We start from the raw sequence: 55,407 nt of genomic DNA, 5'->3' as shown, positions 1-55,407 counted from the left end.
CCACCAAGCGGTCGGGGTGTATTGGCCCCGAACGACAATCGCTGGGTCCGAGATGGTAACGACGGCCATCCCACTGCTGTTGAGCGCCGTGGTCTGGTTCGCGATTGTCACACGGCCGGTCGTGACAGCGTCACCAGTTGCGCTCTCCGTAACCACCGCACGAACGACCGCGTGGGTCGCGTTGGTTTCGGTGACGGTAAGGGTGAGATTCGTTTCGCGGACGGTCTGCTGCTCGGCGAGGGTAACTGTTCGCGATTGTCCGCGGACGATGCCATACACCGTGACTTCGTGGAAGGCACTCCCGTCGAGGGTTGTGGAACTCAGCGCAATCGAATCTGCGTTCACGTACGGATCCGCAGACTCAAGGTCGATGTTCGACGGCAGTGACGGCCCTGTCTGTTCGGTTCCCCACGTTTCCTCGATAGTGAGCGGGCGCTCACCATCGTCGGTCAGTTCAGTCGGTACGTACGGTGCTTGCCGGCTCGGGAACGCGTGAACTTGGACGGGGCGCACCGACGACTCAGCACGAGACGTGTTGGTCGCGGTGCTGGTGACCATCGTCTGCCAGCCGGATCGCCCGGCCGTGTAGAACCACCAGTTACTCCGGGCCCGAACGTCGCCGTCAACCGTGATCGTCGACCACTCCGTGTTCGGATGGACGACCGCGCCGACTCGGTTCTGGTGTGCCTCAAACTGGACGCGTTTTCCTGTGACGTTCGAAAATTGGTTGACAACGACGGACTGTGACGTCGACACCGTTTTCGACGCTTCGAGGATTTCGGCGTCGCGAGTCCAGTCGCCGTCACACCCGGATGTCGATGAGTTCCAGTCCGGACAGTCAAGCGTTATGTGACGGAGCCGTACCGTGATATTAGCCTCGACAGTCAGCTGCGGCGAACCCGAAAAATCGGTGTACTGGAGCGTGGTCTGATGTCCGCTCCCCGAGTCAATAGTTCGCCCATCAGCGGAGAGTTCAACGGACTCGATGCTCGTTCGCTCGATCGACCAGCGTTCTCGATGCGATCCGTTTGTATCATCTTGGGGAACAGCAACGCGGTAGTCACTGATCGTGCGGACCTGGCCGTCCGGGGCAATGTATCGCGTCGTTCCGTTCGCGTGATGGAGAATCGTCGACGGCTGAACGCCGAAGATGCTAACATACGCATCCTTGATGTACACACCGTCTTCGAGGGATGCACTGGCAGGATGGACCGAGGAACCTCGACCACCGGGGTTGTAATCTCCGAAATCGCCGCTGTTCCAGTCCGAAACAGCCTGAGGTGGGCGGGCGAACGGGATGTCCGTTGACCGGGCAAGCCGATGTGCGAACTCAGCACGCGATGAGACGTTTGTGTCGTCGAAATCGTCGACCGAGAGGTTGCCGTTGTCGACGTCTTCCGACCAGAGCCGCTGGAAGGTGCTGTTGTTCACGCCGTAGGCGGGCCCGTCGTCAGGAACAGAATCCCTGGGATCCGAGGGGGTGACAACGTCCATCCCTCCGGCGACGACAATTCCAGCGGTGCCACTCACGAGGAGGAGGGCAAGCACGGAGGCCATCGGGCGGGGGGCGTGCATTCTATTCCTGCGAGGGTCGCGGGGACAGTTCACTGGCGATCCCAGATGGGGTTAGAAAGGCTTCACGCAGTCCGAGAAGCCAAAGCCCATCTGGCTGCCGACCTTGTCGATGAGTTCGGGCGAGACGAGCGCAAGGACGACGATGCCGAAGCCAATGCCGGACATGACGAGTTTTTCCTTGGCCTCGTTCTTCCGCTCGGGGTTGCCGCCGGCGCGCATGTACGAGAGGCCAGCCTTCCCGGTGTAGAAGCCGGTTGCAGGGAGGCCAAGGCCAGCGACCGCGCCGAACACGAGGTCGATCCCGGTTGCGACGCCAGTGTTGCAGTACACGTCGCCGACCTGATTCTGGGCAGCGGCTGGACCGACAGCGACGACGAGGAACGCGAGCCCCATCGCGAGGGATACAACTCGTGGGGAAACGCGGGTGAGCGTCGGTTTGAGACGGCTGCTGACCGAGGACTCTGTCGGGTGGTCGTCGGTGGAGGGCGATTCAGTGGCCGATGCATCGCTCGCCGGGTCAGAGGGTGAATCGTTCATGCGGGATTTGTCTGCTAGTCGGTGGAGGGATCTGTCTCGAGCAGGGCGTTCAGGTCATCAATGCTGGAGGTCTGTTCAAGAAGGTCATCGAGGTCTCGACTGGTATCGGTGAGCGCCTCCTCGGCGAGTGTCGAGAGTTCGTCCCGATCGATGTCTCGATACGTCATCTGCTCGGTCAATGCTTCACGGAAGAGCCCGGATACGTTGATGCCGGTCGCCCAGCTGAGGAATAAGGCATCGGCGGGCTTGATCGATACAGTAGTGTTGACGGTGTTCCGTGACATTTGTCAGCTGAGTATGTGTGATTGACCGATATTGTGTGTTGTTCCGTGCTGTCATATATGCTTTTTGTGCGGGTTGTATTCCGGTGAATAATACATACTCTCAGTTATATAAGAAACACTACTGTGGTAGTTCTACAATAACATAATCGCAACACAGCAATACGAAGTGAATGACTCTAACTTCTGCGGGTTGGTCTACACAGTGAGATTAAGATGCCGGAGGAGAAACTCGTCATGCGATGGATAGATGCGGTGACTGTGGCAGTGGAATCCTCGATGGCTATCGCTGCGAAAATTGCGGGAACTTCACCTGTGAGGACTGTTTCGAATATCTCCCCACGAAGGGGCTAATCGTAACCAATCACAAATGCCCCCACTGTGACGAGTGGGCCGTGCTCGATCAATACGCGTAATACAGCTTAGACGCGCTCAAGTCACGGAGCTCCAGTACTGTACTCAATTTAGTAGACTGCCAACGACCGAATCCCCGCTGGCACTTGTCCCGCATCGGTCCACATCCCATTGGCATCGCGGTTGATGAGTCTGCCGTCGTTCGTCCCTGCGAGTACAGTCCCGTCGATAGCCGTCCACGCGAGGACGACTTCCTCCGGCCCACCCGGATACGAAACCGTCTCAAACGTCTCGCCGGAGTCCGTCGACTCGGCCAGTATCGCGTCCGCACCGTTCTCCCCGCTCCACGTCCCTGGCGAGCTTCGTGCTGCCGCTGCGTAGAGCCGGCCATCGAGTGCAAAAGCCTCGCGGAAGTACCGATGATCGAGGTCCGTATCAAGGCGCGTCCAGGACTGACCTGAGTCACGTGTTCGGTAGAGGCCATCACCGGTCGACGCGACATACTCGTCGGGGCCCAGGATGAGAACGTGATGCACGTCGTCGTGGACGCCGTCACTTCGCTCCGCTCGTGACGAGCCTCCGCTCGCTTCGCTCGCGGAGACGCCGTCGCGACGCTCGGTCCACGTATCACCCTGATCGTCACTGACGTGGACGCCGCCGACCTCGACACCGGCAACCACGCGGTCGGGCGTATTGGGATGCACACCGAGACTCCGGATGTGGGCCTCGTTGCGGTGGCGCGGCGTATGCCACTGGTCACGCGACGGGAGGTCCTGGAACCCCTCGAGTTCGTCCCACGAATCGCCGTCGTCAGTCGAGACGTAGAGATGCGCCGGGTGCGTTCCCGCATAGAGGCGCTCGCCATCTGTACTCGCGACGACCGAGTACGCTTCCTCCCGTGGAATACCTAGATCCCCCCATGTCTGTCCCTCGTCCACGGAGCGGTACAGTCCTGACTCCGACGCGGCGAACACGCCGTCCACGGCGGGAAACGTGCGGACGCGAGGGGTGTCACCGCTGTCGAGTACCTGATTGGCGTCCTCGACGGGAGCAGTAGCTGTGCGGTAGACGCCGTCTCGAGTGCCGACGAGAATTGTCATGGTGGGAGTACGTCCGCTGTCTGAATAACCCTCGGGGTGCGCCAGGTAGGACTTAACCAACAGACCGTGAAGAACTTCCGCCCTTGTTGGTTAAGGATTTGCCGTCGAAACTGTACTACTCGAGGTCCACGATGTCTCCGCTGCCGTCATCGAGACGATCACGAACCTCCGCGAGGAGTCGCTGCCCCTCCTCGTAGAGGTCCCCTCCTTCGTCACGGTCGCATTCGGCTTCATCGAGCTGATCGATGATCTCGTCGATACGTTCCAGTCGCTCTGTGATCTCGGCGTCTTTCGTCATCCTCAGAGTACCCCCAGCCATAGGGCAGTGATGACGAGCAGGAGCAGCACAAGGATTGCAATGGTGGCCTTGTAATAGACCGGCGAGACCCCCTCTGGCGTGGTCGCTTCGTCGACCGCTTGCGCCAGTTCCCGGTCGTGTTCGTGTTCCTGTTCGAACGTCTCGTACGCTGCATCGAGTTCTTGTGCGAGCGGTTCGAGTTCGCTGGCGATGAACTCCTCACGGGACACGACAGCTGACTCACCTGCTGCCGTCGGCGTGATCGCTGCGGCATCAGCGACGCGGTCAGCGATGAGCCGGTCATCGGTGTGTCCAATCGCGGTGACCACCGGGGTATTCGCGGTGAAGATCGCCTCCGCGACCCGTTCGGTGTTGAAGGCTTGGAGGTTCGAATCGCTCCCACCGCCACGGCCGACGATGATGGCGTCGACGTCCTCCGAGCGGTCGAGATGGTGGATGCCGTTCGCGATGGACGTCGGCGCGTTCGATCCTTGGACGGTTGCGTCCTTCACCAGGATGTTGACGGTGGGGTCCTGTCCGTGGATCTCGTTCTGGATGTCGTACCGGGCGTCTCCTCGAAAGGACGTGACGACGCCGATTCGTTCCGGGAACGCCGGCGGTTGCTGTTTCTGCTCGTCATCAAACCAGCCACGCTCTTCGAGTTCGCTTCGCAGTCGCTCGACGGCAGCCGCTTGGTCGCCGTTGCCGACGACGATCACCTCCCACGGTTTGAGATCGATTTTCCCACCTTCGACCCAGTAGTCGATATCGCCCTCGAGGATGACCTCGGTCCCGTCCTCGAGGTCGGCGTCCATCTCCCGGTAACGGTTCGCCCAGATCATACAGGGGAGTTCGGCGTCGCCGTCGGTGAGTGTGAAGTAGAGCGCCGTACTGTTCTGGTGAAGGTCAGTGACTTCGCCAATACAGCGGACGCCGTTGAGGGCAGGCGTGTCCTGGACGACCGATGCAATCCGGTCGTTCAGCTGTGACACGCTAAGAACCTCTTTCGCGTCGGGTTCGACCGCCTGCCGTTCGGTGTCCGGTGCGTCCGCCATCTCCGTTTCCTAACTTCTGAACAGGAACCTCAAAAAGCTACGTTCGAGTGACGGGGTCGGCTGCGTTACACAGGCCTACAGGTCGCGGGGCTGGACCGTCTTCCGGTCGTTGGCCTCGGCACGGTCGGCGGCGTCGTTGAGCAGTTCGGCAACTTCCTCGTTGAGGGCGTCGTAGAAATCGGCCGAGACGTTGTGCTCCGAAAGTTCGTCCTTCACGGCTGCTTTGACGATTAGGTCAGACATTCCATCGCAGGTTTCGCTTGGCCACCGTATAAAGGTTCGAACTTTCTCACCCCGGATTTCGGCCAAGTAGTATCGAGTATTCCCCTCTGAGCACCAGAGAACACTTAATCAATCCCCGAAAAGAAGAGAAATAGACAGATGCACGATTTAACCGGATTCCAGCGGGATATCTTGACCGTGATCGCCGGGCTCGACGAACCACATGGGCTCGCAGTCAAGGACGAACTCGAGGACTACTACGAACAAGAAATCAATCATGGCCGTCTTTATCCAAATCTCGACGACCTCGTCGACAAAGGCCTCCTCGAAAAGGGACAACTCGACAAACGCACGAACGTGTACACGCTCACACGGCGTGGGCGCCGTGAAATTGCTGCTCGTCGCGACTGGGAAACCCAGTACGTCGACCTCAGCGAGTAACACCTCTGTTTCCAGCGATCAGGGACGGTGGATGTCACCCACTCCAGCAACACTGCTTCTTTCGGACAGTTATCGGTTTAGAGACCATGGGCTCATTCAAGCAGGCCGAGCTCAGTGAGGCGGTCTTTGACGTGTCCCAGCGCGTGCTTGGCGTCCTCAGATTCATTTGCGCCGGTAATCACGAGTTTGCCACTGCCGAACAAGAGAACGACGACGTCGGGGTCGTCAAGCCGGTAGACAAGGCCAGGGAACTGTTCGGGTTCATACTCGATTTGCTCTAAGCCGAGCCCGATTGCGATTGCGTTCAAGTTCAGCGACTGCTCGAGGCTGGCACTGGAGACGATGTTTTGCACCTCGATCGGCGGATTACTCGCGACATCGATGCCTAACTCGCGGATATCATCGAAAACGATCCCGAGGGCTTCGTGAACGTCATCGACGCTTTTCGCACCAGTGCAGACGACTTTGCCCGACCGGAAGATCAGCGTGGCTGACTTCGGTTCCTGGAGGCGGTAGACGATTCCCGGAAAGTCCTCGGGGTTGTACTCGGCGCCGGGAAGGTCTGTGGAGAGTTGGTCGAGGGCGAGTTCTTGGCCGAGATCACTGGATGCAACAACGTTCTCGATGTGAATCGTGTCTGCCAGCGTGCTCATACAGAGTGTTCCTCGGACAACTCACTTAAAGTACGGCGGGTGAAAATTTGGGGCTCTGTTGAAACTCTCAACGGCTACTAGATTCGAGCGTAGGTCGCTAAGTACAGAGAATTCTCTTATCAGCTCGATTGATTAGTGGCTTAGGTTAACTTCTTTACTTCTCCTTGGTCAACTATTCTCAAGTCCTCCCATTTCAGGATGATGTTCAATTTTTCTACAACTTGCGCTCTATCTTTATCATTCTCAATATAGTGTCTAGGATGAGCTAATTTTTCAACAATAGATATTATATTTGATAGGTCTTCGTTATTTAGCTCTTTGAGGTTTTCTAAAATCGTACTCTTCCTTGCACTCTCTAAATCTATTCCTTTTTCTTTGGCCTCAACGGGGAATGTTGCAATCCACTCATGTATGCTGCCTTCTTTTGCATCATCCCAATCGATTTCAAAATTCAGACGTTCGAAAAATTTTTTAATTTCTGTCCCTTGTTTTATATCCCCGATAATTTCGGCGAGATAGTCCAGAGTTTCAGGGTCGAACTCTTCCAACCCGTCGTCTGTGAGAGGTTTTGTGCGATTTTCTAGTATCTCTTGGTAGAGCTCCTGAGCGATCTCGGAAACAGACATTGAATCTCCAGAAATCAGATATCGTTTGCCCAAAAGCTTGTGGTGGGAAAGTACATCTTGTGGTGTAATATCATAACAAACGGGGAGGATGACTTTATCCATCTCAGTCACATCCCGTTGGATTAGTGAATCTAATTCCTCTTGTGTCCAACTCTTCTCAAAGAAAGCTTCAGAAAGGATAACAACACCATAATCAGAGTTATGCAAACCGCGTTGAATTTCGTCCGGGATGCTATCTCCGACAGAGAGTTCAAAATCATCATACCATACGTTTAGACCGTAATTTTCCAATTCCTTAGCTAGAGGTTCTACAAATTCATCTTTATCTTCTCCCGCATGGCTTACAAAAGCACCCCACATATTTTCAGTTGCTTATTGCTATTTTAGCCCCTATGAGTTAAAAACTCACCTGTGAAAGTGATTCATCACAGGGCCATGCAGTGGCACGGGTTGAGCATGTAATTGGAATCCCCCTCCCGGAACTGAGCGAGGCTTGTACAAGCGCGCGTTTAAACAACTAACCTGTCATAGCTGAACTGTGCTACACTGTTGAATTGGTCAGTATAGAGGATGCATCTCCTTATTCCTAGGAGTATTCACCCAAAGAACAAACGGGTCAACTTGAAATTGGTTTCAATATGTCCGAGAATACGCCAGCACAGAATGAAGAGAAACCTCACAACGATAGTTCGTGGGCTACTTCAGAAATAACTCGAATCTTGAACCATCAACTCCAAGAAATACGGGAACAACGCAATCAAGCACTCAGGGTTCTCCGCGTGCAGTTTACCGTGGCTGGTATCCTTGTGGCGGCTCTAACCGCTGTTCTTTCGACTTCGATCACTACTGAACTACCCGTCAGAATTGTTGGAGAAGGGTTCTCAGGGGTAATAGCCGGACCGATAAGTGTAATTCTTGGAATATTCCTATTAGCTCGTGGCATTATTGGATTCTTTCGCGGAAGTTACTCAGCGTTAAACGTCCTCTCCGGTAGGCCCGTAAATTCGATTCCCTATTGGAAGCAAGTCACAAAGTTAGTTCTCCTTCTTGTCGGAAAAGGAGTTGACTATGGTCCAACACGAAGGGCAATAATAGGCCCAGAAGCGGCTGATTTGAGGGATATTATTGAAGACGAGAATCCAGCCAGATTATTAGGGGATCAAATAGACTGTATTGAAAAGAACAGAGATATTATGGAAGACAACGAGGAGAATTTATTTCACCTATATCGCAAGATGGCTTGGGGATTAACAACATTTGGAATTGGGGTTGTGATTCTGACATTCACTCTACCATCTCTATCCTGATCTACTCATCCCATCGAAAACCGGAACTAACCCTACATCATACGCACACTCACTTACGGGTTGTTTCACCGTACATGATATCTGATCAATAGGATTTCAACAGCGGCAAATTGGTCACTCCATAGCCTAGCAATCTATGCGACAAGTATTGATTTGTGATGTTCTCGAGACTGGGTCTGGGGTGGTCGCGGACGCTGTTTGCTATCTCTAATTGTTAGTTTCGGCGCTGACAGAAAGCCTATGACCGATAAGATGACTGCTACTGGTATGCCGGAGTGCCAGAACTGTGGCAGTCACGTCACAGATGTCTACGTTCGTGTATTCACACCGGACTCTCTCGACGAGCCACGTGTGTGTCCGAACTGCGAGGACATGACCCGCAGCCGCGAGGGCGTCCGTGAGAAACGAACGTAGATACGCGCCACGTCTCTTTTGAGGGAGTCCCGAATCTCTGGATGCCCCGTTACCGAATCCCGTGTACAACCACGAAGTCGGGGCGAATCAAGCCGGTCACGTACACGGCATCGGCTGGTAGACTTCGGATGGACCGCCGACCCCGAACCTCGTAAATGAGACGATCAGCCTCACTGAGATCACGTATCGAGCCTATCGTTTAACTTCGCGACCACAGTAATTCTCTGTATGAAGTGCCACGTATGCGATGAAGAGATAGACACCTCCGGCAGTGAGACACCGACCGAGGCTGTGCTCAACCACTTCGAGTCGGAACACTGGAACTAGACACCAAGACACCGTCTGTCGTACTCTACCTCAGTGAAGATTGGCCTCATTTCAGACATCCACGCCAACCGCCCTGCATTAGCGGCTGTTCTGGCAGACATGCCACCTGTCGACGAGGTCGTGTGTGCAGGTGATGTCAAATTTGATTCTCCGCCACTCCCTCCCGAATGCAAATCATCGAACTGGCATCGAGATGCTGCAGTTCTGTATTGAGAGTGTGGACCCGGATCTGGATTTTGAGATGCTACGAACACACGTCGACGACGATACCTGGCGGAAGTGGGTCAATCCCTACATCGTCGATTCCAAGCGTCTCACCACAGTTCGCCGGAACAATCGCCGTTTCAAGCAACTCGAGGACCTGGACGTCGACTTCGTCGAACGGAAGGACGGGATCCAAATCCGATTAGCCGAGTTTGAGCTGGATATGCACTGGCGAGAAGCCCTTCCGAAGTACGCTGAGTAGCATGAATCCCACTGTACGGACTTCGCGCAGGCAGTCCTCCAACGTGCAGAACGGGACGATTTACTCGACCGTCAAGGACCAACGAAACAAGAGTTCATCACGTATCCGGAGGACGGGCTCGTCGAACGGGACTTCAGAGAAATGTTCTGATCAGTCGCGAAGCTCGGCGACCGACTGACCGACCTCACGGACGTGTTCACTTCGCTCGAGGTCGAGTTCCTCGGCGAGGTAGTCAACCGTCTCTTCGAGGCTCATATGGAAAGAAGTCTGTCTAGCGCGATAAACCTAGTGCTGGCGCAAAGGTTCGGATATTCTGGCCCCGGATTTCAGCCATAGACTGCAACACCTACGAGGATGTCAGAGGGGACTTATTCAACCCAGTAGAGTGGCAGACAACTACAAAATTTGAGCGCGTGAAAGAAGAGAACAGTATTACTGAGGTTCCCCAACCTCAGTTAACGCCTCGAATTCCTCGGCGCAACGTGCACCGTTCTCCGTGAATGCACCGTACTCAAAGTCTGGCTCGCCAAGATACGTGAACGTCACCCATCCATCTGAGAAATCACCGACATCGTAGTAATCCTCATCAAGCCACCGCCCGATTTCGAAGCCTTGCATCATCTCCTCCTCTTGATACACCGCAAGCACTAGAGTCACGTCGTCGCTAACCGCATCACGCGCTGGCCCGAACTTGTTTTTGAGCTTCCTATCAATCGAATTCGTCGTTCGCTTCCCCATCCCGAACCCAAACCCACCTTCCAGTACCTCAGCATGGTCCGGTTTCGTGACTTCAATCCAGATATCCTGGTCGTCGGTGTTGAGCCGCAAGTCAAAATCCTTCGAATCACGATCGTCGGAAAGCTCCGCGTTCATCGATACCTGCTCCGTACCGTACAATTCTCGCAGGTAGTATAGAAGGTACAGTTCGGCAAATACGGAATTGATTCGATTCACATCGCCTTTCTCGATTTCTCTCAACCAGTCTTTCGTCGGATCTGAATCGACATCCACCGCAGTGAGGTACTTGTTGATTATCTTGAGATCGGGGCGTTTGAACTTCCCCAGAAGTTCTTCCCCGTCAATCCGGGTTTCCCCGAGTAACTCGGCGATGTTCGGGTATCCGCGAGGTGACGGAATCAGGTATTCGTGAGGGTACGTCGCGTCTAAGACGCGCTGGATACCGTGCGCGTACAGCGTGTATGACGTTGATTCACCGTCAGGGTGTACTTCGACCACCTCGCACCCGAACCGGTGCTCGAACTCGGGTTCCGGAGCGTAAATGTGAAGGATATCCCCGACGTCGTACGGTTCGTCGGCAGGCTCGAACTCTGATGTCATTCTAGGTAATCACGTGGTCACTCGCAGAATTCGGGGTTGTACTCGTGCTCGAATCGTTGCTCGTACTGCGTGTTCTCGAAATAGAAGTTCGGAACAAGGTCGTACGTCGTCGCATCCTCGCACGGCACCGCGGAGAAATCGCTCATATTGCTCACACGCACCGTGTCCTCAATACCGCCGGGAAGGTCGGTGATAGTGCCGTACCCGTCGCTGATGCGCTCATCGCCCGCGTACACGTTCACATCGATCTGCAGCGTCCCGATGGTGCTGTCGGTCTTGTTCCGGACGGTCGCTTCGAGGATTGACCGGCCGCGCCATTCGTGATTCGTGATCTCGATGATGTCGGTGAGCTGCGTGCCAGTCGAATCAGTACCACTGTCGCCGTTACTGTCACTACCACTGTCACTGTCGCTGCTGCATCCTGCGAGTGCTGCAACTGCTGTTGTACCTGCGAGCGTCAATACGTGCCGTCTCGTAGTCATGTGTGCGAATTCACACTACCCCATGTTAAACAACCAGTCATCTCGAACGGTGGCGATATCGGAGAACACTCAAGCGATGAGTATCAGTGACGGTTAGACGCACACCACTGCGTCCCGCGGTCGGCGCACCACCACCGACCGCGACAGGTGCCCAGTCCACCACGACCGGATTCACTCTCTACAGTAGTGGGGCCTTCGAGAGTAGACCACTCCCTCAACCCAACTTACTCGCTCTTGTAACGGACCTTCTCGATATCTGCTGCTAAGTCCTCTGGGTGCCGATCTCGATAGGAGGCATGCGTTGTCTCGATGGACTTGTGTCGAAGAACCTCCTGTGCGCTTTCGGCGGCGACCTCGCCGTAGAGATCGTCACCGAGTCCACGCCGGCCACCGTGCGGCTTTAAATAATCGCCGTCGATATCGACGTCCGCCTCCTCGCAAAGCCTCTTCAAGAGCGTTCTCGCGCCCTCTGTCGTCAACGCTGGCGGCGCAACCTCGTACTCGCGCAGCACCTCGTCGATTTCGCAGTCTTCCAGGGCTCCCTCGATTTCCTCGTCCTCGTATTCGCGGTCAGCCAGCTCGTTGCGAACGGCCCGGTATTTCGAGGTTGCGTCTCCGGTTGGGATGACGGGCCATTCGTCGGGGGCGTCGATGAGCCGTCGGTGGCGCGCCAGCTTCTCGGTGGTTACCCCCGGTAGCGATACCGATTCTTGGTCGCCGGACTTCCCGAGGACAGTCATCACGCCCGCCTCGAGGTTGACGTCCGCCCACTGGAGGCCGTTGCGGCGGTCGTCGCGACTGACGCTGCAGACCTCCGCGCCACGGACGCCGGTATCCGCAAGGATGTAGACGAGGGAGCGGTCCCGGAACGCGTGTGCTGCGTCGCTGCTGTCGTTCTCGAGTGCAGCATGGGCGCGTTCGTCGACGTAGTTGAGCAATCGTTCGCGAGCATCGGCAGTCCAGAACTGTTGCTCGACATCGTTGCTCTTCGATGGGAGTACTTCTTCGGCGGTGGTCGTCGCGAGCGGGTTTCTGTCGATCTCATCGCTGCGTTGCCACCAGCCGAAGGTGGCGCGCGCGAGCGCGAAATACGTCCGGATGGAGTTCGCGGCGAGATCGTCTTCTTTCACGAGGTGGATGACCCAATCTCGGGCGTCCTGTTCGTCGACGTCCTCGACGGAGTCGACGTCGTTGTTCTCGGTGAGGAACTGGAACAGATTGTTGACGGCGACCCTCGTGATTTGCTGGGTCTGTGGGCTTTCGAGGGAGACCATGCGGTCGTCGAGGAGGGTTTCGAGGCCGCGAATCCCAGGGGTCGCGTTGGTCTCAGACATCTAAATCACGCTTCCACGTGTTGAAGCACTCCGCATCGTGGAGTACGAAGGATTTGTAGCGGACGCCTCGGCCACCGCCAGCGCCGAATCTGAGGGTGGTGTGGAGGTGGTAGTTGCTGGTGTCGAGGTCGTCGTCGCAGCCAGCACAGGCGACGACTTTGCTGTTGTTTACGACGGTGCGTTTGGCGATTGGGCCAGCATCGACGTTTTGGTGGGAGATAGACGCTCGCTGTGGGACTTCCATTGTTCGTGCTTACGGGAGGGCGGCCACCCTCTTAGTTCTGGTTTGTTTTACTGTCCTAAACCAAACCAACTGTGTCGGAGCGAAATCACGGCTTTCGGGCTCTGAAGCGCCTGCTATAGCTGGATAAGCGGGGTTATAAACTATATATCGCTATACAAAACTCTGGGATTTTGAAGTTGAGACTACAGGGGGTTTAGCGAGGCTGTGATGCGCAGTCTCGGACGAATCAGTGACTAGTTCGGCTTCGAATCTCCTCTCAATCGTCTCTTCCTATCGCACTCCCAACTAAATCGGTGGATTTTCGAAATTCCTGACAGCGTTGCCACTCAGAAATCCGCACTGGCCCCGACAGAGTACCTCCTTATCCGATTCCAGTCTCCTTCTTCAGCAGCGTGAGCGTATTGTCGGCCGTCACAATCGGCGCGTGTTCGTACTCACCAGTCAACTCGACTTGGACAAGTAAATCGACTGCTCGCCAAATCGAGTACAACAGACACGCAAACGCGAAGTAGAAGAATCGGAGCCCGAAATCCGTCGACGTCGTCGCAGCCATGAATCGCTTGATCGACCGATAGCCACTCTCAATCTCCCACCGGTAGCCGTACTCACTGAGAAAACCACCACCCCGGTTGGACATGAACACCGAGTACTGTCGATGGTCGTCGTGCTCAGAGTCTTCTTTCCGGCGATAGATCAGCGTCGTCTCGTGCCACTCGTTCTTGCCAAGATGGAGCTTGCGGTCGGTCTCGTACCGGTCTTGATCGCGTTGGAGGAGTCGTTTGGCCTGAGCTTTCTCACTCGTTTGCATCCGTTTCGGCACGACGTAGGACAGTCCACGCTGGCTGATCATCTCTAGAATGTGCTGGCTGTCGAACTCCCGATCCATCAGCACGTTATCGACGTGAACGAGGTCCTCAGCGGAGTCGAGCAGGTCCTTGACGATCTCCTTGCGTGACTCGCCTCGTCGAACTGGGGGGGCATCAAGCACGAGTGGAACAGCGTTGCCGACCAGCTGGACTGTCGCCCACTGGTAGGCGTATTCGTCATTCTTCTCCTTCGTTCCGATTATCTCGTCCTCGTGGCCGGTACGGTCGCCGGTAAAGGGGTCGTCCTCGGTGATGTCGATCGCGACGATTCCAGCTCGAAAGAACTCCTCTGTCCCCGCGAGCTCGTTGATGAGCTGACGGAGTGCCTGTCGGTACATCTCGCGAATCTGATTGATGGGGAGGTCACGAATCTGGTCGCGATGACCGTGCCCGAGTGGCGTTCGATCACGCGTCGACTCGTGGATGAAACTGCGAGCGCCCTCGTTAGCCGCTAGGTTCTCACGCAGGCCCAGATAGGTCTGTAAGCCCCAGTAGGCGTTCTCAGGAATCTCACAGCCCTCACCACGATCGAGCGAGAACGCGGGGTATACGACGCGACTGATGTGGTCGGTGACCCTCTCAGCCTTGTCGAGGATGGCCTGATCGTTTGGGACAGATTCGTCTGCGTCGTCGCCTTGATCCGGGAGGTTTCGTTCTGGGTCGCGTGGTACAGCGACACCCGCGTTCTGCGCTTTGATCAGGATTGTTCGAGCCGCTTCCTGGATCGTCTCACGGAAATCGCGCGTGAAGCGCTCGTTCCAGCCGCGCCACAATGTCGATTGATCGGGCACCGTCTCCAACTCGAGGCGTTCACAAAGTTCGGGGTGGCTATCGAGGTACTCGACGAGAGATGTTTCGTGCTGCCATCCGTGGAGTTCTTTCAGCAAGAACATGCGAAAGAGGGTGTCCATCTCGTAGCGTGTTGACCTTCCGTAGCAGTCGTGGGCCTCGAAGCGGAAGTAGGCCAGCGGAAGTTCGCAGACGCACTGTTCGAGTGAGTTATGATTTGGGTGCGTGAACCAGACACTCGAGACGACTCGAACGTCCGATTCTAACCCACCGAGTGAGGAGCGATCGTACAGCGGTGTCGAGTCATATGCGGGCCACTCGATATGTTGGTGTGCGATTCGTCGAAAGACGCTGCGCCGAGACTCGCGAGTCGCGACCACTACAGAAGAATAGCCCGGAGACGCTCAAGAGTTCGTCCAACCGACCAGTATAGAGAGTTCTGTGGCTCTGCTGGATTCCTCAATCGCGAGCAGGGGTGATGCAGCTAATCGTTAGATGTAGAGGAACAGTATATCGGTTAGTGAAAATTCGTTGTGTCACAGGGGACAAATCTTATTCTACAAGAAATTCTTCTGTGACACATGGACCTGAGCTGGGCACTTCTCCTTGTTGTCGCCGTCCTCGTAATCGGGTACGGTCTTTACACTGTGTACAATCTCTCAAATTTCCTCGGGGACTACCTTCGTTCCTGACAACCAAATTCTGGTGTTCTTGCTTCCGTATACCCGGTACATTCGCACACCTACTGAACGGTTATTTCACGACGAATTCGCTGGTGAGAACCCGCCTCGTTGTGGTGCGTAGTTCGGTAAGTACAGGTTGGACAGATATCGGAGTCGGCTCTCTCTTTCCCGCTGTTGTTCTATCCGTCCTGCTGAGACTGGGGAATCCGGGACTACTCGCTACTGGTTCGTTGTTCCACGTACTCGCGCGTCTTTCCGTGCAACACGTACTCCACCTGCTGGAGCTCGTCGATCGACCCCGAGCCGGTGACGAACATCGCTGTTCGCAGCTCGGCGATCAGGTCCCCGACGCGTTCGATGACAGCGTCTGGCCCGTCTGTAGCTGGTTTCAGGAATGGTTTCGCCAACCCGCCGGCGCGGGCACCCAGGGCAATCGCTTTTGCCACGTCCAATCCCGTTCGGACACCACCACTCGCAATGACGCAGTCGTGTTCGGCAACACACTCGATCGTGCTTGCAGCGGTTGGAATGCCCCATTCTCGGAACAGGGTGCCGATTTGTTTCTGTCGCGGCGCGTTCGCGGCTGCTGCGCGATAGGCTTCGATCCCGGACCACGTCGTTCCGCCTTTGCCAGCGACGTCGAGAGCGTCAACGCCTGCCGCAGTTAGCTCTCGGGCAGTCTCCCCGGAGATGCCGTTGCCCGTTTCCTTGACGATAATCGGCACCGAGAGTGCCTCGGACACTCGTTCGATCGCAGCTACACAGTTCCGGCCATCGACGTCGCCTTCTGGTTGGGTGGCTTCCTGGAGGAAGTTCAGGTGGACCGCGAGCGCGTCGGCGTCGATCATCTCGACTGCCTGCTCGACCATTTCGATGTCGTACTCTCGGAGCTGTGCAGCGCCGAGGTTCCCGTAGATGAACGCATCGGGTGCGGCATCGCGGACGACGGTGTACGATTCGAGGACGCGTTCGTCGTCGAGTTCGAGGCCTGCTCGCTGGCTACCGAGACCCATGGCGATACCGGTTTCGCTGGCGGCCCGGGCCAGCGCCCGATTGATCTCCGTCGTGTTGTGGTGCCCGCCAGTCATGCTCTCGATGAAGATTGGGGCAGAGAGGTCGTGACCCAGGAAGTCGATGGAGGGGTCGATCGCGTCGTAATCGAGTTCCGGAAGCGCGTTGTGGACGAGGTGGACGTCGTCGAAGCCCGTGCCTGTCGTTTCGACGTCCCGCTCTTGGACGATTTGAAGGTGGTCGTCTTTTCGGTCTTCAGTCTGCGTGGAGTCCTGCGCCGTCATTAGTCGGGTTTGTACAAGAGATGGGAAAACAATACTGTTGTATCGACTCTCCCCCATCCTAACTATTCTTGAAATGATAATATTCAGGGGTCGCTATGTGTCTGTATTCAGCATTGCGCTGCTATACGACGTAAATTGACAGAGATACCAGTGATAAGTTCGCGTCTCTACTTAATGGGCGTTGTGGGCGAGAGTAGTGTGTAATTAAGGCACGTAACAAAGCTATCCTCTGCGGTCGGGCCCGTTTGTAAACACTACAGTGACCCGGTTCCGTGGCAAACATTTATGGTTTCCAGTTTCGTAACTCTACACAAGATGAGTTACGATACAGAACACGTGCGAAACGCGGGGGACACTCCAGGAACCATCACTGGAATTCCGACGTTCGCAGAATTACTTGAGAACCCGTCCCTCGCGGACCTCTATACATCGATTAGACAGGCAGAGACTGCAACAGGTCCCGAACTCGTCGAAACAACGACCGTCTCCAAAAAGACGGTGTACGACTACTTGCATAAACTGGAGCAGGCGGGCCTGATCAGCAAGGTTGGCGACGAGACCGGGACTGCCGTATACACCGCTCAGGAGTTCGAGCTAACGTTGACGGTCCGTGAGACGGAAGTCTCGATCACTCCCAAAATCATCGAGGTAATCGCCCAGAAAAACGAGTACCCAGCGATCGAACGAGTCCTCGAAGACTACGGCATCGTCACGTTCGCGCTCGCATACGATCTCGTGAACGCACACAGTGAGGGCGAGGTCACAATCCGGCAAATCGCGAGCCTCACAGATCTCTCTCCTGGAACTACGTATGATCTCGTCGAAGCGCTCTATTCGGTTCTCGACCTCGGTGATGACGATTCGACCCCGACGACGTACACACCGGATGAGTTCGATGCGGAGGGGGGCGATCTCCTCGAGGAATACGCCGATAAGTGAACCGAGCGAGGATGTATACTGCGAACATTGCGGACACGGTGATGTTTCGGAACTTGGGGAAGCACCCCAGTCCACACCTACAATCGCTCAAGAGTGCCGTAGAGGAAGCTGGAACTGAAGTTTGGGTGCCAGCAGCGGTCTACCACGAGCTGGCGGATACCGGGAGTGCCGACTCACCGACGAATCCATACCTCGATACGGCTATCGAAGAAGGGTGGCTTCGGGTAGCCACACCGCTACCAGGTGATCGTACAGCGGGATTCGAGAGTAGTGCTGGACCGGTTGAGAAAGCACGGTTCGTTGCAGATGAGTTTCTCAACCAGCAGAGCAAGTATCCAGAGACGAACAACTGGCAGGACGCGGCGGTGGTCGCGTTGGCAGTTCGATTGTTCGATGCGAATGCTCGAATCCGTGTGATCACTCACACAGCGGACGAAAATCTGGCAAAGGCGTGCGCTCGTATCCCTCCGGAATTCGGATACTACGATATCAAGTCCCGATACTACAACCCACCCCAAACAGCGAAGGTTGAGTTTCCAACCGTTGGCCAGCTCACGTGGAGTGAGTAGAGAGCATTTTGGCGGTTAGACCAGTATTAGCACGTTTACGACTTTAATGTCAACGTCAGCGCGATGTACTGGTCGCCTTGGAATGGGTAGCTTCCCGGCTTTCTGTGATTAGAAGTAAAATCGACGAAAATGTCGAAGGATCACCTTGTCCATAGCCACAAACCAGTCCGAGAACCGTATGCATTGAGAAGGCCGGTCTCATCTTCTGGTGGGCGTCCATTTTCGAGTTGTTTTACCGATCTATAACGTAGAAACCCGTTCTCTCTGGTCAGATACGCGAATATAGTTCGTCGGGCAGCGATGGACGCATCCAGAATTCATGCGTCCCGTGCCCTTGTGGAGGTGCATATATAAATAGAATACTTTTCATGCTATTTGACCTATTCCAGTAAACCTCCTTCCTGAAGAGATGGACATCCCCCCGTCGTTCTCCTTGAAAAGAAATAGAATGCTATTCAGGCTATTTTGAAATCGCATTCTTTCGTTCTTGCTCGAACCGTTCAGCCACCTCGTCAACCAAGTCTTCCTCTACAACCGTGCGCAGCAACGCATCAGTCATCTCACGGACAACGATATTCTGATAGCCGCGAGTACTTAGCTCGCGCTCTAATTCGTAGTTCAGCCAGGAATCGAAGTTCTCGATAGTCTCTTCGCGAGCGTAAAACGGCCGTTGATTGGCTGCCTCGTATGAAAAGGCAGTATCTGTCATCGGGTCCAGTTCCTCGACGTCCCCCTCATCCGGTTCGTCGACGTGTTCGGTTGTCGTGTCTGAGGCGGGTGGCTCGCGCGGTTCCTGTTCACTCTTCGTCTCGTCCTGATCGTCAGCATCGTCATCCAGCGTCTGACTAAGATCTGCGAACGGGTCACCGTCGTCAGCCATGCCGGACCACCTCACCGGCCTCGACGATGTGCGCGAGTTCGTCGAAATTCTTCAGTTGATCACAGTTGGCGTCGTAGTCCAATAGCGGTTTGCGTTCACCGTACGCTTTCGTGATACTCGTTCGGTCTCGGATACCTGGTGTCGGACTAATGTCGCCGCTGCCCACAGCCTCCCAATCCGTGATTCGAGCGAAGTTCGGAATACGGTCCTGCAAGCTGTTGTGGGAGTTCAGCCGTTCGAGGAGCTGGCGATCTTGCGTTTGCTGGTCGATACGCCCATCCAGCATATTCGGGACGAGTGCGAGGACGTCGACGTCCATGTGCTTTCGCAGCGGAGCAATCTGGCGCTCGATAGTGCGTTCCAGTCCGGACATCGCCTCGTTGCCGGGCGCTAGTGGAAGAACAAGATTAGACGTCGCGACGAGAGCGTTGTCGGTCAGTCGCGAGCGATATGCGGGCGAGTCCGTGACGATGAAGTCGTATTCGTCGCCCAGCAGCGGCTCAACGACTTCGCGCTTCAACAGAGCAGACGGCTGGAAGACGTCACCGACGACGATTTCTCGCTCGACTTGCTCGAGATCCTCGCTCGAGGGAAGGATATCGAATTCATATTCGGTATCGTAGACGACTGAGGTTGGATCTGCCTCATCGAAGAATACCTCACCGATGCCCTCGTCTGTATTGTGATAGTGGTCATCGAACCCGAGACCGACTGAAGCGTGTCCATTCGGATCGAGGTCAATGAGGAGGACATCATGGTCGTGGGTGGCGAGTTGACGCGCGAGATTCACTGCGATGGTTGACTTGCCAACGCCACCCTTCAGCATGCAGACTGAGACAGCCCGAGAATTCCCCGCTGTATCCACGGAGTCGTACGGGCTATTTGGGCTATTCGTGCTATCTATGCTATTCCCGCTATTCGTTCCCGCCATGCTATTCTGGAATAGTGCCCTATCCCCTCTTATAACTAAGGGCAGTGAATAGCCTGAATCGTCAAGATAGCCCGTATAGTTTGAATAGTTAGAATAGCATGAATAGTATGAGTAGCAAAGGTAGCCTGAATTGTTAGAATAGCATAAGTAGTATCGATAGAAAATCTCTATGAATAGGATGCTATCTTAGAATAGTATCCGATTTCAGAATACCCCTAATAGTGCAGGGCTAGTACGTGCCGCAGGCGAGAGGATTCGTACCTACTCCGTCCCTTTGTCAATGACGGCCTCGTCCAGTCTCTTCCAAACAGTATCGAACAGCGGTGGATCACCGGTCAGGTCTGGAAGTGAGGTTTCCCACTGGCGCTGAATGTCCTCGCGCTGGTCACCCGGCAGACCTGTGGTGAGATCGACGTCAAGGTCGTCGTGGTCGCACTTTGCTTCGAAGGCAGGCAGGACAACGTCGAACTCAATCTCAACAGATTCGGTCTCTAAGAGCTGATAAAGATCGTAGTAGTCTCTGGCAGCACCCCGTTGGAAGATCGCCCGAAGTTTCTCCGCGAAGATCTCTTCGACACTATACGCCTGCAGTTCGAACTCCGGGATATCCTCGTAGGAGTGCGTATGGTGAACCGAGTCGAATGCGACGTACTCGTCGACCATCACGTCGAGACTGGTCGTATTCGGGTGGTCAAGCACCGCCCGATACTGGATGCTCATGTCGACGTAGTGTGTCGGATAGTGTTGCTGGCGGGACTCGTGGTGCTCGCTGATGGTGAACTCAATCCCGGAGCGCTCGGTAACTGTGTCAAGGACATCACGGAGGTCGTCTTCTGATCCGTTGTACTGACCTTCGACGCCGAAATCGAGATCCTCTGAAAATCGCCACGACTGGGGGAAGTACAGTTTGCTCAGCGCCGTTCCACCTTTGAACATGAGGTTCTCGCCAAAGTCACTCGTGAAGATACCCCAGAGAATCCAGGAGTTGACGTAGTTCTTCTCAGCATAGCCCTGGCGGACACCTAGCTCACGGGCAAGGACACGGAGTCGGTTTTGACTGATCATTAGAATCAGGACTCCGTCGGACCGAGCGTGCCCGGGTCGACGTTAATTCGGAGGCGATACTCACTGTCGTATGATCCCTGCTCGCTCTGCGTTGGGTCGAGCAGCGAGTACCCGCTCGTGAACGACTCGACGAGCGTCTCACGCGTTGGGAGGTCGATACTCAGCTGGTCGGCCAAGTAGACGATTCGCTTGGTCGCCGCGCCGTTGTCAAGCCGCTGGAGATACTCGCCGACCGTCGCCCACGAACAGGCTTGGTCGTCCGCCGCGACCATCGCCGTTGCGAGTTCGCGGATGCCACCGCAGTACTCGGGATGGTCGGCACAGTCGACAAGCGTCTTCGCCAGGTCGGCGACGTTCACGACAGTTCCCTCGATGGACGTCGGCTCGTAGCCGAAGAACTTCCGCTCGGTGACCGTCGCGACGCGATAGGGGACGCCGTGAATCTCGCGACTCTGGGCTCGCGTCGGGGTGACGACGTACACGGTTCGGGGAACCTGTTCGGTCAGCCCGTGATGGCTGAGGGCGCTGTAGTAGCCGATGTACATCGGCTCAGCGACGTGCGAGGCGATGAGATACTCGTGGGTCGTGTACACGGCCTCCTCGCCAGCAGCGAGGGGGATGATGAGATATCGGCCGGGGAGCAGCCGGTCCAGCCACCCTTTCTCGGTGAGGCGGGAGGCGATCTCGCGGGCGGTGTTCGGCGCGACCTCGAGGGTCGCCTCGACGTCGTCGATCGAGATTATTTGGTGGCCCTCCGCGGCGAGATGCGAGAGGAGTCGGCTCTCACGGGTCGAAAGGCCCTGCCGTATAGTTTGTGTCTCTTGTGTGGAACTCATACCTGCGTTTCGTACATAGAATATGAAGCCCGGCAGGCATCAACGTTGCGCCTCCTCCTCCTTGCCGGACAGACACCGGATTATGAGCCTAGTTAGAGTGATTGAGGGCCGGTATCGACAACGCTGGCAAATGCGACGTTCTCTTGGACCTGGTCGATTTCGATGGTCGGCTCGTCACCGGGCTGCGCACCTGGAATGATAACGACATAGCCGCGTTCGACCTTCGCGATTCCATCGCCTTGATCGCCGACTGTCTCGATCGTCACGTCACGGACTTCCCCTTCAGTGACCGGTGGGGTAGGTGGTCCAGAATTCCGTTCGGACGGAGCGGGCTGCTCCTGTGCTGTGCGTTCGTCAGCTGTCTTCGTCGAGGATTGTCGTTGCGTGAGTACGCCGATCCGGTATGTTTCACCAGGAGAGATAGCGCCGTGATCAACCTCAGTTTGCGGAACTTCGAGTGTATATGTCTCGCCTCGTTTTTCTACAGTTGCGCTAAACAGACTCTGGAGCGACTCTGGAACCTCAACCATACGCTGACCTACAGCCCCTGGTAGTTAATCGGTTATCTTCCGCGAAGAGAGGTATCTATTCAGGAAGGCTCGTGTTTCCTGGAATTTCAGGAAAACTATGAGGTGCAATTCCAGCAGAATCGCCTGCCAGCGATACAGTATCCGGGTAGAGCCCAATTACAAGTGCTTCCTTTCCGGAAACGACCCGGTCACTCTTATATGACCTGCCGCAGAATCACTTTCGTACCGAATTTCATGATACGCGATGCTCGCGTTCTCCGCGCCGGGTTCGTCCCTCGAGAAGTCGAGCATCGTGACGCCGAAGTCAACCACCTCTCCAGCGTCCTCGAACCAATCACGAACGGAGAACCCGCCGACACCGCTATCGTCACGGGCCCCAGCGGAACGGGAAAGACGTGTATCTCACAGTTCGTCACCGAACGCCTCCGCGAAGAGGTTCTCAACGTTGAAGCCACCTATGTCAACTGCTGGCGCAACTATACGCGCTTCCGGACGCTCTACCAGATCCTCGATGATTTCGGCGAAACCATTGATATCCACCGCCAGTCGACACCCCACGACGAACTCATCGACCGACTCCAACAGTACGACGGGCCACGGACAGTCATCATCCTCGACGAGGTCGACCAGCTCGAAGATCCGGGTATCATCTACGACCTGCACAGCCTCCCACACTTCGCGGTGATCTGTATCGCCAACAAGGAAGAAGACCTCTTCAGCCGCGTCGACGACCGCCTCGTGAGTCGACTTCGATCCAGCGAACACGTCCGGATGGACAAGTATCACGACGAGCAACTCCACGACATCCTCGCTGCTCGTGTGAAAGGAGGGCTCGACCAGGACGTCATTACGACTAACCAACTCGACCGTATTGCCGACGCCGCTGCTGGTGATGCTCGTCTCGCGATTGGCATCCTTCGGACCGCCGCGAGCAAAGCCGACCGCGAGAGTAGAGAGCGAATCACCGATGATATCCTCCTCAACGCTGCGGAAGACGCTCGCGCTCAGATCAAGCAGAAAAATCTCGACTCGCTTATCCCGCACCAGCGGCTCGTCTACGACGTCGTCCGGGAACACGGACCCCTCGGGCCAAGTGAGATTTACGACCACTACAAGCGGAAAGTCGACGATCCACGGACAAAACGCACCATCCGCACGTATCTGTCGAAGATGACGCAGTACAACGTTCTCGAGGCAGAGGGTACGAGTCGTGACCGTGAGTACTCGCTCGTCGATTCGACGGCACCATCAGTAACCCAATAAGCTGCGAAAATCCAAGATATCATAGACGCGTTCTCATATCTTCGTTACACCCAGCCGGCAAACGCTCGAACCAAGTGATATTATGAAATGTCCATCAGCGGTTCGACTGAAATACGATAGGTTTGAAAATGTGATGCTTAGAGAGATCAGTAGTATAAGAACCCTTTAGATAGAACGGTTAGGAATGCTAATTCTGTTTTCTAGTGGGAACGGATAAGTGGTGTTTGTTTTAATCTATCCTCTATGCGCGGAATTGCTGAAAGTTGGATCGATGAATGTGTGGAGGATAGCGCTGAGGGGTCTATGCTCCAAGTGTGGGCAGAGGTTGATGGTGACTGGAGAGTATATTTTGCTCTTGGGACGACACAATCTTTGGATGAAACGGTCCATGAAGTGCGTCAAGATTGTTTCGTGGCGGTCGATCCTGTCCCCCTAAGCGATCTATTAACACTGATTCCGGTAGATCCAACTGATAGAGTCGATCGGTTTGAGTCGACGCTGGAGCGAAGTACACCCGATGACGAGCAGGTTATTGATCAGCTTCAGGGCGATGTGAGGATGGAGCGTGTATACCCGAATGATGATCTACAATGGGGTTCGACGCGACCGGCTTTACAGTTTGAGCACTGGGTGAGGGAAGATGAGATTCCAGAACTCTCAGACGACCAGCAGGCGAAGGCCCATGAGATAGTTGAAGAGGAGATTGGCGTTGATTTGACTCGGTATCACGACTACTGGGGAAGCTTGGTTATCCAGTTTGAGGACTTCCGAGTCGACGCTGAGTTCGACAATCAGTGGAGAGTAGACCTGAACGCCGACCTCGTAAGTCGGGAAGACGTTGCTGTGGTATTGGAACGAAGGGAATACGGAGAGCTTCTATGGCAGGACTCTATTGAATTTGAGGAGGATTCTGGTGGCGGTGAAGGAGCGCGAAAAGTCGTGATTTCGTATGGTGGCGACGAAAGCACTGGTTTTTGCGAGGTTGAGCAGGCAAATGGATCAAGTGAAGAACTCATCAAAGTCCTAATCAATGGAGAAACTGTAAATCAGCAGGATTTCTCCGTGGCTCGTAGAGTAGTCACCGATATCACCATCGGTGGCACTGGCCAAAGTGATTCTAGCTCCGATGAAGATCCGCCCGAACTGTATCCAGAATCAGACCTCAGTGGGCATCCCACTATAGTAGCTGGGGAGCAGATTTGGGATAAAAGGAAAATTGATTTCGGAGGCGGGACTACGTCAAGGGGGTGGATAACTGAGGCAGAGAGTGCCGTTGCGGATAGGGCACTTGACAGTATTCAAAGAGATGTTTCTTCAACCGTAAAGGTGGTTGACCCGTATCTGGATGTCGACGGTCTGACGGACTTCGTAGACAGTCTAGATTCTGATATCGATGTCTGGTTCATAACTTCGGTATTACGAAATGCATCGCAGTTGGAAAGCGAATTGACCAGGTACAAGAATCAGGGACAAACCGTAGAGATTCTAAGGATTATGGACCAGAATGGCGGTCCGAAGCTAACTCCGCTTCACGACCGGTTCATTATCACCGAAAAAAGCCGGAGTTGGATACTGGGGACGTCTTTCAACTCGTTAGATACGAACGTCTCGATCATCTCCGAGCTCCCTATGCGTGTTACTCAGACTTTAGATAGACAGTTCAACCGTTGGTGGACAGAACCAGTTGAGCAGAAAGACGAGAGGCAGAATTGCAATAAATCTAGAAGTGGGATCAGCCAGCTCTGATTAGAGGTAATGACGAGACTATAGCCAGCATTGGTTGACGAAGCTGGTACAGTTTTCCTTCGAAATGAACCTGCTCAGGAGACATTCTATCCGAAAATCAGTATCGGTCATCTCGAGCTAAATTCGTCGAGTCCCGATTGCTCGTGATCCAGGGGTTCGATTACTGTGGCGTCGTCATTCCCTGAATTGTTGACCCGCGTCGAAACTTCGTACGCAGTCAAGTCCTCCTCCGGATAGGGCTGGCACAATTCCTCGCGTTCGTCCGGGCTAGCAGTGAGCCATGTCTCCTCGTCGCCGTCGGGGAGGACAACCGGCATCCGGTCGTGAATTGGTTGCATCAGATCGTTCGGTTCGGTCGTCAGGATAGTCACGCACGGGATGGCTGATTCCTCCCCTTCCCAGACCTCCCAGAGGCCGGCCATCGCGAACGCCGGGGCGTCCTCGCGGTAGATTCGATAAGGTTGCTTGGGCCCGCTGTCCCGCTTCTGCCACTCGTAGAACCCCGACGAGAGAACGAGACAGGGCCGCGAGTCCCAGGCATCGCGGAAGGATCGTTTCTCGGCTGCAGTTTCAGAGCGAGCGTTGATAATCCCCTCTCCGGGATCGTCCGCCCACGACGGGAGGAGGCCCCAATGATACTGGTCGATCTCGGCAGCGGCCCGGTTGGTGATGACGTCCAGCTGCTCTCCAGGGGCGATATTGTATCTCGGGGCGTACCCGCCGTCCGTGACGACCTCCGCTCCGAAATGCTTCTCGAGGTCTTCCTGGGTGACGAACAGCGCGTTTCGCCCACACATATCTCTCTTCTCGAGGAGAGTGAGCATCAAAGTATGGTAGCTGTGCGACGTAGAACGAGAACAGGGGAGTCGTTCAACAGTATTAACCAACAGTTAGGAGTTGTCCTACGGCGTGTTGGTTAACATAGGTGGCTGCCGTGTACCTAAATTCAGTTCCTGAACCACTTCTAGACGGTACGTTCCGAGAGTCAGAACCGGAATACTGGAGAGCGTTTCTCCGGCCCCTAACCGAAGGTGGTTCAGTACTCTTCGGTAATGCAGCTGTTTATCCATTCGATGGCGACCTGCCCATCCATTTCGGTGAATCGATCGATTTCTCGGTGATGAGCGAGGGCGTTGCGGAATTCTGCGAAGTCCTCAAACCGGGTTTGAACCGCTGATTTCGATGGTAGATAATCCCCGAAAACGTCCCAGCGAGCGTTGATGATCTTTGCGTAGTCCATCACGTTACAGAAGTCAAGTTTGTCTCGATCAGAGTCAACAGTGAACTCGGGATTACTGTCTTGCTCCTCGCTAATACGCCGCTGAACGTTCGAGTTCACATCGTTCGGGACTTCACCCCAGAACGTGCCTCCATCGCTTGCTAGAGCGAGTTCTCTGTCAATGAAGTCTCGAACCAATACCTCCGTCTCTTTGACGGCGCTCTGTGGGTCATTTCGGAGATCAGATTCGAGAGCGGAATACTCCCCGATCAGTTCCATGAATTCGGAGTACACGAGTTCCGCCCTCTGTTCCTGGAACGTATCATAATCGTTGTCCCAGATACCCGAGTCCTCGTCATGGGGGATAAGGTGCGAATCCATGATTCGCTCAAACTCATTTACATCATTTGCGAGTCTTCCAAAGTACTCTTTTGCGGAGGTGTCCGAGAGACGGCGGTTAAGCTCGGCAGGAATGAAGGTAATGTCCATAATGCTCTTCCGTTCCTTTTTCGAGTAGTCTAACCCCCGCAGATAGGCGTTCGGAAAGATGTGATGCTTGTTGAGACGGAAGTCAGCGTACTCGTTTTCCGTCAGGTCAATTTCTGATCCGTCCTCGAAGTGAAGAGGTCGGTTCCGTGCAAGGAGACAGAGGAATGCATTCCTGAGGCCTGAAGTGGACCGCTTGATATTGGTTGTTTTGAGGCGTTCTGTGCTAATCTGCGGCGTGAAGTTGATTTCAACATCTTCTCCTGCGATGATCCTGTCGACCAGTTTGCTATCTTCAGTCATTCTGGTCTGTGCAGAACTGCTGTACCGACCCGAGAGAGCGACCCGCCAGAACCAGCGGTCTATCTGTTCCTGGTGGTCTGGATCGACATTCCTGCGATCTGTCTCATACATATAATATGCGAGCACAGGAATCATTCCTTCGTACGGAATGAACTCGGACCGTTTCACTCCGTGTTGTTTTCTGAGATAGCCAATCGCGGAGATCATAGCCTCCTTGGTATCCTCCCAGTTCTCTCTGACATCATCGGGATCGAGATTCTTCTGAGCGTCCGTGCTGCACGTTCCATCAATGTTGAGAGCCAGGGTCTGGGTCACGGTACCTCTGTCAATCTCCCCGAACCCGATCTGGTCTAAGTGCTCGAAAATATCCTCGTCGATGCGGCTACGAAGATTGAAATCCCTTGACCAGATGTTGGCGTTAACTATATCGAAGCGGCTGAGTCGCGTCCCTTTCTGATTGATCCGCTCGAAGATGTTTATGACGCTCTCAACTTCGTTCGTCTTGACGATGATAAGCGGGAGTTCGTATTTCGTCAGCGCATCGTTGCAATCAGTGAACGCCTCATATCGATCGCCCTCTAACTCGTCGCGAACCTCCCGTTTGTCGTCCCAGATGTCACAGACTCGTACAAGGTGGTCGGCTTTGCCTTCTGCAACTTTGAACGTCTCTTCGTCAAGGTCAAAGACGATGCGGCTGTAGTCCGTGTCCGCATATTTCATTCCGTTGAGCGTAACGTAGAGCGAGGTTAGCCGTTGTTGGCCGTCAAGCACGAAACTGATTTCGGGGAATTCGGACCGCTGGATTTCTTCAAGTGAGGGCTGCTGGAGTTCGTCGACATCTCGGAAGAAGTCCCACATATCGTGCGGGACTCGCCAGAAGAAGAAACTCCCAATGGGGTAACTCTTGTAGATACTGTCGAAGAGATCGACGACGTCGGTTCGGTCCCAAACGAATTCTCGCTGGAACTCTGGAATGCGGTATTTTCCTTTCCCGACCTGAGTAATTACGTCGTCAAGACGTCGGTCATCGACGTCCAAGCTCACATTCCGCATAGAGAATCACATTCGCAGTCGAGTTATAAATCTGTGTGGTTGACCCTTTTCCGCCCCGTCAGCCAGCGTATTCTTGAAACAACCCGGAAACGTGGGTTCAGAGAACTATAACCCGAATACTGCACGCCGTTTAGACTACCAGCTCTATCGTTCTATGAAACGTGGAAACGACACGCCACGCCTTATCGGACACTTCTCCGTCTAGTGAGGTATGTCCGAGGGATCTCCATCGAGGTCGCGATCAACGAAGAGCGAGCTGGCGGTGAACCAGCCGACGCGTGGCGCAGACCGCAATCAGCAGTCACTCACCGGGACGGCCGACCAGCCGCCTGACGAGTTCTTGTTTCCCTCACTCGATAACGGCATCACGCTCCTCGATATCGAGGGAGGGCGTGGCGTCCCCATTCTCCAGTCGCTTGTGCTCGACCACCTCCTGCTGAGCGACGGACCGGCCTTCTGGATCGACGCCCACGGCCACGCGACAACCACCTCACTCGCCCGCCTCACGCCCAGCCAGCGCTTACTCGACCGGATTCACGTCGCCCGCGGCTTCACCGCCTACCAGCACTACGGCGCGCTCTGTGACCTGCCCGACGCCGTCAACCAGCACGTCCAGCAAGCCACGGCCGCGGACGCTGTAGCAACGCACCGAGAACGGCAGAGCCACGAGCAGGAGACCTCGCCACACACGCCGTCGCTCATCGTTGTCCCGGCGCTCGATGCCCAGTACTGGGACGACGATACCCTGGGGGAAGAACACGCGCAGACGCTCCAGGCGCGAGCTCTCGCTCGTCTCAGTACCTATGCACGGGGCTACGATGTCCCCGTCCTCGTCACGCGCACGACTGCCAACGAGTTCACGGCGCCGATCGAAACGACCGCCGATCATCATCTGGAGTGTGAACAGACGCGGATGGGGCCACGTTTCGTTGGCGACGAGTTCGAGACACTCGTCTATCCCGTCGACGGCGGCGCGTACTACCAGACCACATTCGCGTACTGGCGGAAGATGCTCACTGCCCGTGCCGACCAGGTGGGCCTCCAGCCGGCGTCACCCCCTACCCCAGGAGATTCCGGCGGAACTACCGATATCGGGACCGGCGTCATGGCCGACGGCACGAGTACGACACTCACCACGAACCCACTACTTGACGCGTGGGCCAACACAGGAGGTCGGTGACGGTGGGGCGGACGAATCCGACGTTCCGGGATGCGCTTCGCGCTATCGAAGAGCGGTGGGGAGAGTATCGCCGTGCGCTCCGGCGCCGCGACCAACCTCGGTTCGACCAGCTGTTCACGTACGCCCGCGAGCACGCCGACGCGAGCGGATTGTTGAACCACCAGAACCCCATGCTTCCGTCGCTTCTCAGCGTCGATCTCGAACAGGAGTCACGCCTCGACGCACATGACGAGCGCCTCGACGATATCGAGGATGCAATCGAGGCGCTACGAAAGCAGCACGACGAAATGGACGACAAGCCACAGCCAGCTGACGACTGATACCGATGCCGTTCAAAATCGACTTCCTCGACGACCGCGTCCTCGAATGGGAAGCGACGACCGACGGCGCCGTGGCCACTGAGCGCCGGGACTACACACCGCGGTTCCATGTCGCCGCTCGCTCGCCAGAGACTGACGTCGATCTCTCTGGACTTCAGGCGTTCTACGAGCGCCATCCGGACGTCGTCGCGACCGAGTACGTCGACCGACACCCTGGATTTCGTCGTGACCTGGAGCGGGTCCTTGCCGTCGACGTTTCACACATCGACCGGGTGACGGCGCTCGCCCGCCAGACGCGCCAACTCTCCGAATACCCCATCGGCGATATCGCCTGTTTCAACGTAGACTTCTCGCGGGAGTTCCGCTACTGTCTGGAGAACAACGTCAATCCGACGCCGGCGAACGAGCTGTCGACGCTCCACCTCAGTATCCCGGTGACCGAGACGAACAGTAAAACCTACACCGAACTCGGCGTCGACGGCGAGACCGTCACGGGCCCGCCGGAGGAACTCCTCGCTGCTGTGCAGGACGCGCTCGACGTACGCGACCCGGATGTCCTTGTGTGCTCGACGAGCGAGATCATCCCGACGCTCTACGCGATGGCTCGCGACGCCGGCGTCGACGGCTTCACGCTGAGTCGGTGGCCCAACGTCGACTACCAGCAGCTCGCCGGTCGGTCGACGTATTCGAGTTACGGCCGGGTGGGACACTCCCCTGCCCGCTACAACGTGCCGGGACGGGCTATCATCGATGAGTCGAACGCGTTCTTCTTCGGTGAGACGAACCTCGACGGCATCCTCGACCTCGTCACTCGGTCGAAAAAGCCAATCCAGGAACTCGCGTGGGCGTCGATTGGGAACGTCCTCACTGCCATCCAGATCTGTGAAGCACACAAGCGCGGTGTGCTGACGCCATGGAACTCCTGGCGACACGAGTTCTACAAGCCGATGACCACGCTTCACGACGCTGACCGCGGTGGCTTCATCTTCGCGCCCGAAGTCGGCCTCCACGAGGACGTCCACGAACTCGACTTTTCGAGTCTCTATCCGAATATCATCTGCACGCGGAACGTCTCGCCCGATGTCATCCGGTGTGACTGCCACAGCGACCGCGACGATGTGCCCGGCCTCGGCTACGCGATCTGTGACGACCGCGGCTACCTCGTCGACGTCCTCCAGCCAATCATCGATGCGCGCGACGAGATCAAGACCGCAATCCGTCGCGAAGAACAGCGGGAGAACCCCGACCAAGACTGTCTCGACGAACTCGAGGGGCGGTCGGCCGCGCTAAAGTGGATTCTCGTCGCGTGCTTTGGGTATCAGGGATTCAGTAACGCGAAATTCGGCCGAATCGAGTGCCACGAAGCAATTAACGCGTTCGCTCGGGAGATCCTGCTCATCGCGAAACAGCGGTTGGAAGCGGGCGGATGGCGCGTCGTTCACGGGATCGTCGACTCGATCTGGGTGACGCCCGACCCGGACGTCAGCGACGACGAACGAGGATCACTGGAGACGTTGGCCGCCGAGATTACGGACACCGTCGATATCCGTCTCGAATATGAAGCCGAGTACGAGTGGGTAGCGTTCGTGCCACAGCGCGAGAGCGACGCCGGCGCGCTGACGAAATATTTCGGGAAGGTTGCGGGCAAGGACGAGTTCAAGATACGCGGCATCGAAGCCCGGCAACGATCGACGCCCGGATTCATCGAAGACGTCCAGCGCGACTGTCTCGAGATTCTCGGTCAAACGCAATCTCCGGATGTGGTAATTAATCGCTTGGAACGGGCGATTTCGGAGCTTCACGCTGGCGATGTCGATTCCGACCGACTCGTCGAACGGAACCGTGTTTCCAAGCCTGTCGAGGCGTACACGCAGTACACCCAGAACGTGGCGGCACTCGAGCGTGCTCGGGACCAGGATCTCGCTGTCCATCCCGGTCAAGATGTCGAGTACGTGGTCGTCGACGACGAGAAGGCATCACGAGAACGTGTCGCCCTTGCTCACGAAGAGACGGACCAGTATGATCCATCGTACTATGAGACGCAGCTGGTCCGAGCTGTCGAGAGTATTATCTCACCCTTGGGATGGGATCGGTCGGATATCCGACGAAGGTTAGCAAAGACACGAACGACTAAGATCACCTCGTTCTGACCCTGCGGTTGCAACAAGATACAGCTGGAACCACACACCCCCCTCGTTCGGAATGAGATTATACCCTCCATACCACCTGATTAGAAGCTGAGTTTCCACCCGATGAGAAGGTTGCAGTAATGGATTCGTTGGGTATACGCCCTCGACGTATGGTCTACTGCTTCGATTCAAAGGATAGAATAGCTGTACTTCCAGTGTTAGGCGTATTCACGAATACTTATAACTAGTGCCGTATTCTACTTAGTGGGCTCTTAGCGTAACTAGGTAATAAAGCTAGGGTAGTAACTAGACAAGTGATCCTTCGAAGTCTACGCTATCTTGCGGTTTGGAGAGAATGGCTCGTCCTAGTTAAGAACCGCCTAGTTGGTTGATGGAAGATCGCGCCCATACGGTCAGTCTTACGGGATCTCATTCCGAATCAGGGGGGTGTGTCCCTCCAACTCCAATCTCCATCCATCCTGTTTAAGCTGGCATCAATATCGTCCATTAGTTCGGGGAACAGCTCACTCCGAATCAGGGGGGTCTCTTTAGCATTCCCGATTCTTGGCTGATGGACCAACTCGTACTACCTCATTCCGAACGAGGGGGGTTGATCTGAACCCGCTGATCATTTGAGCTGCTGGCAATCCTCTCGTTCTAGGAAATAGCTCACTCCGAATTAGGAGGGTGAGGTCATCAGGAGACGCAGATTTGAACGACACCTCACTCTGAATCGGGTATCATCGGGTATGGCGGTGCCACCTATCGATCTTCCGCTGTTTAGCACCGATATCCAACGAATCTCATTCCGAACCAGGGGGGTAACGACTAAGTAGGTTCCTTCCCAGGATGAATCTATGACAGACAACGAGGAACCAGATGGTGGAGGTGACTCGTCTATCGCGGACCAACAGCTGGATGATTTCGATACAAACAGGGAGGGCAGTTCTGCTTCTGAAATCTCGTCGACCTCGGAGGAAATCCAACGACAAGACTCGAACGATCCGGCAAATGACCCGTTGTTCGTTCGGGAGGGCGATGAAGACGGTTCTTCAACTCATATCTGGGCAGATCGGGATTTACTCTCAATTGGAACAGTTCCTGGCCCTGATCGCATCGTCGGTCGTGACACGGAAATCCAATCGGTTGCTGGAGAAATCCGACATCTCATTCACGAATCACAACCAAACCACGTCGTCATTTATGGGGAAACCGGAACTGGAAAATCACTTGTCAGCCGACACGTGTCCGACCGTCTCGTTGATACTGCCACGGCACGTAACGTTCCCGCTGCTAGCGTCTACGTTGAGTGCAAGAAGAATAATACCGAAACACGAGTAGCCCGAACAATCGCTCGTGCGCTAAGCGACAAATCTGATTCTGATATAGATATCCCTCGTATCGGTTTAGGTTCCGCCGAGTACTACGATTACGCCTACGACATCATCGACGAGTACTACGATGGGCTCATTGTCATCCTTGACGAAATCGACATGGTTGATAACGCTGAGGGCCTCCTCCATGAACTCTCGCGGGCTCGAGAAGCTGGTCACACCGACGCCTATATCGGAATCATTGCTATCAGCAACGACATCGATTTTGGACAAAAACTCAACGCACGCGTTCAGAGTTCGATGCGGACAACGGACTTCGTCTTTGAACCATACCAAAGCGATCAGATCGAACAGATCCTGGAGTATCGACGAGACGCGTTCCATGATGGTGTCGTTCAAGACGGCGTCATAACCGAGACTGCCGACCGGTCGGCGGATGAACACGGTGATGCGAGAAAGGCAGTCGATGTTTTGCGGATTGCTGGTGATATCGCTGACGACGCCGATGCAGAGGTCGTTAGTCCAGAACATGTCGACAAAGCAGTCAAGCGAGCAGAGGTCAATCGAGTCAAGGAGACGATCGAGAGCACCTCACCCCAGTCTAAACTCGTTCTCTACACTCTCGGTCGCTTGACTGGCTCGAATAATCGCCGCTTCCGCACCTCTGGTATCTACAGTCAATACGAGACGACCTGTGGCGACGTCGGTGCTGATCCTCTCTCATATGATCGAGTGAGCCAAATTCTCAGCACGCTCGCGCTAATGGGGATTTCTGAGTCACATCAGGTCGGTGGCGGACACAAACAGGGTGTCTATCTGGAACACCAGCTTATCAAGGACAAAGATGTAGTGATGAAGGCAGTTGTAGAGAGTGATGAACGGCTTTCAGAACTTCACAACGGCACCTACGAGATTTGATTAAGCATCATGAGGGTTCATTCTACCTAGAACCCTTCTGCTGAAGCTCATTCCGAATCAGGGGTGTCAAATCTTCTGAGAAGTGAACAAGCTCACTTCGAATTAGGGGGGTTGTTCTCGAGAGAACCAAGTTAGCTAATCGTCTGGACTGACCGGTCCTTTGTACTGCGAGCGCACCTTCTCGCCTTCCCGCCACTGCCAGTAGTAGTAGCGGTTGTCGTTGATCTCCTTGATCGTGATTGTAGCCTTCGAGGGGACGTCGTCCGGAAGATCCTCCGGTCGCTCCTCGATCTGTTCTTCCTCGTCCTGTTCGGCTAGTCGGGCTTCGCGTTCGCGATGTTCGGCGAGCCCCTCGGCGTACTGGGCGATATGCTGGAGCACCTCCGGTGATTGCTCATTGAGCATCTCCACGACGTCGTCGGGGATTTCTTGCGGTGGGGTTGGTGACGAGAAAGACATGGATTACGGCGTGTTAACCAACACTGGCACTGGAATCTTAGTGCTGTTGGTTAACCTGGGTATTTATCGAATCGAGAGCTCTTCGAGAACCGCTACTGTTGCTTCGAGTTCCCTCCGCCGGGCTTCTCGTTCGTCGATTTCCTGCTCTAGTTCGAGAATCCGCTCCGAAAGCTGCTCCGTCACGTCTCCAGTCGCCGGAAGCCGTCCATCAGGACGTGGGGCGGTTCCGCTCCGAATCTCGATGTCGACCCGCCGTAGATGCTTACAGCCACCGCTCGGCCGGCGCTTCGTGAAGTCTGGACACGTACACGTCTTGCTCGCGACGTCGACCTCGTAGGTGTTCCCCGACGCCGACTGCACCTCGTACACACCACCTTTCCTGAGCAATGAGACGTCCATCTCCTCAGTTCGAGCGCGCTCGGTACGGGGTTGGCTGTCTTCCTGGTGGTCTTCATCGCTAATCGACGGCTGCTGCAAATCTCCTCCGGGAGTCGTGGTCGTGGAGGTGGCAGCAACAACGCCGCCATCGGCGGCTAATCCATCTCGTTCGTGTTCGTCTCGATCCATCTCTTCAGTCTCGCTTGTCTCATTTCGTCCGGACATGGATTGGTCTGGGTCTGTCCGGCGTGACGAACTCGGTCACGCCGCCACTCTTCGTCGGCGGAAAAAACAACTCCTGAAACGCGCCAGCGCGGATACCTCCGCTACTTCGTCTGCCGGAGAGACACAGACTCGTTACCCATCGACGGTTTCGATGAGTTCCTTCGCAGTCGATCCGATTCGACCAAGCCGTTCTTGAACTGCGTCTGCGTCGTCGTCCTGCCACGCGGCCAGGTAGAACGCGGACCCGCTCGTATCCAGTTCGAAATACCGCCCGACGATGTAGGCGACTGCCTCGGCCTCAACCTCGCGTTTCGCCCGCTCGGTCTCGTCGGTGACGTCTGCGTGGAGGAGCGCGTGAGCGTACTCGTGGATGAGTGTCACGGCGAGATCAGCCTGATTCGTACGGGCTTTCGCCTCGACGACTGGTTGGAGATCACGCTTACTCCGGTATTTGCAGACGCCCTTGGCGTCGCCATGCTCCCAGTCGACAGCGTCGACGATGCGGACCGTCACGTCGATCTCAGCGGCTGCATCCTCGAGTGCGGGTACTAGGTCGTCGGCGTCGCCAGTCGCCTCAGTCTCCAGCTCAGGAAGCGGCTCACCCTCGGTCTGAGACACGTCGAAGACAGCAGTTGGCTTGAAGCCGACAAGCCCTTTCGACCACTCGTCAGGCGATGTCTCGTCGTACTCACAGTCGCTTTGTTCATGGTAGCTAGGCGAGTTCTCGCACTCGGGACACTGCTTGGTGATGATCGGGGCCCAAATCCAGATGGCCTGTTCGCCCTCCTGGACGTGCCGGTCGAACTCATTCCGCCAGGTGTTGTAGCCGGCGACCTTCGTCGCCTCGGGACACTGGAGATTGATGAGGAGCGTGTTTCGATGGGAATAGTCGTGGAAGCGACTCTGGACGTCGAGCCACTCCTGGAACTCCTCGCTCGCCTGCGCATCGTCAACGTGGTCGACGAGCTCGTCGATCCACGCTTCGATGGTACTGTGCATCTCGTCATGTCGAGTGTCGGTCTCCTCGAATGAGACCGACGGGTCACTGGTCGTAGCCATAGTGTTCACCGAATCGAATTCACGGCGATTGCGTCAGTTCAGGACGCGCCGCACCCCTTGGGGCGCATAAAAAACTCGCGGCGGCGGTCACCGCAAGGCTGCTTTCTCGTCAGCGAAGCCGACCGCCACGAGGTACTCGAGGAACTCATCGAACTGTTCCACGTCGCTGGGGGTGTCGGCCGCGAGGTGTCGTACCCACTCGATGGCCCACTGGAACGCGGGATCGGCTCCGCCCTTTCCGTGGATGTACCACCAGCGGGCGGCCTTCAACACGACTAGCGGATTCGTCGGTGGCTGCTCGCCGGCTAGCTCACGAGTAACCGATCGGATTTCCTCGGGCACCTCGCCGGAATCGACCTCGCCGGATTGGGTGTTCGCGACATCGACTGGAATCTCATCAATCGAGACGTCGTTCGTACTCTGTTGTTGACTCACAGGAGTTCACCTCAGTGTGAAGGCCTTTTTCGAGCCCTCGCCCACTCCGGGGGCACGAAAAACCGCTTGTGGCGTCATGCGGGCGGGAGGTACACGCTCTGCTCGCCGGCGAGCTCCTCGAGATTGTTCCGATGACGATGTGCGAAGTAGCAATCATAGCTGCAGTAGCCACAGATCTCGCCCGTGTCGTACTCAGCGATGTAGGGGCTGCGCCGGGTCATCCAGACGTTCGCCTCACATTCAGTACATGCAGCACCATCGAGATGGGTCGGTGACGGGCCATGATACTCGAGTTCAAGTCCATCCTCTTGGGGCGTCGACTCGGGCCAGACGCCGTGTGCCTGCCAGAACTCGCGAATCTGGGCAAGGCCATGGCGAACGGTCTTCCGAACTGTCATGTGCTCGGCGTCGCGACCGCTGTCGTCCCAGCCGTCCGACGTCCAGAACTCGCCGAACTGCGCCCCACGATGCAGCCCGTTCCAGTCGAGGCCGACGATGTCGGCAGGTGGGTCACCCGTCAGCGTCGGTCGGGTGAGCTGCTCGATCACATCGAGTTGCTTGGGTGGACTGCCACCGAGAATATGGACGCGCCGCCCGCGCCAATCAGCAGGATCAGAGAACTCGTGAGCGAGTCGATCAGCGTATCCCCGGGAGTACCCGACGACGAGGTCATCGGGGACAGCGTGGATCGCTGCCTGGCACTTCGGGACGATCACGGGGTCTGCGTCCGGGTAACTTCCCTGGATCTCGCAGGCAGCAGCAACGTATTCGTCGACCTCGTCGACGTCGTAGGCGTCGCCAATCACACCGACCTCCGGTTCGTATTCGAAGAAGCGCTCGATATACCGATCGAGGTCGGGATTTCGAAAATCGTTGTCGAGCATCCCGACCGGTAGGTCCAGGTCTGTGTACTGCTGTTGTTGGTAGGTACAGTCCTCGCGAAAGCCCGTGAGAAAGCCGAGCCGGAATGCGTCAAGCGCAAATGGAACCCGGTGGAGGAACGCCAGGTGGTCAGCCTGCCGAGCGGCTGTAATTTCAGTCGCGATGCTGCTGGTCGGACGTGCTGAGAGCGCCATCTCGAATCACCCAGAAGATGCAGGGTTGATCGCCCCGTGCTCGCTCTCGGGGCGAGAAAAAACCACGAGCAGACGCCAATCTTAACCAACAATAAGAGCTAGCCGCTTCTGATGTTGGTTAACTCATCGGTGGTATCGAGCCTCGAGTGGGTCGATCTCTCCGGCGTGGACGAGACTCGTCTCTGAGTCCGCCTCTTCGTGAAGAAGATCGACGAGTGCGAACTGCGCGCAGGCAGTGAACGAACACGCCTCGTTCTGACACCAGACGTCGGCGTAGGCGATGTCGGTCTGCTCGCCTGCATAGACGGGTTTCCCAATACCAAGCTGCGAGTCGCAGCCGTCGCGAGGGCAGATCGGTTCGATACGCGTGAATGTGGGCGTGTCTTCCATTGAATTCATCAGTAAGGGTCGTAGCTCGGCGTGATATCGCCGGTCAGGACGCTGCTCTCGATGGCGTTGCTCTCGCCGCCTTCGAGGTCGATGATGCGATAGACGGCGTCGCCGCTCCACTCGCAGTCTTCATCGGAACACTTCGCGCTCGCGTACGCGCCATTCTCGTTGTTCAGATGGACACTCAGGAGATCGAGACGCTCGCTGCAGAGCGGACACTCTGCTGGCACCTGCGCGTAGCGATACCCCGTCGCGATGGTGATGTCGTCCTGGTCCACTTCGACGCCGTGGCGCTCCCCGATTCGGTCACGGACTGCTACGCGAAGATCGTCCAGGAGTGCATGGCGCATTTCCTCATCGACGGGTAGCTCGACGCCGTCGACGGTGATCGTCAGCCGGTACGCTATCGTCTGGGTTGTATCGTCCATTCTGGTCACCTCTGGGGGCACATTCGCCTGCGCCCGCGCCCCTCTCGGGCGCTCAAAAACTACCTCGTGAAGGGCCAGTGGTGGTCTCTGATGACCTCTCTGCCGGATCAGGAGCTTCCCCGAGTACGAATTCTTTTGGCGCTATCGCACGTCCGTTACGACGCCATGAACGTACTCATCGCAGGATCACACGGCGGGGTCGGCCAGCATATTACTGCGGTGCTGAGCGAAAGCGATCACACAGTCCAAGCGATGGTGCGCGAGGAGTCACAGGTCTCGGAGATGGAGGCCTTCGGCGTCGAGGTGGTCGTCGCGGACCTCACCGAGGACGTCTCCCACGCCGTCGACGGAAGCGACGCGATCATCTTCGCGGCGGGGTCTGGTGGCGAGGACGTCGAAGGCGTCGATCGAGACGGTGCAATCAGGCTAATCGACGAAGCCGAAGAGCACGGTGTCCCGCGCTTTGTCATGCTCAGTGCGATCAATGCCGACAACCCTGAGGAGAGTCCCGACGCGCTTCGGCCGTACCTCGAAGCCAAACTGGCGGCTGATGAGCATCTCCAAGCAAGCGAACTCACGGAGACGATCGTCCGACCAGGGGAGTTGACCAACGAGTCCGCAACCGGGCGGATTGAGGCAGCCCGTCGGGTCGAACGCGGCCAAGTCACCCGCGCCGACGTTGCCCGCACGCTCGGTACCGCACTCGACACGGAGAACACCTACGGGAAGACCTTCGAGATGATCGAAGGCGACGAACCAATCGAGAGCGCGCTCGAAACCGTTTGATCAGATTCGCCTTCCTCTGGCGCTGGTGCGACGGCCTTTCTGCACTCGTCGCCGACTTCCTCACAGCGAACGGCATCGGCATCATCCCGAAATTCATCTCGGAGGGACTATTCTATGACACCTTCCGCTAACGAGCACGTGTCCTTCCGAACTCTCGTTCAGCGTTCAGGGCCGTAGATGATTGCTGACCGGCTTTCGTAGCCGCACTCTCGACATTCGAACCACCGTTGGACTTTCGCGCCGTCAGCACTCTTCTGGCCGACGACGACGTCGTCGTTCGGACACTCTGGACAGGGTAACTCAGGGTGGGGTCGCTTTCGGAGTTCATCGCGAAGCGAGGTAGCTTCTTTCGTCTCGAATCCGCGCGACCACACCGGGTAGCCGTCGACGAGGATCGCGGCACGCCACTTGTGGATATACGAGTCCGGCGCTCGGTGAAACACCGCGTGCGCGTTGGTCTCTGTGTTGCGATACGCTAGCTTCGGGGTACGGCTCTCACGCGTCCAATTTGTAATTCGTGGCATGGGTACTGATGCCCCCGCGTTCGGGAGGCTCGCAGTCGCTTGATTCGGGGATTGACTAGTCTCGCGAGTCGATATCTCGCTTCTCACCATCACTTACCCAACACAGCCAGTCGAACGAACTGGTTGTTGGTTACTCCTCGAAGAGACAGCGATCGGATGCATCGTCGCCGGCGAGCGTCTGCTGATCCTCGGTAGTATCGGCGAAGAGGTTCGACTGATCACTCTCGGACGATTGTTCTACCTCCGGACGGTCGTCGACGCCGAACTCACTCGCCTCGGGCCGATCGAGCCGTGAATCACGGTCGCGGTGGTCCACGTCCGCACCGAAGTCCTCGAGGGAGGTTTCGACGCTCGTCCCGGTCACTTCGAGCTGGCCATCGTCTCCGAAGGCGGTCTGCTGTTGAATCTCGATTTCCGGTCGATTGCTCATGTGAATTGAGCCTCCACCCACTGGAGGCTCCGAAAAACTTCCACGAGCGTTGTCTCAGCCCTCTTCTTTGCGGAGTTCGCTGGCTCTGTGTTCGAGACGCCGGAGAATCTGGACCCGATTCTGGTGGGTGTTCTCGTAGGCAACGCAGGCCCGCAGCGTCTCCATGTCGTGAATCGTCACGATGCCGGCGTTGAGAAGTCCCGTATTCGATGGTTCGAGACGCTGTTCCGGTGATAGGCCGCTCGATTCCGTGGATTGCTCTGAGGAGTTGCTCACTGAGTGTCGCCTCCGCTCCTGCTGAGGCGACGAAAAAACAGCGCCGGACTGAGAATGTCAGAGAGTAGTTTGTGCATCCTCGTTTCGCGTCGTGTGGCGAATAGGCTGAACGCTCAGTACAGGTAGTACACTTATCGCTCGGTACAAGCTAAATATATAATGGATGGCGAGCGTAGGACTTGATATGGCTGACTCCGACAACCTCACTGAATCCGAAATTCGGCGTGCCGTGAGGGAGGAGATGTCAAGAGCGGGACGGTCAGTTCTCTCAACTGTCTTTTGGACGATACTGGCAGCATTCACGATCCTCGTTGGCCTTCAAGCGGTTCAAATGGCATTCTACACAACTGGTTTGGCTGTTGTGGCCTTTGCAGCGGTCGGTATACTCGTTACGGGCGCTAGCATCTATCTCCTTTATCTCCTTCACTGGGCCTAGCAATAGCTGATACTACGATTTTTGAATCGACTCGCCCCATTCGCACACACATTGAACAGATAGTTCAGTCAAAACGAGTCGAAATTTGTGGCCTGCCAAATCGTTTTGTGAGACCCGCTAGACTGCTTACTCGTCTTCTTCCTCGGGTTGGATTTGGCGGGCGTCCTCGGCGAGTTTGTAAACGTACGCTCGAAGGATCTCCATGTCCTCTCGGGCGTCTTCGAGCGTTTTCGCTTTCACCTTGGCTTTGATCTGGTCTTCATCTCGTGTCCCGGTTCCGCGCTTGAGCTTCACGGTCAGCGAGACACCGACGTCGCTGCGTTCGACGTATTCCGTTGGTGACGGCCGCTCACTGTTCTCTATCGATTCGACATCCGCACGAGACGGCTGGTTGTGTTCCGACATATGTTACTCTCAGTGATTGGTGCTCAGATAGACGGTGCGGCCGCTTCGTCGGATGTCTCGCGAAGGACTGCGTCGATGTCACTGCCGGTGAGTCGCCAGCGCCCGCCGGGACCAGTGCAATCCAACTGGCTTACGACCTGGTTTTTGAACTCCGTGTATTGCGCTAGCGCAACCTCCTCGTCGTCGGAGTAATCGAGCAGGAGCGCGAGCGCGAGTTGTGCCGGGCCACTGCCCCCGTATCCCCATTCGAAGCCAGAGGGACTGTGACTCGCCAACTCGAGACTCCGATTTGGAGTGAGCCGTTCCTGACCGGGCTGTTTCTCCACGATGGCGCGGCCTCGCTGTCGATAGCCGACGTAGACGACGTCACGGTCACTTCTCGGGCGTGTCTGTTCGACTGATTGTGAGTCGATAGTTCCACTCATCGTTCTATTCGAGGTGTGCTCGTTCGAGCACCCCCGCACCCCTCAGGGGGCGAAAAAAATGCTCTGCGGTCACTGCACCACGGAGCAGCTGGCCGGTTTGTTCCCTCAGAAGTGGATGTCCGCCGGCACAATCCAGAGATCGTCACTCTCGTCGAGAATTCGCTCCAACTGGCCTCGATGCCGGATGCCGCTGCCATGTTCGTCATACAGGCAGACCGAAGGCCCGTCGTACGCACCGACCTGGTGGAATGCGTGCCGGGCGAGGTCCGCATCGCGCATGATCTCCTCGTCGCTGTGTTCGTCGAGTGCCTCCTTCACCCGGTCGAGATTCCGCTGAAACTCCTCTTTCGTGGCTTCCCAGCCGCGTTCGAGCAGCTCCTCGCCCTCATCGGATTCCACAGAAGCTGCAACCGGGAGATCACCCCAACGGGCCGTTCCAGCGACCGTCGTGTCCTCCTCGTCAAAGCACACGTAGTAATCGAAGACAGCACCTGCGTGTGGCACGGCGCCGACGAGTCGATCGAACACCGTCTTTCCGGTGGCGAGCGCATCATCTCGTGTCGATGCCTCAACTAGCGTGTAAATGACCATGTGCATCGGTTGTCACCTCGGTCTGCCGACGCACGCGACTCCGCTCCGCATCACTGCTTGGTGCGCCGGCACCCATCGCCGGCGCTCGATAAACACCGCCGGAATACGCGCTCGCTAGGCGTCGTCTCGTTCCGACCCAGTGATCTCCTCGACGGTGATCGTCAGGTCACCGGTTTCGTAGTCGGCGTCGAAATCGACCGCGAACGCCGCCGATTCGTACGCTGCGTGGTAGGCGCGGTGGAGTGCGAGTGTTCCAGTCGCTTTGAAGTGGAAGAACGCGGCTGCCGTGTACGGTTTGCTCGCGGTTTCGATCTGCGATTCGACCGATGCTTGCAGCGCGATCTGCGGCGTATCGGTGTCGATCCCGGCGGCAAAGGCCCGAGCTTCGTCGACGCTCGCTTGCGAATGCTCGGGCGTCTCGCCAGTAAGAACATTCACCGGGGTCTCTGTCTCCTCGGTGAACAGGACGTCTTCGAACGTCTGCGTACCGAGGATTGCCTCGGGGCCTAGCTCACAGTCCTCGAACGAGTCGTCAGTAGATTGCTCGGACATGGTATCACGAAGCCCCACGTGGGGCTCAGTCCGTCAGCCCCCGATAAACGACTCCTCTTCACCTGCCAAGGGATGATCACCAGTTATTCGCCGATCGGGTCGAGTCCGGTCAGATCGGCGTGAAGGACCTCACCATTGCGGATGACGTACCGCTTGGCGAGGACCGGAAATCGACACTTCGTATACCCGGCCGTCTGGATGTCGAGTTCCTGGTCGCCATCGATGTACTCCGCGAGCTGCCGGAGGAACTCGTGGGTCACGATCCCACCGTCATAATCGGGGAGACCGTTCTCACGCGCTTCGTACACCTCGAAGCTATCGTAGCCCCAGATGATGAGTTCGCCCTCCTCGTCTACCTCCCAGTTGAGGGTCCCGAAGCAATAGCTCTCACAGAGCTGACGGACTGCTTGTGCGTCCGATACAATCGTGCCGGTCGACGTCGTCGCTGCTTGGAGTGTTGCCATAGGTTGTACTCGAGGGCGCTTTCCTACCCCCGCACTCCTCAGGGGGTAACAAACGTACTGCGGTTACTGGGTTCTGGAACGGGACGGTGGATGATTCGCTCCTCTCGAATGTGCGGAAAGCGTTTAGAAGACCTCCCAAGCAAGTACACGCACGTATCGAGATCTGTTGTGATACCGGCCTTCGGTCTATTGGCCTACGTTCCGAGGGGCAGATATGGGCCTAGAACACTCGCTGAACGAAGCCATCTACACCCTCTTTTCGTGGGTGCGGGGCAACCGTACTCGGGATAGAGACAAGCTCATGGAACAGATCAATCACTCATTTGTGAATGTGCGACGTTGAGTTGATTGCCCAGTTTCTGAAAGCGTGAGAAGGCCGAACGCAGAGATGCCGAGAGCGAGGGCAGCGAGACCGGCGATGAGGAGCGTATCGGTGTAGCCCACAATTGAGGCAACAGCAACGAACACTGGCGGGCCGAGGGTCGTTCCGAACTGAAGCACGCTCGTTCGGATACTCATGATTCCGCCGCGGAACGCATCGGGCGCGAGTGTATTCAGTGCTGTATCGGTGATCGGTTCCGCGAATCCCTGCCCGATACCGAAAAGGAACAGTGCGCCGGCAAGGACGGTGATCGAGTGGGCGAGTGCAGCGAGCGTCATCCCGATACCGTAGGTCACAAAACCGAGTGTGATGAGCCGCGGGGGTGAGAGATGGCGCATGAGACGGGACGACTGTGAGGACGTCACCCCCATCGTCACCGCTGGGAGTCCGAGCAACAGCCCGATCATCCCAGAAGAAAGGCCGTAGGATTCGTCGAGAATGAACGGGACGACCGTGAGCTGTGCGCCATAGAGAACAAAGAAAATGCCGAAAATAGCGACGTACAACCCGAGAGCCGTCCGTGTTGGGACCGATTGAGCTGCGTTAACGACGTACGACAGTCCGGACGAATCCATGCTACTCTCGGGTTCAGGGAGAATCGCAGAGCCGGCAACGGCGACGACAATACCGAGTGCGAAACAGACGAACGGCGCGGCCCACGAGAGCAGCGCAAGGCCACCGCCCAGTAAGGGGTAGCCAGCCGCGCCGATGGCGAGGATTGCCGCGTTCAGTCCAATGAGACGACTCTGCTGTTCCCCCGAGAACAGGTCACCGAGCAGCGTCACGGTGAGACTCATGATGGCACTGCCAGCGGTTCCCTGCACGACGCGGAGACCGAGAAGCGTTGTGAATTCGTCGACAAACACGACTGCAATGCCACTCACGCCAAACAAGAATAGCGAAGGGACGAGCACACGTTTGCGACCAACGCGGTCGGCGATGAGACCGATGAACGGTGTGAGAACGATACCGGGCAAGGTAAATGCCGAGATGAGGAGACTCGCTTGACTCGCCGAGATGTTCCATGCTGCTTGAATCGTCGGCAGTGCTGGGCTGATGAGGGAGACGCCCATCACACTCACGAGCGTACTCGCAAAGATGATGAGGACTGTCTGTGATTGCTGGATGTCTGTGAGTGGGTTGGATAGAGCTGTTCTCATGGATGTTGTCGTTCGAAATTCGCTTGCCGATACTACATCGAATAGCGCTGTGTACGGTAGTGGGGCGTGAGTGAGATACCGCCGAGGCAACGGTCAGCGTTATCCGGTCCACAATCAGCGTACTGGCGGGCCGACAGAAACCGCGTGCCAACGCAGTTGCATACTCGATACACCGTACTTTCTCCAAAATGGGTCAGACTGAGTTTCAAACTTACGTACTCGCCTTCGTAGTCGCGGAGCTGTCTTCACCTGCGTTCGAGATAAAGTGAGTACATGATGATAGCCAATCCTATCGCAACAAGGACGCTATTGATTAGAATGCCCAATTCGAGTGAGACGGAGAGGATTTGATGTGCAATTCCTGCGAGCAGCGCGCCGAACGTGATAACACCGAACCCGATCCCGAGCGCTCGCAGTGAGGGCGTGCCTGTTCGTCGATACGCCTTGTACGCGATATACGTGATACCGCTCCCCAACAGCAGGATCACCGTCTTCACGACGACAATGGCCGGTCCTGTCCACATCATAACTCATCCCCCATCTTCGACCAAATATCTTCGAGGCGTTCGTCGGGGCTCCGTGGTGGGCGTTTCACGGCTACCGACAAGTCGTCTTCGTCGTCCATAGAGATGGTCACATCGTCGAAGTCTCGTTCGTATCGCGTAGTTCGACCCCCACCAGGATTGATTGTGTCCTGTTCGCGGACGAGGGAGGCTCGACTAAGGAGTTCTAGTTTCCGGTACAACGTCGATTTGGGTATGTCACAGGCGTCGATGAGTTCGTTCGCGGTCATGGGTTCAGCTGTTTCACGGAGGATAGCTCGACAGTTGGCGTCGTCCAGCGCATCAAGGACATTCTGCAACGATGGAGAGTCCTCAGATGACGCGGGATCGCTCACCATACTCTAATTTTGGACGGTATTGGGGATATGGCATCCGATTACAACTCAAACAATGGAGAGTGGACGTAGTCTGGAACAGAAATCGGCTCCTCGAGAGTATCAATCGCATCCATCTCAAATCTGTCTGACTCCATTCTCAGTGACCTCATAGCGTCCTCGGCCGCGTGAATGGATATATCCCTTCTCGTGTAGACGAGCACAGGTTTGATCCACCGTTATCGGATGGCGCTCAGCAGTTTTAGCGATCTCCATGACACCCAGTGGCGATTCCGCGATGAGTATTTCAAGGATCTCCCGTTCGGTTTCGCGAGTGAGTTCACTCATCACGTCCCTCGCTGAACTGGAGGCGTCCGAACCCTCTCGCATGGCTCCGCTGGATCGCTCTTCACGCATAGTCACCGTTCTCTGCGTAGACTTCGAGCAGTTCTTGATAGCGATTCCGAATGGTTACCATACTCACGTGAGCAGCGTTACTCACCGTCTCCTGTGTCAACTGTTCATTCGTTAAGTGAGTCGCCGCGTAGAGCGCGGCCGCTGCAAGACCCGCAGGGCTCTTTCCGCTGTGAACAGCCTGCGCCTTTGCGGTAGTGAGTAGTTCACGGGCCTGTCGTGTCGCCTCATCGCTCACCTCGAGCGCCGACGCGAATTGAGGGATGTATTGGAGAGGATCTGCTGGTTCAATCTGCAACTCGAGTTCACGAGATACATACCGATATGCACGCTGAATGCGGATTTTTTCGACTCGGCTGACCTCAGCGAATTCAGACAAAGGACGTGGCGTTCCGTGTTGTCTGGCTGCTGCGTACAGAGCGGCTGTCGACATTCCTTCGATGGATCGGCCTGGAAGGAGGTTTTCGTCGACAGCCCGGCGGTAAAGGGCCCCAGCGGTTTCACGAACTGGTCTTGAGACACCGAGGGCGGATGCCATCCGACTGATTTCGCCGAGTGCTTGTTTGAGGTTCCGTTCGTGTGCATCCTTCGTTCGGAACCGCTCATCCCACGTTCGAAGTCGTTGCACTCGGGCACGCTTACGCTCCGAAATCGACTGTCCAGACGCATCCTTATTTTGCCAACCGATCGTCGTACTGAGTCCCTTGTCGTGCATGAGTTGCGTTGTTGGAGCCCCAACGCGACTTTTCTCGTCTCGTTCTTCACTATGAAATGCCCGCCATTCCGGACCGCGGTCAATAGCTGCTTCGTCGAGAATCAAGCCACACTCCTTACAAGTTGTCTCCCCGTGCTCATCATCGTGAACGACCCGACCATCACACTCCGGACATGATACTCTCGACTGGGACTCGGAGGTTGATTGCTGTTCACTTGTATGGTTGTCTTCGATGTTGAGTGTCGTGTTGGGCATGAGTACCAGATTCCAGATATCGTCTCTCGATCAATCTGAGTGGGTGTCTCTAGCGTAGCTGTGAGTCGACACTCCCAAGAATACCGGGCGGAATCCCAACATATGGGAATCCGGCAATCTGGTTTATTGAGCACAAACTAAGATTCGCGGTGTCGGAAATATAGTTGTCTCTGATTGGGATACTAAGGTTACGAACCGACCAGCTAACAGCTGCGGGTGGAGCGTCACCCAGAAAAGTCGCTGTACGAAACCGCTCCCTGGTCGACGATCGTTTGACTCTCAGGGACGTCTCCGTCCGGCGGCATACTCCCCTCAGCGGGGCCTCCGGGCTCTCCAACCACGATGCGGCCGACCATGTCGAGGCTCTTGTGGGGGGTACAGTAGTAGTCGTGCGTACCTGCTGTCTCGAAAGTGTGTTCGAAGGTAGCACCTTGTTCGCTGAGTATCCCACTGTCGAACGCCTCGGCACCGTCCGGGATGCGCGTGACTGACGCCTGTCCATTCCCCTTCTTGTATGCTGTCGCAGAGTGGCTGCCGCTATCGATCTCGAACGTGATCGTTTCGCCGGATTCGACGAAGAGCCCGATCGGGTCGAAGTAATAGTCGCTTCCCTCCGTGACCATCAGAATTGTCGTTGTGTCTCCGTTCGATGGAGTATCCGTCTCACCGCTTTCGTCGGGGTTCGAGCTGCTACAGCCAGCGAGCCCGGTGAGACCTGCGGTTGCGGCGACTCCACCTGCTTTCAGGACCTGTCGACGTTCCATACCCGACCATTGGAACGCCACTGATAGACCACTTTGGCGGATTCCCACCGGTCGGGATTCCGCCGTCGACTGACTGTCACTGCGCACGAAGTTCTATACATGAGGGACCATCTTGGAGCGCCCGGGACCGGCCTATCGCGGCGTGAATTCATTGCGGCGACGGGCAGTACTGGCGCGCTGAGTCTCGCAGGGTGTGTAGCCCCGACTGGAAGAACTGAGACTCCGTCGCAGTCACTCTCAGGCGAGCATTCGTCGCCTGAGATTGAAAAGTGGCTTGCCGAAGTCCCTCGGCCAGGTGTCCTGGAACCAGTTGGGGAGAAGGACGGGAACCCCTATTACGAGGTTGAAATGCGCGAGATTGAGCAGAAGATTCATCCTAACCTTCCACCGACGACTGTCTGGGGGTACGACGGCCAATACCCGGGGCCGACGATCGAAGCACAGCAGGGCGAACCAGTCTATGTGCGCTGGATGAACAAGTTACCGAACGAACATCTCCTGCCGGTGGATGAGACGATTCACAGTAGCAAGATTCCCTACGACAGTACCGGAGTACGGGTCGTGACCCACCTTCACGGCGGGAACGTCGAGCACACGAGCGACGGCAAGCCGACAGCGTGGTTCACGCGGGACTTCGAGCAAACCGGCCCGAAGTTCAAGAAAAAAGACTACTACTACGTAAACGACCAGCCCCCGGCCACGCTCTGGTATCACGACCACTCGCTCGGAATTACTCGGTTGAACGTCTACGCCGGTCTTGCCGGACTCTATCTCCTCCGGAACGACCGAGAGGAGTCACTTGGTCTACCGTCGGGCGAGTACGAGATCCCACTGGTGCTCCAGGACCGCAGCTTCAACGACGACGGATCGTTGTTCTACCCGACCGCCCGCTCCGGGACGGACAGCGACTCGCCGAACCCCAACCCGAGCATCGTCTCGCAGTTCTTCGGTGACACGTCCGTCGTCAATGGGAAGGCTTGGCCTCGGCTTTCAGTCGACCCGAGGAAGTACCGATTTCGGATCCTCAATGGGTCGAACTGTCGGTTCTACAACCTCAAGCTGTTCGAGTACAACGAGTCGGACGGAACGACCGGAGCGGGCGGGCCGCCGTTCACCCTCGTCGGAAACGATGGTGGTCTGCTGGCCTCACCGGTCACGATCGAGGACCGTCTGGAGATCGGTACGGGCAAACGTGCCGATGTCGTCGTTGATTTCTCGGACTACGCCGGACAGACGCTCCTGGTGCACAACGACGCCGCGGCACCTTACCGTGGCCCGGACATTAATACCGGAGAACAACAGCCGCTACCGGACGTGATGCTTGTCGATGTCGCCGCCGATGACGTCGACGATCCGAGCCAGGTTCCGAGTACGTTGGCGGAAGTGCCAGAAATCCCCGTCGACTCGGTCGACGAGGAACGGTACCTCCCGATGACCATGAGTTCCGACGAGTACGGACGACCCTTGCACCTCTTGGGTTCGGAAGCGGAGTCATCGCCCCACAAACTGTACGATCCGGTTACTGAGGAGCCCACCCTCAACGACACGGAAATCTGGAGCTTCGCGAACCTGACGGGAATGTCTCACCCGATGCATATGCATCTCGTGCACTTCCAGGTGCTTGGGCGACAGCCGTACAGTGAGTACGACCCCGAGGCGGAGACGATCGATATCGAGTCGCTTGAACCCCCCGCACCGGAAGAAATGGGCTGGAACGACGTCGTCACGGCGAATCCGGGGGAGGTAACTCACGTGATCGTTCACTTCGGCGGGTTTGAGGGCCTATTCAACGACCAGACCGGCTGGTACATGTGGCACTGTCACATGCTCGAACACGAGGACCACGACATGATGCGGCCCTTCAGAGTACTGCCGTATTCTGGCGGTGATAACGATGACGGATCCTGAACGCGATCACGTACCGGAGGTCGATGTTCGGAACGACGTCGACATCGTCGCTGCTTGGAGTGTTGGCATGAGTTGTACCTGGGGACGTTCCCCTGCTCCTCACCTCCTTCAGGGGATAACAAACATATCCTGAGACGAACCAGGAAGAACCGCTCCTCGAGGGTCGTGTATCAGGATACTACGTGGCCGCCAACGTCCCCCGTGGCGGCTGGTCAAGTAAGGAGATTCACTTGCTCCAGGATTCTCATCGCTGCGTCGATTCGCTCCCGATTGGCGGGATCCAATTCATCGACGTCGATATCAATGAGATTGCTGAGCGTGCGGTGCATCCGATAACCAGGTGTGTTTCGTGGGTCCATGTGTACGCCTCCGCCGATTTTCGGCGTAGAACAACCTATTGTACGTGCGCAGGTCGTCGTCGCTTGGGTCACCAGAGCTCACTCGGCTGTACCTGAACCGATTTGTGGTCTGGAGACACGAGGACGCCGTCAGGCGGTACATAGCGAATGAATCACCGGTTCCATTGTGACTCTATTGCGGCTATTTTCAGCTGAGGTATCGTTCTCGGACTACGAGGAGAGACGGTAACACGGTGACACAGCTCACGAACGCGAAGACGATACTCAACCCAGTCACGAGGCCGAAGCGGTGGAGCGGCGGGGAGAGCGCGAGTGCGAGGACGCCAAAGCCCGCAGCCGTCGTCGCTGCACTCCCCAGCAACGCACCGCCAGTCCCTGTGACTGCCGCCACCAGCGACTCGTCGAGCGACGCTCGGCGCTCACGCTCGTCGACGAATCGTTCACCGAGGTGGATGCTGTAGTCGACGCCGAGCCCGATCGCCAAACTCGTGATGACGACAGTCTCGCTGTTGAACGGGATGTCGAGCAGTGCCATCGTGCCGAGCAACCACGCAAGCGCGAGGAGGACGGGGACGAGCACCACGACCGCGAGCCCTGGCGCGCGGTACCGCCACCAGTACAGGCCAAGGAGAAACGCCAGGATGACACCCAGCGTTACGGCGAATCCTTCGACGAGCGTCTCGAACAGGGCGCTCTGGACGACAGCAGTGATGATCGGCCCACCCGTCGCAACGGCTGTCACCGGTGCGTTCCCCTCGATGCCTGTGGCGACCTGCCGCACGTCGGTGGCGATCGATTGGGCGGCCGCGTCGGTCTGCACACCGACGAGTGACCTGGCTGTCGCATACGACCCGTTCTCGGTACGATAGAGGACTGTCGACGCCCGGTCGGGAGCGGCGCCGTACACGAGGTCGTAGACAGACGCGACGTCCTCGTCCGGGAGGCCATCACCATCCGAGTCTCGCGCGTCAATCGCGGCGGCGACCGTCTGATTCCCGGCGGCGACAGACCGGAGGACAGTCGCCGGACTCTCGACAGCGGCCGTGCCGTCCGACTGCATGGCGATCGTTCCATTTCGACTCGAATACTGAGACGTATTGTCGGTTGCAGTGAGCACTGCCGGCGCGGTCACGTTCCCGCGTATCAGTATCTGGGCCTCCGAACCCTGCCCGCGTTGACGGAAGTTGTCGCTCAGGTACGAGAGATCCTCTCGGACGTCGTACTCAGCGGGGGCGAACGGTTCCGGAAGCGACTCCATCCACTCTGGGGCATCCTCCGGCAGGAAATCCGCCTGATTGAACTCCGTATCCAGGCCCGTCGCACCGTAAGCACCTGCCGAAGCCAACAACAGTGAGACGACGAGAATAGCGATCGGTGCGCGTCGAGAGAGAGTCGCAGTACCCGAGAGCACACGGCGAATCGGCCCTGAGCCGACCCCGAACGCTGACTGCTGGCGGTCACGCCCGAGTCGAGCGAGGAGTCGTTCAACTTCGAGTTTGACGGCCGGGACGAGTGCCACGAAGACGACGAACATCGCGACGATGCCGACCGCGCTCAGGAGCGCGAAGTCCTGTATCGACCCGAGCGGGCTGACGTAGTTCGAGAAGAAGCCAATGCCGGTCGAGAACGCGGCAGCGGCCAGCGCAACGACGACACCGGCGACCCCCACCCGCATCGCAGTGGTCGGGTCACGTCGGCCATCGGACTGGGAATCGGCGTCGAGCTCCCCCGTTCGCGCCTCGCGATAGCGCATGACGACGTGGAGCGAGTAGTCGATACTCAGCCCGACGAGCAGGAACGGGACGGCGATGAGTATCGAACTGGACGGGATTCCGAGCCAGCCCTGGATACCCTGGAGCCACACCATCACTATGCCGATCCCGAACAGGCTGACGAGCACGTCGACCACGTCGCGGTACGCGATACCGAGGACGACGAGCAGGAGGACGAGAGCGACGGGGGTGATGATGAGGAAGCTGTCGCCGATGGCCTGCGAGGACGCCTCGTCGATGATGCCCTGTCCGAAGACGAACGCGTCGGCGTCGTCGAAGCGCTCGTCGACCAGGGAGGCGATAGCCACTTGCGCATCGGACGCCTCCTGGGGCGTTCCGCTAGCGCCGCCACTGTTGTCGGATTGGAAGACGAGTGTCAGTCTCGCGTCGGCGCTCGTTGCGCCGGGTTCGTAGTCCGACGGCAGGAATGTGGTCGGGTCACGGTCAGGGGCGGTCGAATCCGAATTGAGTAGTCGAGTGAGTAGTGCATCAACCTCCTCGTCTGAGCGTGATTCGAGCGCCTCGATCTGTTGGTCGAGTGTCGGCGCTGGTGGCTGCCCGTTCCGACCGGTGGAGGCTGTGTCGTTTGTCCCGCTCCCAGCCGTTCGGGCTTCGAAGTAGGCCGCAGTCGCCACGATGTTCTCGAGACCGCGGAGCCCCGACTCCGCTCGGAGCGTCGTATTGATGGCTTCGGTTTCCCGTATCTCCTGCTGGAGTCGGAGGCTCTGCAGTAACGACTCGCGGGTGAGGACGTCTCCACCTTCGTCTTTGACGACGATCTGTGTGACCACCGCATCGTCCGTTCCGTACGTCGATTCGATCTCCTCGAGTGCTACCTGTTCCTCGGAGTCGATGCCTGCCTGACCGATCGCACCGTCTTCACTGGTGCCGACCACCGCGCCAGCGCCGACGATCGCCGTGAGGACGAGCAACAGGACGATGATGAGTTTGCTCCGCGAGACGAGCGCGTCCGCGTATCGAGACGGCAAATTCCGTTTCATTGGTCACCGACACCGCTTCGTATTCGCGTGGGCTGTGGCGTTGAGGTTGGCTGACGGACTGGTGTATTCGACTCGTTCATTGTCACACTCTCCGTGTGTGCCTCATATGGAACGATGGAGGTCTCCCACAACGTGGGACAACCGCGAAGTTCGGTTACTCTCTGGAAACGATTTCGTAACTAGACAACTGAACAGGCCACTCTGAATGAAACAGACGGCGTGGGTGGGCTGGATGGAATAGTCTCTGAGTGGTTCCAACCGATCGAGTAGCCGCGGCTACTGACCGTAGAGTCCGTATATCATGACGAGGAAACCGCCACAAGCGATGAGGCTCTCAAAGAGCATTCCCTGGACGCTCGGAATGCCGAAGATGTGGTGGAGGATCCCGACCAGAAACGTCCCGATGGTGATGACCATGAGACCCACTGCGAAGTACTGGAGTCCCTCGATCTGCGTTCGTTGATAGGCTCGATACGCTAACAGGGAGACGATACCCCCGAGGACTAATGCAGCGATTTTGACGATGCCGAGCAGGATGATAATACTGTCCGTCATGATTCTTTCTTCATCTCGGACCAGAACGTCGCCATACGGTCCTCGGCATCCTCGTCTGGTCGTTCGACGGAGACGGTGAATTCGTCGTCGTCGATGCTGATCGAGATATCCGCGAAATCCCGTTCGTACAACGTGGCGTTCGGTCCGTCACGGCGGACTTCAGTGTACTCTTTGACGAGAGCGGCCTCACGGAGTCGCTCAAGTTTGCGATACACTGTCGAACTCGGCAACTCGCATTCGTTGCAGAGTGTGGTTGCGGATTTCGGCTCGGTCAATGTCGTGAGTATCGCTCTGCATTTACTGTCTTCGAGCGATTGAAGGACTGCTGAAACGGGCGGATCGTCGTCATCCGTCGAGGGATCCTGCACCATATTGGTGGCTGTCTGAGTCGCGTTCGACCGTGATGGGATGAGCGAGAGCCGGTTTGGGTCGATGAATTCCTCAGTCATTCGAATATCGCATTCTCCAGGTCGTCTCGACTCCGAGACGGGTACGCTGTCAGTTAGCTCTGTCTTACGACTATGGGTGTATAGGGGTATCGGGTGTTCCCAGATCGTTGGACTAGCAGAACGTCCGATACGTAGTTGGGTAGAGTCGATGCCGAATACTGGTCTGATCTCCGCCGCTCGGTCTCCAATCCCACATTCTGGGACAGTTCCATCGTTGTTTATCTACTGCTGTCACAGATTTGGGTGAATGATGGCTAGATACCGTTACCGGCCGAAAGAACGAACCGAACTCATGATCCTCGAAGCTGGTGAATCTGTTGACGACAACGCGGATACTGGACAAAGATCGTGCCTGAGTATGGAGGGTCAGTAATGGCGACGATGCTCGACGTTGTTATGACTATCCACACTATTTTTGCTGCACTGTGGACCGGAGGTACACTCTTGGTTGCAGGCACTGTGCTCCCTGCAGCTCGTAGAGACTTGCTCGGAGAGGAGGCGTTGGCTCTTATCGGCCGTCGATTCTCGTATCTCACGATCGCCTCGGTGCTGCTACTGCTGTTCACCGGTGGGCATCTTGCAGGAACGCTCTACACCGCCGAATCCCTCCAATTGACCGGGCGGGGGCATCTCGTCCTGACAATGGTCGGCCTGTGGCTCGTCCTTCCAATAGTGCTCTACGGTGGCTTCCGTCAGCTAACCGGCCTTCCACCGGAACAATCGGCGGCAACTGCAGCGACGGCAGCGCGACCGTGGTTTCTGACTGCGAGTGTTGTTTCGATAGCACTCCTCATCGTCGCTGGGCTTCTCTGAACTGATTTCACCGTTCGCTATCGAGAGTCCATTTGAACGGGCAGACCTGGACGTATCTGGCATCACTAGCACGATTAAGCCTTCTCGGCAGGGTGTGGACCGTATCTAGGCGTTCCACACACCTGGCACCATCCGTCTTTAGCTAAGAGGAGAACCACGAGACAGCGGCGGCTTATCGAGGCTTCTTTTCGAGAGGAATGAGGAGGCGACGGCTGTGCACACCAAAGCCTCCTCATCGAGAATCATGCGTCGGCTC

60 protein-coding genes and 2 pseudogenes (1 of these 62 only partly in view) are annotated in these 55,407 nt (G+C 56.6%); 17 read left to right on the top strand and 45 right to left on the bottom strand.

Annotated elements, in window-relative coordinates; translation table 11 throughout:
- From EPL03_RS19150 to EPL03_RS19120, 7 genes are all read right to left on the bottom strand, one after another.
- A protein-coding gene (locus tag EPL03_RS19150; protein ID WP_135830708.1) for a hypothetical protein crosses the window boundary here: on the bottom strand, nt 1-1,575 show its 5' portion. Its footprint begins 186 nt before the window's first position; 1,575 of the gene's 1,761 nt are visible here — the first part of the coding sequence; it begins with the start codon at nt 1,573-1,575; its stop codon lies beyond the left edge, outside the window.
- 51 nt (nt 1,576-1,626) lie between these two features.
- Nucleotides 1,627-2,112 (bottom strand): pilin, encoded by a 486-nt coding sequence (locus EPL03_RS19145; RefSeq protein ID WP_135830707.1) that lies wholly within the window; start codon nt 2,110-2,112, stop codon nt 1,627-1,629.
- Nucleotides 2,113-2,126: 14 nt separating this feature from the next.
- Nucleotides 2,127-2,396 carry a hypothetical protein gene (locus EPL03_RS19140; protein WP_135830706.1) on the bottom strand — a complete coding sequence of 90 codons (270 nt, stop codon included), beginning with the start codon at nt 2,394-2,396 and terminating at the stop codon, nt 2,127-2,129.
- A 461-nt stretch (nt 2,397-2,857) separates the two neighbouring features.
- The gene (locus tag EPL03_RS19135) at nt 2,858-3,847 is read right to left on the bottom strand and encodes a WD40/YVTN/BNR-like repeat-containing protein (RefSeq protein WP_135830705.1); all 990 of its coding nucleotides are present in this window, start codon (nt 3,845-3,847) and stop codon (nt 2,858-2,860) included.
- Nucleotides 3,848-3,962: 115 nt separating this feature from the next.
- Entirely contained in the window at nt 3,963-4,145 is a 183-nt protein-coding gene (locus EPL03_RS19130) for an exodeoxyribonuclease VII small subunit (RefSeq protein ID WP_135830704.1), read from the bottom strand.
- Nucleotides 4,146-4,147: 2 nt separating this feature from the next.
- Entirely contained in the window at nt 4,148-5,200 is a 1,053-nt protein-coding gene (gene xseA / locus EPL03_RS19125) for an exodeoxyribonuclease VII large subunit (RefSeq protein WP_135830703.1), read from the bottom strand.
- 75 nt (nt 5,201-5,275) lie between these two features.
- Complete coding sequence (locus tag EPL03_RS19120) at nt 5,276-5,443, bottom strand: DUF1931 domain-containing protein (protein ID WP_135823190.1); 168 nt, start codon at nt 5,441-5,443, stop codon at nt 5,276-5,278.
- Between the two features lie 138 nt (nt 5,444-5,581).
- On the opposite strand from EPL03_RS19120, the gene EPL03_RS19115 reads away from it, so the two are divergent.
- Nucleotides 5,582-5,863, top strand: a complete 282-nt coding sequence (locus EPL03_RS19115; RefSeq protein WP_135830702.1) for a PadR family transcriptional regulator — start codon at nt 5,582-5,584, stop codon at nt 5,861-5,863.
- A gap of 92 nt (nt 5,864-5,955) precedes the next feature.
- Here the strand turns inward: EPL03_RS19115 and EPL03_RS19110 are convergent, their stop codons facing one another.
- Both EPL03_RS19110 and EPL03_RS19105 read right to left on the bottom strand, forming a co-directional pair.
- A complete protein-coding gene (locus tag EPL03_RS19110) occupies nt 5,956-6,516 on the bottom strand; it encodes a TATA-box-binding protein (protein ID WP_135823192.1) in 561 nt (186 codons plus the stop codon).
- Between the two features lie 140 nt (nt 6,517-6,656).
- Nucleotides 6,657-7,502: a toll/interleukin-1 receptor domain-containing protein gene (locus EPL03_RS19105; protein ID WP_135830701.1), complete on the bottom strand. Its 846-nt coding sequence runs from the start codon at nt 7,500-7,502 to the stop codon at nt 6,657-6,659.
- 278 nt (nt 7,503-7,780) lie between these two features.
- Here EPL03_RS19105 and EPL03_RS19100 point away from each other — a divergent pair, with 278 nt between their 5' ends.
- The 4 genes and pseudogenes from EPL03_RS19100 to EPL03_RS19090 all read left to right on the top strand — a co-directional run.
- Complete coding sequence (locus tag EPL03_RS19100; RefSeq protein ID WP_135823194.1) at nt 7,781-8,449, top strand: hypothetical protein; 669 nt, start codon at nt 7,781-7,783, stop codon at nt 8,447-8,449.
- Nucleotides 8,450-8,716: 267 nt separating this feature from the next.
- A complete protein-coding gene (locus EPL03_RS20865) occupies nt 8,717-8,863 on the top strand; it encodes a DUF7563 family protein (protein WP_285265679.1) in 147 nt (48 codons plus the stop codon).
- Nucleotides 8,864-9,223: 360 nt separating this feature from the next.
- Nucleotides 9,224-9,361 (top strand): annotated as a pseudogene (locus EPL03_RS20560) (metallophosphoesterase family protein); the annotation flags it as partial.
- Nucleotides 9,318-9,806, top strand: a pseudogene (locus tag EPL03_RS19090) (hypothetical protein); the annotation flags it as partial. The pseudogenes EPL03_RS20560 and EPL03_RS19090, both read left to right, overlap by 44 nt.
- A 282-nt stretch (nt 9,807-10,088) precedes the next feature.
- Here EPL03_RS19090 and EPL03_RS19085 read toward each other — a convergent pair.
- The 6 genes from EPL03_RS19085 to fni all read right to left on the bottom strand — a co-directional run bounded on the left by EPL03_RS19085 (nt 10,089) and on the right by fni (nt 16,687).
- Nucleotides 10,089-10,994: a hypothetical protein gene (locus tag EPL03_RS19085; protein WP_135830700.1), complete on the bottom strand. Its 906-nt coding sequence runs from the start codon at nt 10,992-10,994 to the stop codon at nt 10,089-10,091.
- A gap of 17 nt (nt 10,995-11,011) precedes the next feature.
- Nucleotides 11,012-11,476: an FxLYD domain-containing protein gene (locus EPL03_RS19080; RefSeq protein ID WP_135830699.1), complete on the bottom strand. Its 465-nt coding sequence runs from the start codon at nt 11,474-11,476 to the stop codon at nt 11,012-11,014.
- 224 nt (nt 11,477-11,700) lie between these two features.
- Nucleotides 11,701-12,810: a tyrosine-type recombinase/integrase gene (locus EPL03_RS19075; RefSeq protein ID WP_135830698.1), complete on the bottom strand. Its 1,110-nt coding sequence runs from the start codon at nt 12,808-12,810 to the stop codon at nt 11,701-11,703.
- A complete protein-coding gene (locus EPL03_RS19070) occupies nt 12,803-13,054 on the bottom strand; it encodes a hypothetical protein (RefSeq protein ID WP_135830697.1) in 252 nt (83 codons plus the stop codon). The genes EPL03_RS19075 and EPL03_RS19070 overlap by 8 nt, the downstream gene beginning before the upstream one ends.
- Nucleotides 13,055-13,415: 361 nt before the next feature.
- The gene (locus tag EPL03_RS19065; protein WP_135830696.1) at nt 13,416-15,089 is read right to left on the bottom strand and encodes a transposase; all 1,674 of its coding nucleotides are present in this window, start codon (nt 15,087-15,089) and stop codon (nt 13,416-13,418) included.
- A gap of 515 nt (nt 15,090-15,604) precedes the next feature.
- Entirely contained in the window at nt 15,605-16,687 is a 1,083-nt protein-coding gene (gene fni, locus EPL03_RS19060; protein WP_010904022.1) for a type 2 isopentenyl-diphosphate Delta-isomerase, read from the bottom strand.
- A 285-nt stretch (nt 16,688-16,972) separates the two neighbouring features.
- Here fni and EPL03_RS19055 point away from each other — a divergent pair, with 285 nt between their 5' ends.
- Complete coding sequence (locus EPL03_RS19055) at nt 16,973-17,626, top strand: winged helix-turn-helix domain-containing protein (RefSeq protein ID WP_010890434.1); 654 nt, start codon at nt 16,973-16,975, stop codon at nt 17,624-17,626.
- Between the two features lie 11 nt (nt 17,627-17,637).
- On the top strand, nt 17,638-18,195 hold the full coding sequence (locus tag EPL03_RS19050; RefSeq protein WP_010890435.1) for a hypothetical protein: 558 nt from the start codon (nt 17,638-17,640) through the stop codon (nt 18,193-18,195).
- 460 nt (nt 18,196-18,655) lie between these two features.
- Here the strand turns inward: EPL03_RS19050 and EPL03_RS19045 are convergent, their stop codons facing one another.
- From EPL03_RS19045 to EPL03_RS19025, 5 genes are all read right to left on the bottom strand, one after another.
- Nucleotides 18,656-19,075, bottom strand: a complete 420-nt coding sequence (locus EPL03_RS19045) for a hypothetical protein (protein WP_010890437.1) — start codon at nt 19,073-19,075, stop codon at nt 18,656-18,658.
- A complete protein-coding gene (locus tag EPL03_RS19040) occupies nt 19,068-20,006 on the bottom strand; it encodes a ParA family protein (RefSeq protein WP_010890438.1) in 939 nt (312 codons plus the stop codon). The genes EPL03_RS19045 and EPL03_RS19040 overlap by 8 nt, the downstream gene beginning before the upstream one ends.
- A gap of 261 nt (nt 20,007-20,267) precedes the next feature.
- Nucleotides 20,268-21,071 carry a nucleotidyl transferase AbiEii/AbiGii toxin family protein gene (locus EPL03_RS19035; RefSeq protein WP_010890439.1) on the bottom strand — a complete coding sequence of 268 codons (804 nt, stop codon included), beginning with the start codon at nt 21,069-21,071 and terminating at the stop codon, nt 20,268-20,270.
- Nucleotides 21,072-21,076: 5 nt separating this feature from the next.
- Nucleotides 21,077-21,907 (bottom strand): type IV toxin-antitoxin system AbiEi family antitoxin domain-containing protein, encoded by an 831-nt coding sequence (locus EPL03_RS19030; RefSeq protein WP_010890440.1) that lies wholly within the window; start codon nt 21,905-21,907, stop codon nt 21,077-21,079.
- A 92-nt stretch (nt 21,908-21,999) separates the two neighbouring features.
- Nucleotides 22,000-22,437 carry a TRAM domain-containing protein gene (locus tag EPL03_RS19025; protein ID WP_010890442.1) on the bottom strand — a complete coding sequence of 146 codons (438 nt, stop codon included), beginning with the start codon at nt 22,435-22,437 and terminating at the stop codon, nt 22,000-22,002.
- A 234-nt stretch (nt 22,438-22,671) separates the two neighbouring features.
- Here EPL03_RS19025 and EPL03_RS19020 point away from each other — a divergent pair, with 234 nt between their 5' ends.
- Together EPL03_RS19020 and EPL03_RS20555 are read left to right on the top strand one after the other, a co-directional pair.
- Entirely contained in the window at nt 22,672-23,700 is a 1,029-nt protein-coding gene (locus EPL03_RS19020; protein WP_012289552.1) for a Cdc6/Cdc18 family protein, read from the top strand.
- A gap of 243 nt (nt 23,701-23,943) precedes the next feature.
- Nucleotides 23,944-25,446 carry a hypothetical protein gene (locus EPL03_RS20555; protein WP_012289553.1) on the top strand — a complete coding sequence of 501 codons (1,503 nt, stop codon included), beginning with the start codon at nt 23,944-23,946 and terminating at the stop codon, nt 25,444-25,446.
- 107 nt (nt 25,447-25,553) lie between these two features.
- On the opposite strand, the gene EPL03_RS19010 is transcribed toward EPL03_RS20555, so the two are convergent.
- Both EPL03_RS19010 and EPL03_RS19005 read right to left on the bottom strand, forming a co-directional pair.
- A complete protein-coding gene (locus EPL03_RS19010) occupies nt 25,554-26,243 on the bottom strand; it encodes an SOS response-associated peptidase (protein ID WP_012289554.1) in 690 nt (229 codons plus the stop codon).
- Between the two features lie 239 nt (nt 26,244-26,482).
- Entirely contained in the window at nt 26,483-28,507 is a 2,025-nt protein-coding gene (locus tag EPL03_RS19005) for a GmrSD restriction endonuclease domain-containing protein (RefSeq protein WP_135830694.1), read from the bottom strand.
- Between the two features lie 211 nt (nt 28,508-28,718).
- On the opposite strand from EPL03_RS19005, the gene EPL03_RS19000 reads away from it, so the two are divergent.
- The 4 genes from EPL03_RS19000 to EPL03_RS18985 all read left to right on the top strand — a co-directional run bounded on the left by EPL03_RS19000 (nt 28,719) and on the right by EPL03_RS18985 (nt 34,388).
- Nucleotides 28,719-29,687, top strand: coding sequence for a hypothetical protein (locus EPL03_RS19000; protein WP_012289555.1), 969 nt, complete (start codon nt 28,719-28,721; stop codon nt 29,685-29,687).
- A 2-nt stretch (nt 29,688-29,689) separates the two neighbouring features.
- Nucleotides 29,690-30,007 carry a hypothetical protein gene (locus EPL03_RS18995; RefSeq protein ID WP_049892647.1) on the top strand — a complete coding sequence of 106 codons (318 nt, stop codon included), beginning with the start codon at nt 29,690-29,692 and terminating at the stop codon, nt 30,005-30,007.
- A 5-nt stretch (nt 30,008-30,012) separates the two neighbouring features.
- Entirely contained in the window at nt 30,013-32,157 is a 2,145-nt protein-coding gene (locus EPL03_RS18990) for a type B DNA-directed DNA polymerase (protein WP_012289557.1), read from the top strand.
- A gap of 836 nt (nt 32,158-32,993) precedes the next feature.
- Nucleotides 32,994-34,388: a Cdc6/Cdc18 family protein gene (locus EPL03_RS18985; protein ID WP_012289558.1), complete on the top strand. Its 1,395-nt coding sequence runs from the start codon at nt 32,994-32,996 to the stop codon at nt 34,386-34,388.
- A gap of 135 nt (nt 34,389-34,523) precedes the next feature.
- Here the strand turns inward: EPL03_RS18985 and EPL03_RS18980 are convergent, their stop codons facing one another.
- From EPL03_RS18980 to EPL03_RS18950, 7 genes are all read right to left on the bottom strand, one after another.
- On the bottom strand, nt 34,524-34,847 hold the full coding sequence (locus tag EPL03_RS18980; protein ID WP_012289559.1) for a hypothetical protein: 324 nt from the start codon (nt 34,845-34,847) through the stop codon (nt 34,524-34,526).
- A 63-nt stretch (nt 34,848-34,910) separates the two neighbouring features.
- Nucleotides 34,911-35,414, bottom strand: coding sequence for a hypothetical protein (locus EPL03_RS18975; RefSeq protein ID WP_012289560.1), 504 nt, complete (start codon nt 35,412-35,414; stop codon nt 34,911-34,913).
- Nucleotides 35,415-35,582: 168 nt separating this feature from the next.
- Entirely contained in the window at nt 35,583-36,509 is a 927-nt protein-coding gene (locus EPL03_RS18970) for an ArdC-like ssDNA-binding domain-containing protein (protein ID WP_135823171.1), read from the bottom strand.
- A gap of 87 nt (nt 36,510-36,596) precedes the next feature.
- Complete coding sequence (locus EPL03_RS18965) at nt 36,597-36,944, bottom strand: hypothetical protein (protein WP_012289562.1); 348 nt, start codon at nt 36,942-36,944, stop codon at nt 36,597-36,599.
- A 74-nt stretch (nt 36,945-37,018) separates the two neighbouring features.
- Nucleotides 37,019-38,020 (bottom strand): DUF6610 family protein, encoded by a 1,002-nt coding sequence (locus tag EPL03_RS18960; protein ID WP_012289563.1) that lies wholly within the window; start codon nt 38,018-38,020, stop codon nt 37,019-37,021.
- Nucleotides 38,021-38,143: 123 nt separating this feature from the next.
- Nucleotides 38,144-38,410 (bottom strand): hypothetical protein, encoded by a 267-nt coding sequence (locus EPL03_RS18955; RefSeq protein WP_135536620.1) that lies wholly within the window; start codon nt 38,408-38,410, stop codon nt 38,144-38,146.
- 8 nt (nt 38,411-38,418) lie between these two features.
- The gene (locus EPL03_RS18950; RefSeq protein WP_049987713.1) at nt 38,419-38,838 is read right to left on the bottom strand and encodes a hypothetical protein; all 420 of its coding nucleotides are present in this window, start codon (nt 38,836-38,838) and stop codon (nt 38,419-38,421) included.
- 165 nt (nt 38,839-39,003) lie between these two features.
- On the opposite strand from EPL03_RS18950, the gene EPL03_RS18945 reads away from it, so the two are divergent.
- Nucleotides 39,004-39,624 carry an SDR family oxidoreductase gene (locus EPL03_RS18945; RefSeq protein WP_012289566.1) on the top strand — a complete coding sequence of 207 codons (621 nt, stop codon included), beginning with the start codon at nt 39,004-39,006 and terminating at the stop codon, nt 39,622-39,624.
- Nucleotides 39,625-39,782: 158 nt separating this feature from the next.
- Here EPL03_RS18945 and EPL03_RS20550 read toward each other — a convergent pair whose 3' ends face one another.
- The 3 genes from EPL03_RS20550 to EPL03_RS18930 form a co-directional block, all read right to left on the bottom strand.
- A complete protein-coding gene (locus EPL03_RS20550; RefSeq protein WP_012289567.1) occupies nt 39,783-40,148 on the bottom strand; it encodes a DUF7568 family protein in 366 nt (121 codons plus the stop codon).
- Between the two features lie 130 nt (nt 40,149-40,278).
- Nucleotides 40,279-40,578 carry a hypothetical protein gene (locus EPL03_RS18935; RefSeq protein ID WP_049892640.1) on the bottom strand — a complete coding sequence of 100 codons (300 nt, stop codon included), beginning with the start codon at nt 40,576-40,578 and terminating at the stop codon, nt 40,279-40,281.
- A gap of 54 nt (nt 40,579-40,632) precedes the next feature.
- The gene (locus tag EPL03_RS18930) at nt 40,633-40,854 is read right to left on the bottom strand and encodes a hypothetical protein (protein WP_049892641.1); all 222 of its coding nucleotides are present in this window, start codon (nt 40,852-40,854) and stop codon (nt 40,633-40,635) included.
- 184 nt (nt 40,855-41,038) lie between these two features.
- Between EPL03_RS18930 and EPL03_RS18925 the strand changes: the two genes are divergently transcribed.
- The gene (locus EPL03_RS18925) at nt 41,039-41,290 is read left to right on the top strand and encodes a hypothetical protein (protein WP_012289569.1); all 252 of its coding nucleotides are present in this window, start codon (nt 41,039-41,041) and stop codon (nt 41,288-41,290) included.
- Between the two features lie 126 nt (nt 41,291-41,416).
- Here the strand turns inward: EPL03_RS18925 and EPL03_RS18920 are convergent, their stop codons facing one another.
- The 10 genes from EPL03_RS18920 to EPL03_RS18870 form a co-directional block, all read right to left on the bottom strand.
- Entirely contained in the window at nt 41,417-41,695 is a 279-nt protein-coding gene (locus EPL03_RS18920; protein ID WP_012289570.1) for a DUF7389 domain-containing protein, read from the bottom strand.
- A gap of 23 nt (nt 41,696-41,718) precedes the next feature.
- Nucleotides 41,719-42,120 (bottom strand): DUF6166 domain-containing protein, encoded by a 402-nt coding sequence (locus EPL03_RS20545; RefSeq protein ID WP_006186966.1) that lies wholly within the window; start codon nt 42,118-42,120, stop codon nt 41,719-41,721.
- 105 nt (nt 42,121-42,225) lie between these two features.
- Entirely contained in the window at nt 42,226-42,717 is a 492-nt protein-coding gene (locus EPL03_RS18910) for a hypothetical protein (protein ID WP_006186967.1), read from the bottom strand.
- A gap of 108 nt (nt 42,718-42,825) precedes the next feature.
- Nucleotides 42,826-43,263, bottom strand: coding sequence for a hypothetical protein (locus tag EPL03_RS18905; RefSeq protein WP_006186968.1), 438 nt, complete (start codon nt 43,261-43,263; stop codon nt 42,826-42,828).
- Between the two features lie 83 nt (nt 43,264-43,346).
- Nucleotides 43,347-43,727: a hypothetical protein gene (locus tag EPL03_RS18900; RefSeq protein WP_050033547.1), complete on the bottom strand. Its 381-nt coding sequence runs from the start codon at nt 43,725-43,727 to the stop codon at nt 43,347-43,349.
- 315 nt (nt 43,728-44,042) lie between these two features.
- Nucleotides 44,043-45,269: an MFS transporter gene (locus tag EPL03_RS18895; protein WP_012289573.1), complete on the bottom strand. Its 1,227-nt coding sequence runs from the start codon at nt 45,267-45,269 to the stop codon at nt 44,043-44,045.
- Nucleotides 45,270-45,514: 245 nt separating this feature from the next.
- The gene (locus EPL03_RS18890; protein ID WP_049892643.1) at nt 45,515-45,796 is read right to left on the bottom strand and encodes a DUF7521 family protein; all 282 of its coding nucleotides are present in this window, start codon (nt 45,794-45,796) and stop codon (nt 45,515-45,517) included.
- Nucleotides 45,793-46,170 (bottom strand): winged helix-turn-helix domain-containing protein, encoded by a 378-nt coding sequence (locus tag EPL03_RS18885; RefSeq protein WP_012289575.1) that lies wholly within the window; start codon nt 46,168-46,170, stop codon nt 45,793-45,795. Before EPL03_RS18885 ends, EPL03_RS18890 begins: the two co-directional genes overlap by 4 nt.
- Nucleotides 46,171-46,555: 385 nt before the next feature.
- On the bottom strand, nt 46,556-47,530 hold the full coding sequence (locus EPL03_RS18875) for a transcription initiation factor IIB (protein ID WP_135536394.1): 975 nt from the start codon (nt 47,528-47,530) through the stop codon (nt 46,556-46,558).
- Nucleotides 47,531-47,754: 224 nt separating this feature from the next.
- The gene (locus tag EPL03_RS18870) at nt 47,755-48,294 is read right to left on the bottom strand and encodes a plastocyanin/azurin family copper-binding protein (protein WP_115864529.1); all 540 of its coding nucleotides are present in this window, start codon (nt 48,292-48,294) and stop codon (nt 47,755-47,757) included.
- A 99-nt stretch (nt 48,295-48,393) separates the two neighbouring features.
- Here EPL03_RS18870 and EPL03_RS18865 point away from each other — a divergent pair, with 99 nt between their 5' ends.
- The gene (locus EPL03_RS18865) at nt 48,394-50,202 is read left to right on the top strand and encodes a multicopper oxidase family protein (RefSeq protein ID WP_115864528.1); all 1,809 of its coding nucleotides are present in this window, start codon (nt 48,394-48,396) and stop codon (nt 50,200-50,202) included.
- A 546-nt stretch (nt 50,203-50,748) separates the two neighbouring features.
- Here EPL03_RS18865 and EPL03_RS18860 read toward each other — a convergent pair.
- The 3 genes from EPL03_RS18860 to EPL03_RS18850 form a co-directional block, all read right to left on the bottom strand.
- Nucleotides 50,749-53,334, bottom strand: a complete 2,586-nt coding sequence (locus EPL03_RS18860) for an efflux RND transporter permease subunit (protein ID WP_115864527.1) — start codon at nt 53,332-53,334, stop codon at nt 50,749-50,751.
- A 276-nt stretch (nt 53,335-53,610) separates the two neighbouring features.
- On the bottom strand, nt 53,611-53,889 hold the full coding sequence (locus EPL03_RS18855; protein ID WP_098727616.1) for a DUF7521 family protein: 279 nt from the start codon (nt 53,887-53,889) through the stop codon (nt 53,611-53,613).
- Nucleotides 53,886-54,338, bottom strand: coding sequence for a winged helix-turn-helix domain-containing protein (locus tag EPL03_RS18850; RefSeq protein WP_098727617.1), 453 nt, complete (start codon nt 54,336-54,338; stop codon nt 53,886-53,888). The genes EPL03_RS18855 and EPL03_RS18850 overlap by 4 nt, the downstream gene beginning before the upstream one ends.
- A 372-nt stretch (nt 54,339-54,710) precedes the next feature.
- On the opposite strand from EPL03_RS18850, the gene EPL03_RS18845 reads away from it, so the two are divergent.
- Complete coding sequence (locus EPL03_RS18845) at nt 54,711-55,151, top strand: hypothetical protein (protein ID WP_135536396.1); 441 nt, start codon at nt 54,711-54,713, stop codon at nt 55,149-55,151.
- The last annotated feature ends 256 nt before the right edge of the window (nt 55,152-55,407 follow it).

The sequence above is a fragment of the Halorussus halobius genome, assembly GCF_004765805.1.
Classification (GTDB): Archaea; Halobacteriota; Halobacteria; order Halobacteriales; family Haladaptataceae; genus Halorussus; species Halorussus halobius.
The sequence above is the reverse complement of the archived record's forward strand: the minus strand, read 5'-3'. Positions and strand labels throughout refer to the sequence as shown.

Excerpts from the sequence above, each read along its gene's own strand:
- EPL03_RS19005 (WP_135830694.1), bottom strand. The coding sequence starts at position 28,507 with ATGCGGAATGTGAGCTTGGACGTCGATGACCGACGTCTTGACGACGTA.
- EPL03_RS20545 (WP_006186966.1), bottom strand. The coding sequence starts at position 42,120 with ATGAGTGGAACTATCGACTCACAATCAGTCGAACAGACACGCCCGAGA.
- EPL03_RS19050 (WP_010890435.1), top strand. The coding sequence starts at position 17,638 with ATGTATACTGCGAACATTGCGGACACGGTGATGTTTCGGAACTTGGGG.
- EPL03_RS18950 (WP_049987713.1), bottom strand. The coding sequence starts at position 38,838 with ATGGACGATACAACCCAGACGATAGCGTACCGGCTGACGATCACCGTC.
- EPL03_RS18935 (WP_049892640.1), bottom strand. The coding sequence starts at position 40,578 with ATGAGCAATCGACCGGAAATCGAGATTCAACAGCAGACCGCCTTCGGA.
- EPL03_RS19080 (WP_135830699.1), bottom strand. The coding sequence starts at position 11,476 with ATGACTACGAGACGGCACGTATTGACGCTCGCAGGTACAACAGCAGTT.
- EPL03_RS20550 (WP_012289567.1), bottom strand. The coding sequence starts at position 40,148 with ATGCCACGAATTACAAATTGGACGCGTGAGAGCCGTACCCCGAAGCTA.
- EPL03_RS18890 (WP_049892643.1), bottom strand. The coding sequence starts at position 45,796 with ATGATGTGGACAGGACCGGCCATTGTCGTCGTGAAGACGGTGATCCTG.
- EPL03_RS18985 (WP_012289558.1), top strand. The coding sequence starts at position 32,994 with ATGACAGACAACGAGGAACCAGATGGTGGAGGTGACTCGTCTATCGCG.
- EPL03_RS19115 (WP_135830702.1), top strand. The coding sequence starts at position 5,582 with ATGCACGATTTAACCGGATTCCAGCGGGATATCTTGACCGTGATCGCC.
- EPL03_RS19085 (WP_135830700.1), bottom strand. The coding sequence starts at position 10,994 with ATGACATCAGAGTTCGAGCCTGCCGACGAACCGTACGACGTCGGGGAT.
- EPL03_RS19040 (WP_010890438.1), bottom strand. The coding sequence starts at position 20,006 with ATGGCGGGAACGAATAGCGGGAATAGCATAGATAGCACGAATAGCCCA.
- EPL03_RS19145 (WP_135830707.1), bottom strand. The coding sequence starts at position 2,112 with ATGAACGATTCACCCTCTGACCCGGCGAGCGATGCATCGGCCACTGAA.
- EPL03_RS19025 (WP_010890442.1), bottom strand. The coding sequence starts at position 22,437 with ATGGTTGAGGTTCCAGAGTCGCTCCAGAGTCTGTTTAGCGCAACTGTA.
- EPL03_RS18900 (WP_050033547.1), bottom strand. The coding sequence starts at position 43,727 with ATGGCAACACTCCAAGCAGCGACGACGTCGACCGGCACGATTGTATCG.
- EPL03_RS19055 (WP_010890434.1), top strand. The coding sequence starts at position 16,973 with ATGGTTTCCAGTTTCGTAACTCTACACAAGATGAGTTACGATACAGAA.
- EPL03_RS18975 (WP_012289560.1), bottom strand. The coding sequence starts at position 35,414 with ATGGATCGAGACGAACACGAACGAGATGGATTAGCCGCCGATGGCGGC.
- EPL03_RS18855 (WP_098727616.1), bottom strand. The coding sequence starts at position 53,889 with ATGACGGACAGTATTATCATCCTGCTCGGCATCGTCAAAATCGCTGCA.
- EPL03_RS19105 (WP_135830701.1), bottom strand. The coding sequence starts at position 7,502 with ATGTGGGGTGCTTTTGTAAGCCATGCGGGAGAAGATAAAGATGAATTT.
- EPL03_RS18875 (WP_135536394.1), bottom strand. The coding sequence starts at position 47,530 with ATGCCCAACACGACACTCAACATCGAAGACAACCATACAAGTGAACAG.
- EPL03_RS19130 (WP_135830704.1), bottom strand. The coding sequence starts at position 4,145 with ATGACGAAAGACGCCGAGATCACAGAGCGACTGGAACGTATCGACGAG.
- EPL03_RS20865 (WP_285265679.1), top strand. The coding sequence starts at position 8,717 with ATGCCGGAGTGCCAGAACTGTGGCAGTCACGTCACAGATGTCTACGTT.
- EPL03_RS18960 (WP_012289563.1), bottom strand. The coding sequence starts at position 38,020 with ATGGCGCTCTCAGCACGTCCGACCAGCAGCATCGCGACTGAAATTACA.
- EPL03_RS18845 (WP_135536396.1), top strand. The coding sequence starts at position 54,711 with ATGGCGACGATGCTCGACGTTGTTATGACTATCCACACTATTTTTGCT.
- EPL03_RS18955 (WP_135536620.1), bottom strand. The coding sequence starts at position 38,410 with ATGGAAGACACGCCCACATTCACGCGTATCGAACCGATCTGCCCTCGC.
- EPL03_RS18885 (WP_012289575.1), bottom strand. The coding sequence starts at position 46,170 with ATGGTGAGCGATCCCGCGTCATCTGAGGACTCTCCATCGTTGCAGAAT.
- EPL03_RS18925 (WP_012289569.1), top strand. The coding sequence starts at position 41,039 with ATGGCTGACTCCGACAACCTCACTGAATCCGAAATTCGGCGTGCCGTG.
- EPL03_RS19120 (WP_135823190.1), bottom strand. The coding sequence starts at position 5,443 with ATGTCTGACCTAATCGTCAAAGCAGCCGTGAAGGACGAACTTTCGGAG.
- EPL03_RS18945 (WP_012289566.1), top strand. The coding sequence starts at position 39,004 with ATGAACGTACTCATCGCAGGATCACACGGCGGGGTCGGCCAGCATATT.
- EPL03_RS19075 (WP_135830698.1), bottom strand. The coding sequence starts at position 12,810 with ATGTCTGAGACCAACGCGACCCCTGGGATTCGCGGCCTCGAAACCCTC.
- EPL03_RS18910 (WP_006186967.1), bottom strand. The coding sequence starts at position 42,717 with ATGCACATGGTCATTTACACGCTAGTTGAGGCATCGACACGAGATGAT.
- EPL03_RS18920 (WP_012289570.1), bottom strand. The coding sequence starts at position 41,695 with ATGTCGGAACACAACCAGCCGTCTCGTGCGGATGTCGAATCGATAGAG.
- EPL03_RS19020 (WP_012289552.1), top strand. The coding sequence starts at position 22,672 with ATGATACGCGATGCTCGCGTTCTCCGCGCCGGGTTCGTCCCTCGAGAA.
- EPL03_RS19070 (WP_135830697.1), bottom strand. The coding sequence starts at position 13,054 with ATGGAAGTCCCACAGCGAGCGTCTATCTCCCACCAAAACGTCGATGCT.
- EPL03_RS18905 (WP_006186968.1), bottom strand. The coding sequence starts at position 43,263 with ATGTCCGAGCAATCTACTGACGACTCGTTCGAGGACTGTGAGCTAGGC.
- EPL03_RS19035 (WP_010890439.1), bottom strand. The coding sequence starts at position 21,071 with ATGATCAGTCAAAACCGACTCCGTGTCCTTGCCCGTGAGCTAGGTGTC.
- EPL03_RS19045 (WP_010890437.1), bottom strand. The coding sequence starts at position 19,075 with ATGGCTGACGACGGTGACCCGTTCGCAGATCTTAGTCAGACGCTGGAT.
- EPL03_RS18870 (WP_115864529.1), bottom strand. The coding sequence starts at position 48,294 with ATGGAACGTCGACAGGTCCTGAAAGCAGGTGGAGTCGCCGCAACCGCA.
- EPL03_RS19010 (WP_012289554.1), bottom strand. The coding sequence starts at position 26,243 with ATGTGTGGGCGAAACGCGCTGTTCGTCACCCAGGAAGACCTCGAGAAG.
- EPL03_RS18970 (WP_135823171.1), bottom strand. The coding sequence starts at position 36,509 with ATGGCTACGACCAGTGACCCGTCGGTCTCATTCGAGGAGACCGACACT.
- EPL03_RS19140 (WP_135830706.1), bottom strand. The coding sequence starts at position 2,396 with ATGTCACGGAACACCGTCAACACTACTGTATCGATCAAGCCCGCCGAT.
- EPL03_RS19100 (WP_135823194.1), top strand. The coding sequence starts at position 7,781 with ATGTCCGAGAATACGCCAGCACAGAATGAAGAGAAACCTCACAACGAT.
- EPL03_RS20555 (WP_012289553.1), top strand. The coding sequence starts at position 23,944 with ATGCGCGGAATTGCTGAAAGTTGGATCGATGAATGTGTGGAGGATAGC.
- EPL03_RS19110 (WP_135823192.1), bottom strand. The coding sequence starts at position 6,516 with ATGAGCACGCTGGCAGACACGATTCACATCGAGAACGTTGTTGCATCC.
- EPL03_RS19135 (WP_135830705.1), bottom strand. The coding sequence starts at position 3,847 with ATGACAATTCTCGTCGGCACTCGAGACGGCGTCTACCGCACAGCTACT.
- EPL03_RS18860 (WP_115864527.1), bottom strand. The coding sequence starts at position 53,334 with ATGAAACGGAATTTGCCGTCTCGATACGCGGACGCGCTCGTCTCGCGG.
- xseA (WP_135830703.1), bottom strand. The coding sequence starts at position 5,200 with ATGGCGGACGCACCGGACACCGAACGGCAGGCGGTCGAACCCGACGCG.
- EPL03_RS18980 (WP_012289559.1), bottom strand. The coding sequence starts at position 34,847 with ATGTCTTTCTCGTCACCAACCCCACCGCAAGAAATCCCCGACGACGTC.
- EPL03_RS18850 (WP_098727617.1), bottom strand. The coding sequence starts at position 54,338 with ATGACTGAGGAATTCATCGACCCAAACCGGCTCTCGCTCATCCCATCA.
- EPL03_RS19030 (WP_010890440.1), bottom strand. The coding sequence starts at position 21,907 with ATGAGTTCCACACAAGAGACACAAACTATACGGCAGGGCCTTTCGACC.
- fni (WP_010904022.1), bottom strand. The coding sequence starts at position 16,687 with ATGACGGCGCAGGACTCCACGCAGACTGAAGACCGAAAAGACGACCAC.
- EPL03_RS18865 (WP_115864528.1), top strand. The coding sequence starts at position 48,394 with ATGAGGGACCATCTTGGAGCGCCCGGGACCGGCCTATCGCGGCGTGAA.
- EPL03_RS18990 (WP_012289557.1), top strand. The coding sequence starts at position 30,013 with ATGCCGTTCAAAATCGACTTCCTCGACGACCGCGTCCTCGAATGGGAA.
- EPL03_RS18895 (WP_012289573.1), bottom strand. The coding sequence starts at position 45,269 with ATGAGAACAGCTCTATCCAACCCACTCACAGACATCCAGCAATCACAG.
- EPL03_RS19000 (WP_012289555.1), top strand. The coding sequence starts at position 28,719 with ATGTCCGAGGGATCTCCATCGAGGTCGCGATCAACGAAGAGCGAGCTG.